Annotated in this window: 47 protein-coding genes and 1 pseudogene (2 of these 48 running past the window's edge); 20 read left to right on the top strand and 28 right to left on the bottom strand. The window is 39.1% G+C overall.

Annotation, left to right across the window (positions count from 1 at the left end; genetic code table 11):
• The 4 genes from I6F48_RS06795 to I6F48_RS06780 form a co-directional block, all read left to right on the top strand.
• Positions 1-1468: the 3' portion of a M3 family metallopeptidase gene (locus tag I6F48_RS06795; RefSeq protein WP_197119109.1), read on the top strand. Its footprint begins 668 nt before the window's first position; the window shows 1468 of its 2136 coding nt (coding positions 669-2136); the start codon falls outside the window, past its left edge; it ends in the stop codon at positions 1466-1468.
• A 383-nt stretch (positions 1469-1851) separates the two neighbouring features.
• Entirely contained in the window at positions 1852-2703 is an 852-nt protein-coding gene (locus I6F48_RS06790; RefSeq protein WP_197119108.1) for a carboxylate/amino acid/amine transporter, read from the top strand.
• 69 nt (positions 2704-2772) lie between these two features.
• A complete protein-coding gene (locus tag I6F48_RS06785; RefSeq protein ID WP_197119107.1) occupies positions 2773-4104 on the top strand; it encodes a glycerophosphodiester phosphodiesterase family protein in 1332 nt (443 codons plus the stop codon).
• A 243-nt stretch (positions 4105-4347) separates the two neighbouring features.
• Entirely contained in the window at positions 4348-5082 is a 735-nt protein-coding gene (locus I6F48_RS06780) for a dienelactone hydrolase family protein (RefSeq protein ID WP_165729030.1), read from the top strand.
• 43 nt (positions 5083-5125) lie between these two features.
• Here I6F48_RS06780 and I6F48_RS06775 read toward each other — a convergent pair whose 3' ends face one another.
• Positions 5126-6049 (bottom strand): LysR family transcriptional regulator, encoded by a 924-nt coding sequence (locus tag I6F48_RS06775; protein WP_165729029.1) that lies wholly within the window; start codon positions 6047-6049, stop codon positions 5126-5128.
• Positions 6050-6206: 157 nt separating this feature from the next.
• Between I6F48_RS06775 and I6F48_RS06770 the strand changes: the two genes are divergently transcribed.
• The 5 genes from I6F48_RS06770 to I6F48_RS06750 all read left to right on the top strand — a co-directional run bounded on the left by I6F48_RS06770 (position 6207) and on the right by I6F48_RS06750 (position 12613).
• On the top strand, positions 6207-6890 hold the full coding sequence (locus tag I6F48_RS06770; RefSeq protein WP_024593554.1) for a type 1 glutamine amidotransferase domain-containing protein: 684 nt from the start codon (positions 6207-6209) through the stop codon (positions 6888-6890).
• Between the two features lie 116 nt (positions 6891-7006).
• Positions 7007-7588 (top strand): rhomboid family intramembrane serine protease, encoded by a 582-nt coding sequence (locus I6F48_RS06765; RefSeq protein WP_010555361.1) that lies wholly within the window; start codon positions 7007-7009, stop codon positions 7586-7588.
• A 77-nt stretch (positions 7589-7665) separates the two neighbouring features.
• On the top strand, positions 7666-8511 hold the full coding sequence (yghU, locus tag I6F48_RS06760) for a glutathione-dependent disulfide-bond oxidoreductase (protein ID WP_007581288.1): 846 nt from the start codon (positions 7666-7668) through the stop codon (positions 8509-8511).
• Between the two features lie 261 nt (positions 8512-8772).
• Positions 8773-10713, top strand: a complete 1941-nt coding sequence (locus I6F48_RS06755; RefSeq protein ID WP_165729026.1) for a putative bifunctional diguanylate cyclase/phosphodiesterase — start codon at positions 8773-8775, stop codon at positions 10711-10713.
• A 520-nt stretch (positions 10714-11233) separates the two neighbouring features.
• A complete protein-coding gene (locus I6F48_RS06750) occupies positions 11234-12613 on the top strand; it encodes an FG-GAP repeat domain-containing protein (protein ID WP_010555359.1) in 1380 nt (459 codons plus the stop codon).
• An 88-nt stretch (positions 12614-12701) separates the two neighbouring features.
• Here I6F48_RS06750 and I6F48_RS06745 read toward each other — a convergent pair whose 3' ends face one another.
• Complete coding sequence (locus I6F48_RS06745) at positions 12702-13157, bottom strand: hypothetical protein (RefSeq protein ID WP_165729023.1); 456 nt, start codon at positions 13155-13157, stop codon at positions 12702-12704.
• A 12-nt stretch (positions 13158-13169) separates the two neighbouring features.
• Positions 13170-13445, bottom strand: a complete 276-nt coding sequence (locus I6F48_RS06740; RefSeq protein WP_007581281.1) for an EF-hand domain-containing protein — start codon at positions 13443-13445, stop codon at positions 13170-13172.
• A gap of 311 nt (positions 13446-13756) precedes the next feature.
• On the opposite strand from I6F48_RS06740, the gene I6F48_RS06735 reads away from it, so the two are divergent.
• Positions 13757-14614: a PA4780 family RIO1-like protein kinase gene (locus I6F48_RS06735; RefSeq protein WP_010555357.1), complete on the top strand. Its 858-nt coding sequence runs from the start codon at positions 13757-13759 to the stop codon at positions 14612-14614.
• Between the two features lie 27 nt (positions 14615-14641).
• Here I6F48_RS06735 and I6F48_RS06730 read toward each other — a convergent pair whose 3' ends face one another.
• From I6F48_RS06730 to I6F48_RS06710, 5 genes are all read right to left on the bottom strand, one after another.
• Positions 14642-15316, bottom strand: coding sequence for a response regulator (locus tag I6F48_RS06730; RefSeq protein ID WP_007581275.1), 675 nt, complete (start codon positions 15314-15316; stop codon positions 14642-14644).
• Positions 15317-15407: 91 nt separating this feature from the next.
• A complete protein-coding gene (locus I6F48_RS06725; RefSeq protein ID WP_165741100.1) occupies positions 15408-16853 on the bottom strand; it encodes an ATP-binding protein in 1446 nt (481 codons plus the stop codon).
• Positions 16853-17383 carry a hypothetical protein gene (locus I6F48_RS06720; RefSeq protein WP_165729021.1) on the bottom strand — a complete coding sequence of 177 codons (531 nt, stop codon included), beginning with the start codon at positions 17381-17383 and terminating at the stop codon, positions 16853-16855. Before I6F48_RS06720 ends, I6F48_RS06725 begins: the two co-directional genes overlap by 1 nt.
• A 9-nt stretch (positions 17384-17392) precedes the next feature.
• Positions 17393-19054, bottom strand: coding sequence for a YHYH protein (locus I6F48_RS06715; protein WP_165741099.1), 1662 nt, complete (start codon positions 19052-19054; stop codon positions 17393-17395).
• 32 nt (positions 19055-19086) lie between these two features.
• Complete coding sequence (locus tag I6F48_RS06710) at positions 19087-19695, bottom strand: flavin reductase family protein (RefSeq protein WP_165741098.1); 609 nt, start codon at positions 19693-19695, stop codon at positions 19087-19089.
• 120 nt (positions 19696-19815) lie between these two features.
• Between I6F48_RS06710 and I6F48_RS06705 the strand changes: the two genes are divergently transcribed.
• The 3 genes from I6F48_RS06705 to I6F48_RS06695 all read left to right on the top strand — a co-directional run bounded on the left by I6F48_RS06705 (position 19816) and on the right by I6F48_RS06695 (position 22044).
• Positions 19816-21339 carry a cryptochrome/deoxyribodipyrimidine photo-lyase family protein gene (locus tag I6F48_RS06705; RefSeq protein ID WP_165741097.1) on the top strand — a complete coding sequence of 508 codons (1524 nt, stop codon included), beginning with the start codon at positions 19816-19818 and terminating at the stop codon, positions 21337-21339.
• A 2-nt stretch (positions 21340-21341) separates the two neighbouring features.
• Positions 21342-21482: a DUF2256 domain-containing protein gene (locus I6F48_RS06700; protein WP_165741096.1), complete on the top strand. Its 141-nt coding sequence runs from the start codon at positions 21342-21344 to the stop codon at positions 21480-21482.
• A gap of 124 nt (positions 21483-21606) precedes the next feature.
• On the top strand, positions 21607-22044 hold the full coding sequence (locus tag I6F48_RS06695; RefSeq protein WP_165741095.1) for an OsmC family protein: 438 nt from the start codon (positions 21607-21609) through the stop codon (positions 22042-22044).
• A gap of 84 nt (positions 22045-22128) precedes the next feature.
• Here I6F48_RS06695 and I6F48_RS06690 read toward each other — a convergent pair whose 3' ends face one another.
• Entirely contained in the window at positions 22129-22314 is a 186-nt protein-coding gene (locus tag I6F48_RS06690) for a 2TM domain-containing protein (protein ID WP_197119106.1), read from the bottom strand.
• Positions 22315-22533: 219 nt separating this feature from the next.
• On the opposite strand from I6F48_RS06690, the gene I6F48_RS06685 reads away from it, so the two are divergent.
• A complete protein-coding gene (locus tag I6F48_RS06685; protein ID WP_165741640.1) occupies positions 22534-23310 on the top strand; it encodes an EAL domain-containing protein in 777 nt (258 codons plus the stop codon).
• Positions 23311-23357: 47 nt separating this feature from the next.
• Here the strand turns inward: I6F48_RS06685 and I6F48_RS06680 are convergent, their stop codons facing one another.
• On the bottom strand, positions 23358-24845 hold the full coding sequence (locus tag I6F48_RS06680) for a dipeptidase (protein WP_165741642.1): 1488 nt from the start codon (positions 24843-24845) through the stop codon (positions 23358-23360).
• Positions 24846-24982: 137 nt separating this feature from the next.
• Here I6F48_RS06680 and I6F48_RS06675 point away from each other — a divergent pair, with 137 nt between their 5' ends.
• Positions 24983-25174, top strand: coding sequence for a DUF2986 domain-containing protein (locus I6F48_RS06675; protein WP_008169531.1), 192 nt, complete (start codon positions 24983-24985; stop codon positions 25172-25174).
• A 2-nt stretch (positions 25175-25176) separates the two neighbouring features.
• On the opposite strand, the gene I6F48_RS06670 is transcribed toward I6F48_RS06675, so the two are convergent.
• From I6F48_RS06670 to I6F48_RS06660, 3 genes and pseudogenes are all read right to left on the bottom strand, one after another.
• Positions 25177-26139 carry a TDT family transporter gene (locus I6F48_RS06670; RefSeq protein WP_165741644.1) on the bottom strand — a complete coding sequence of 321 codons (963 nt, stop codon included), beginning with the start codon at positions 26137-26139 and terminating at the stop codon, positions 25177-25179.
• A gap of 188 nt (positions 26140-26327) precedes the next feature.
• Complete coding sequence (locus I6F48_RS06665; RefSeq protein ID WP_197119105.1) at positions 26328-28520, bottom strand: TonB-dependent receptor plug domain-containing protein; 2193 nt, start codon at positions 28518-28520, stop codon at positions 26328-26330.
• 154 nt (positions 28521-28674) lie between these two features.
• Positions 28675-29973 (bottom strand): annotated as a pseudogene (locus I6F48_RS06660) (methyl-accepting chemotaxis protein).
• A 360-nt stretch (positions 29974-30333) separates the two neighbouring features.
• Here I6F48_RS06660 and I6F48_RS06655 point away from each other — a divergent pair.
• The gene (locus tag I6F48_RS06655; protein ID WP_197119104.1) at positions 30334-31539 is read left to right on the top strand and encodes an MFS transporter; all 1206 of its coding nucleotides are present in this window, start codon (positions 30334-30336) and stop codon (positions 31537-31539) included.
• A gap of 341 nt (positions 31540-31880) precedes the next feature.
• Here the strand turns inward: I6F48_RS06655 and I6F48_RS06650 are convergent, their stop codons facing one another.
• From I6F48_RS06650 to I6F48_RS06635, 4 genes are all read right to left on the bottom strand, one after another.
• Positions 31881-32927: an NAD(P)-dependent alcohol dehydrogenase gene (locus I6F48_RS06650; RefSeq protein WP_165740550.1), complete on the bottom strand. Its 1047-nt coding sequence runs from the start codon at positions 32925-32927 to the stop codon at positions 31881-31883.
• A 139-nt stretch (positions 32928-33066) separates the two neighbouring features.
• Complete coding sequence (locus I6F48_RS06645; RefSeq protein WP_165728511.1) at positions 33067-33780, bottom strand: DUF1499 domain-containing protein; 714 nt, start codon at positions 33778-33780, stop codon at positions 33067-33069.
• Between the two features lie 108 nt (positions 33781-33888).
• Positions 33889-35229 carry a DUF1501 domain-containing protein gene (locus I6F48_RS06640; RefSeq protein ID WP_165740549.1) on the bottom strand — a complete coding sequence of 447 codons (1341 nt, stop codon included), beginning with the start codon at positions 35227-35229 and terminating at the stop codon, positions 33889-33891.
• Between the two features lie 9 nt (positions 35230-35238).
• Entirely contained in the window at positions 35239-37146 is a 1908-nt protein-coding gene (locus I6F48_RS06635) for a DUF1800 domain-containing protein (RefSeq protein WP_197119103.1), read from the bottom strand.
• 170 nt (positions 37147-37316) lie between these two features.
• On the opposite strand from I6F48_RS06635, the gene I6F48_RS06630 reads away from it, so the two are divergent.
• Positions 37317-37532: a hypothetical protein gene (locus I6F48_RS06630; protein ID WP_165728509.1), complete on the top strand. Its 216-nt coding sequence runs from the start codon at positions 37317-37319 to the stop codon at positions 37530-37532.
• 32 nt (positions 37533-37564) lie between these two features.
• Positions 37565-38389, top strand: coding sequence for an alpha/beta hydrolase (locus I6F48_RS06625; RefSeq protein ID WP_165740547.1), 825 nt, complete (start codon positions 37565-37567; stop codon positions 38387-38389).
• Positions 38390-38489: 100 nt separating this feature from the next.
• On the opposite strand, the gene I6F48_RS06620 is transcribed toward I6F48_RS06625, so the two are convergent.
• The 4 genes from I6F48_RS06620 to I6F48_RS06605 all read right to left on the bottom strand — a co-directional run bounded on the left by I6F48_RS06620 (position 38490) and on the right by I6F48_RS06605 (position 42497).
• A complete protein-coding gene (locus tag I6F48_RS06620; protein ID WP_165740546.1) occupies positions 38490-38834 on the bottom strand; it encodes a hypothetical protein in 345 nt (114 codons plus the stop codon).
• A gap of 17 nt (positions 38835-38851) precedes the next feature.
• Positions 38852-39316 (bottom strand): nuclear transport factor 2 family protein, encoded by a 465-nt coding sequence (locus I6F48_RS06615; protein WP_165740545.1) that lies wholly within the window; start codon positions 39314-39316, stop codon positions 38852-38854.
• Between the two features lie 257 nt (positions 39317-39573).
• Positions 39574-42000, bottom strand: coding sequence for an ATP-dependent helicase HrpB (hrpB, locus tag I6F48_RS06610; RefSeq protein WP_197119102.1), 2427 nt, complete (start codon positions 41998-42000; stop codon positions 39574-39576).
• An 83-nt stretch (positions 42001-42083) separates the two neighbouring features.
• Entirely contained in the window at positions 42084-42497 is a 414-nt protein-coding gene (locus I6F48_RS06605) for a group II truncated hemoglobin (protein WP_165734702.1), read from the bottom strand.
• A gap of 280 nt (positions 42498-42777) precedes the next feature.
• Here I6F48_RS06605 and I6F48_RS06600 point away from each other — a divergent pair, with 280 nt between their 5' ends.
• Positions 42778-42975, top strand: coding sequence for a CsbD family protein (locus tag I6F48_RS06600; protein WP_007581220.1), 198 nt, complete (start codon positions 42778-42780; stop codon positions 42973-42975).
• A 68-nt stretch (positions 42976-43043) separates the two neighbouring features.
• Here the strand turns inward: I6F48_RS06600 and I6F48_RS06595 are convergent, their stop codons facing one another.
• The 4 genes from I6F48_RS06595 to I6F48_RS06580 all read right to left on the bottom strand — a co-directional run bounded on the left by I6F48_RS06595 (position 43044) and on the right by I6F48_RS06580 (position 50405).
• Entirely contained in the window at positions 43044-45305 is a 2262-nt protein-coding gene (locus I6F48_RS06595) for a xanthine dehydrogenase family protein molybdopterin-binding subunit (RefSeq protein ID WP_197119101.1), read from the bottom strand.
• Positions 45302-45799, bottom strand: coding sequence for a (2Fe-2S)-binding protein (locus tag I6F48_RS06590; RefSeq protein ID WP_165721286.1), 498 nt, complete (start codon positions 45797-45799; stop codon positions 45302-45304). The genes I6F48_RS06595 and I6F48_RS06590 overlap by 4 nt, the downstream gene beginning before the upstream one ends.
• A gap of 542 nt (positions 45800-46341) precedes the next feature.
• Positions 46342-49440: an Ig-like domain-containing protein gene (locus tag I6F48_RS06585; protein ID WP_197119100.1), complete on the bottom strand. Its 3099-nt coding sequence runs from the start codon at positions 49438-49440 to the stop codon at positions 46342-46344.
• A gap of 209 nt (positions 49441-49649) precedes the next feature.
• Positions 49650-50405, bottom strand: coding sequence for a hypothetical protein (locus tag I6F48_RS06580; protein ID WP_197119099.1), 756 nt, complete (start codon positions 50403-50405; stop codon positions 49650-49652).
• Positions 50406-50705: 300 nt separating this feature from the next.
• On the opposite strand from I6F48_RS06580, the gene I6F48_RS06575 reads away from it, so the two are divergent.
• Entirely contained in the window at positions 50706-53504 is a 2799-nt protein-coding gene (locus tag I6F48_RS06575) for a COR domain-containing protein (RefSeq protein WP_197119098.1), read from the top strand.
• Between the two features lie 125 nt (positions 53505-53629).
• Here I6F48_RS06575 and metH read toward each other — a convergent pair whose 3' ends face one another.
• The 3 genes in view from metH to I6F48_RS06560 are tightly spaced (at most 9 nt apart) and all read right to left on the bottom strand, a layout consistent with a single transcriptional unit that may run on beyond the window.
• Positions 53630-56260 (bottom strand): methionine synthase, encoded by a 2631-nt coding sequence (metH, locus tag I6F48_RS06570; RefSeq protein WP_197119097.1) that lies wholly within the window; start codon positions 56258-56260, stop codon positions 53630-53632.
• A 9-nt stretch (positions 56261-56269) separates the two neighbouring features.
• On the bottom strand, positions 56270-57343 hold the full coding sequence (locus I6F48_RS06565; protein ID WP_197119096.1) for a homocysteine S-methyltransferase family protein: 1074 nt from the start codon (positions 57341-57343) through the stop codon (positions 56270-56272).
• A protein-coding gene (locus tag I6F48_RS06560; RefSeq protein ID WP_010555178.1) for a homoserine O-succinyltransferase crosses the window boundary here: on the bottom strand, positions 57333-57671 show its end. 609 nt of this gene lie beyond the right edge of the window; 339 of the gene's 948 nt are visible here — the last part of the coding sequence; the start codon falls outside the window, past its right edge; its stop codon occupies positions 57333-57335. Before I6F48_RS06560 ends, I6F48_RS06565 begins: the two co-directional genes overlap by 11 nt.

Raw genomic sequence — 57671 nt, 5'->3', positions numbered from 1 at the left:
AGATAAAAGTAAATTAGCGGGTCTTTCTGAAGGTGAAATTGCAGGCCTTGCAGCTTCGGCTAAAAAGGCGGGCAAAGACGGCTACATGATCACTTTGGTAAATACAACGCAACAACCAATTTTATCAAGCCTTGAAAACCGTGACCTACGTGAGCGTATTTTTAAAGCCTCTGCAAACCGTGCAGCAAAAACTAACGGCCCTATCATTATTAAAGAAACCAACCTACGCGCTCAAAAAGCAGAGCTTTTAGGCTACAAAGATTGGGCTTCTTATGTAATGACGTCGCGTATGGCACAAACAACTGAAAACGTTTACGGCATCCTTGATGACCTAGCACCAAAAGCAGTTGAAAAAGCTAAAATTGAAGCTGCAGCAATTCAAAAAGTGATTAACGATTCAGGCGAGAGCTTTGAGCTTAAACCGTGGGATTGGACTTTTTATGCTGAAAAAGTACGTGCAGAAAAGTACAACTTAGATCCAGCATTAGTTAAACCATACTTTGAAATGCAATCGGTTATTCACGACGGTCTATTCTTCGCGATGAACAAACTTTACGGTATTACGTTTAAAGAACGTAAAGACCTACCTGTTTATCATGAAGATGTAACAGCGTACGAAGTATTTAACGCTGATGGCAGTGCTATTGGTTTATTTTACTTAGACCCATACGCACGTGAAGGTAAACGTGGCGGTGCATGGATGAGTGCATACGTAAGTCAAAGCGGCTTAAAAGGTACTAAACCGGTTATTTACAACGCGTTAAATATTCCAAAGCCAGCTGCAGGCGAGCCTACATTATTAACATTTGACGAAGTGTCTACAATGTTCCATGAGTTTGGTCATGCTGCGCACGGCTTATTCTCAGATGTTAAATACCCAAGCCTAGCGGGTACTGCAACGGCGCGTGACTTTGTTGAATTTCCGTCACAAGCAAACGAAGACTGGATGATTGAACCAACAGTACTTGCTAACTACGCTAAGCACTACAAAACAGGTGAGCCAATTCCACAAGCTTTACTTGATAAAGTACTAGAATCGCAAAAATTCAACCAAGGTTACGGCACTACTGAATATTTAGCCGCTGCACTACTTGATATGGAATGGCATTCATTTGGCTCTGATAAAAAGATTACTGACGTTCAAAAATTTGAGCAAGACGCGTTAGAAAAACACGGCATTGCTTACTACCCTGTTCCACCGCGTTACAAATCAAACTTCTTTAGTCACACATTTGCAGGTGGTTATTCAGCGGGTTACTACGCATACCTTTGGACTGAAGTGTTTGCAGCAGACGCCTTTGCACATATGGAAAACAACGGCGGCTTAACACGTAAAAATGGTGATAAGTTCCGTAAAGAAATCCTATCAAAAGGTAACAGCCGCGACTTAATGCAAAGCTACATTGAGTTTAGAGGTCAAAAACCAACTACCGACGCACTACTTAAGCGCCGTGGTTTAGTTGAATAGTTAGGGCATGTTGACCTTTCGTGGTTGAATTTGCAGCAGTATGTTTGGTCTTTAGGCAAGGCAGAGCCTATGTAGTGTGGTTATTCCCCATAAATAGGCGATAACGCAGCATAAATGCCAAACATGCGCTGCCCTTTGGGTTCTTTCTAGGGACGATTAACTCTTTGTTACTCGGTTTTTACTTAGCCCGCTAGGTTACAAACCTCGCGCCGCGATTAAATCGCCCCTAGATTGAACAAATTTCAATCCACAAAGATCAACACGCCCTAGTAACTTAGTTTATTAATTATTGCTTTATAAAAGCCCGCTTGCGGGCTTTTATTGTTTATACATCAATTTATAACAGATAAACTGCTGCCATTAATTATTTAAAGACGACAGCTATGCGGTACTTATTTGCAGTAACTTTACTTTGGGCATTTTCATTTAGTTTAATTGGCGTGTATTTAGCCGGCCAAGTTGATGCATGGTTTAGTGTGTTAATTCGCATAGCACTAGCCACTCTGGTATTTTTACCATTTTTAAAACTTAAAACAACGCCTAAACCTTTAGCCTTAAAGCTTATGCTGATTGGCGCTGTACAGCTTGGTATTATGTACAGCTTTTATTACCACTCATTTTTATTTTTAACCGTACCCGAAGTACTGCTATTTACAGTAATGACCCCTATTTACATCACTTTATTAAACGATGCATTGAATAAACGGTTTAACCCACGCTTTTTTATAGTCGCGCTTATTGCCGTAATCGGTGCAATTACCATTCGTTTCGAAAACCTAAATAACAACTTCATAATCGGATTATTGCTTGTTCAAGGTGCTAATATCAGTTTTGCTGTAGGTCAAGTGACCTATAAACGCTTAATGATGAACAATCAGCTTGATGATAAAACCGTATTTGGATGGTTTTTTATAGGCGCACTTATTATTGCCACAATTTGTTATGCATTATTTGGTAATTCAAACAAATTACCAAGCACTTCTACTCAGTGGGGAATACTGATTTATTTAGGAGTTGTTGCATCGGGCCTTGGTTACTTTATGTGGAATAAAGGCGCAACACTCGTCAACGTTGGAGCTTTAGCCGTAATGAATAACTTACTAATCCCAGCTGGTATTATAGTTAATGTCCTTATATGGAATAGAGACGCTGACATAGTTAGGTTAAGTATTGGAGCAGCTATAATGTTAGGTGCATTAATAGTGAATCAAATTATTAATAAAAAAGTAAATTAATAAACTTGTAGCTAAATTGTCATTAATAATCATTAAGGTAGTACAAATTTTACTTTTTAAGGATAAACAATGAAACGTATTACCTTACTTACAGGCTGTATATTGTTAGCCACACTTGCTGGCTGCGACGACGATGTAGAAATAATAGAAAAAGAAGTGGTTGTTACCAACACCGAAGTTGAGATTGTTGAAGTACCTACGCCTGTTATTGTAGAAGTACCAAACGGTGATGCGCCAGATATTCAACTAGGCACTCGTCCATATTATTTAGTCAATGATATGAGCGACAGCGCTTTAAAAACACAATTAGAGTCATGCAGTGAAGGTCCTTTTTACCGCACCGACTTTTCTATTGGTCATCGCGGTGCATCAATGCAATATCCTGAGCACACCAAAGAAGCCTACATTGCTGCAGCTAGAATGGGCGCAGGCATTGTTGAATGCGATGTTACATTTACAAACGATAAAGAACTAGTATGTCGCCACTCCCAATGCGACTTACACACCACAACTAATATTTTAGCCATTCCTGAGCTTGCAGCTAAATGCAGTGTACCATTTACACCAGCAGACCCCGCTAACGGTATTGCTGCTTCTGCAAAATGTTGTACCAGCGATATAAGCTTAGCGGAATTTTTAACCCTTGAAGGTAAAATGGATGGGGCAAACACTAATGCAACTACCGTTGCCGATTACATGGATGGTACACCAAGTTGGCGCACTGATTTATATGCCACCAACGGCACATTGATGACCCATAAACAAAGTATTGCATTGTTTAATGAGATGGGCGTAAAAATGACCCCAGAACTTAAATCGCCGCAAGTAAGTATGCCATTTAATGGAATGACCCAAGAGCAATACGCGCAAAAAATGCTAGACGAATACACACAAATGGGTGTGCCAGCCTCAAAAGTTTATCCGCAGTCGTTTAATCTTAATGACGTAAAATACTGGATTAATACCAACCCTGATTTTGCAGATAAAAGCGTATACCTAGATGGTCGCGACAGCGAAGCAGGATTTGATCCAAACAACCCGCAAACATGGCAACCTAGCATGGATGAGCTTGTTGCCGATGGCGTTAAAATTTTAGCGCCTCCAATTTGGATGATGCTAACAATAAACAGCGAAAGTAATATAGTGCCATCACAATACGCCATTGACGCAAAAGCAGCAGGTTTAGAGCTTATTGCATGGAGCCTTGAGCGCTCAGGTCCGCTTAATGAAGGTGGTGGTTATTACTATCAATCAATTGCTGATGTTATAGATAACGATGGCGACATGATGACGGTCGTTGATGTACTCGCAAAGGACGTGGGTGTAATGGCTATATTTTCAGATTGGCCGGCTACCGTAAGTTATTACGCTAGTTGTAATAAAATGCCTGCAAGTATTTAATACCAATCTGCTTATATATGGGGTCTATTTAACGTTAAGAAAATTACGCTAGAACTAGGCAAAAATTTTTTATCTAGTTGTTCTAAATAAAAAATTTTTAACGACGTTATAGTGAAATTTAATTCGTTAAATTGATCAAAGATTTATGCAGGTTGGTATAAATATTCGACAACAAAAGTCGTTTATTTTATCGCGCTCAGTTACCATATCATTATATATAATTTTATTTAACTGAGCGCTTTTATGATAATTCAACAACATAACGCAGACTTGCCAACACCTACAGGTTTAATGCGAACAACCGTATATCGCCCTCAGGCGCAAGGGCAATTCCCTGCTATTATTTTTTATTCTGAAATTTTTCAGCAAACTGCACCTATTGCACGCAGCGCGGCTATTTTAGCAAGCCATGGCTTTGTAGTATTAGTGCCTGAAGTGTTTCACGAGTTAAATCCTATAGGCACTGTGCTTGCTTACGATGATACAGGTAAAGACAAAGGCAATGCCGATAAGTGGGCAAAGCCACTTGAGCATCATGATAGTGACACGCAAGCCATGATCGATTTTATAAAACAACAAAGCTATTGCACAGGTACAGTAGGCGCAATGGGCGTATGTATTGGTGGGCATTTAGCTTATAGAGCGGCGCTTAACCCTGAAATTAAAGCGGCTTTTTGCTTATACGCGACTGATATTCACAGCGACACATTACCGGCAAAATCAGGTAATAACTCATTTGAACGCATGGCTGATATACAAGGCGAAATTCACTTTATATGGGGTAAACAAGACCCGCATGTGCCACAAGAAGGTCGCACTAAAATATACCAGCAATGCGTAAGCACTGGCATTAATTACCAATGGCAAGAAGTTAACGCCCAGCATGCCTTTATGCGTGATGAAGGTGAGCGATACGATGCAGCCCTTGCAATTAATATGTATCAACAAGCGGTTGCATTATTTAGCCGTACTTTATAAGTATTTTATAAATGCTTTATAAATATTTTAAAAGCGAAAAGAATTAAACGCTTTTCAGCATACCCAAGGCGGTATGCTGTTTTACAAAATATGCTTTTAGGTAATCAATAAATAATCGTAGTTTTTTAGAACCCGCAGCCCCTGGCGGAAATACTCCGTACAGTTCAATATCTTTGCTTTTATAATCATCTAATATTATTTCAAGTAGCCCAGCTTGTACTTTAGGCCACGCATCGTAAAGCGGTATACGCCCAATGCCATGCCCCGCTTCTACAAAGGCAGTACGTGCAGCTGCGTTATTAGTACTTAAGGCGCCTTGCATTGCAATGTCGTGTTTTTTGCCATCTTTTGAAAGTGTTAACGTTTTACTTCCTAGCTGATAAACCACCCATTGATGATCTGCCAATTCTAAAGGCGTTTTAGGTTTACCAAAATGTGTAAAGTAATCCGGCGCGCCACAAATACAAGTGCTCATTGTAGTAAGCTTGGTTGCTTGCAAGTTGGAGTCACTCAGTGCCACACCCCTAATTGCAAAATCGAACCCATTTTTAATAATATCAACCACATCGTCAGTAAGCTGTAAGTCTATTTTAATTTTAGGGTATTGGCGCTTAAACGTATTTATTGCGGGCACAATTAGCTGCATTCCCACATTCACAGGGCAGCTAATTTTAAGTAAACCTTGTGGCTCACTCTTTATATTTTCTATTTGCTGATTAGCCGCATTAGCTTGTTCGGTAATTATTCTACAACGCTCATAATAAGCAATGCCCGCCTCAGTTAGCGCCATGGTACGAGTTGAGCGATTTAATAAAGTGACTTCAAGTTGGGTTTCTAACTTTTTTAAATGATAACTTGCTACTGCTCGCGTAAATCCTAGCTGTTTAGCGGCAGCAGTTAAACTGCCCTGCTCTACAATTTGCGCAAATACGACCATGCTCTTTAACTGCTCAAACGACACCTTCATATGTGCTCCGTAGCGTGTTTTAAATTCAACCCCTCTATTGTATCAATTATTAAATCAATAAAGTTAAATTTATCATCGTTGTTTAAAACTCTTTTAGTGCATATAGTAATTGGTAAGCAAGATAAACTAATTCAAATCATCAGAAGGAATATATTCAATGTCTAAAAAAATACTTATGGTTCTTACATCTCACGCAGAACTTGGTAACACTGGCGAAAAAACAGGTTTTTGGGTAGAAGAATTTGCAGCCCCTTATTATGCATTTGTTGATGCAGGCGTTGAAGTAACATTAGCGTCTCCAGCTGGCGGTCAACCACCCATTGATCCGACAAGTACGCTTGTCGATTTTCAAACAGATGCAACAAAACGTTATGACGCAGATAGCGCAGCGCAAACCCTTATGGCAAACACTAAAGTGTTGAGTGAAGTAAAATCTAACGATTTTGATGCTGTATTTTACCCAGGCGGTCACGGTCCATTATGGGACTTAGTTGACAACACTGATTCAATCTCACTTATCGAAAGCTTTGTAAAAGAGCAAAAGCCTGTTGCTGCGGTATGTCATGCAAGTGCTGCATTTTTAAATGTTAAAGATGCTGATGGCAATGCATTAGTAGCGGGTAAAAAAGTAACTGGTTTTACTAACTCTGAAGAAGCTGCAGTGCAACTTACCGATATCGTGCCATTTTTAGTTGAAGACGAGCTAATTAAAAAAGGTGGCGATTATCAAAAAACTGACGACTGGGGTGTATTAGCACTAGAAGACGGTTTAGTAATTACCGGCCAAAACCCAGCAAGCTCTGAACTAGCTGCAAAAAAACTATTAACTAAATTAGGTTAATAGTGAGTAATAATTAAAATTAAGCACAGCATTTTATGCTGTGCTTTTTTAATTGCTTTTCATTAGCAAATACAATTCCTATACTGGCAACTCTTAAAGTCAATTAGGGCGATTATATGGCAACCAAGCCAACCACACTGTCATTACTAACGAGTACCCGTTTCGCAATATTTAGTATTGTTGTTATTTGCTTCGTACTACAGGTGATCAATAGTCTACCTGGCATAAATCTTAATGGTTTAGGCATATATCCACGCAGTATCCAAGGCTTAATTGGCATACTATGCGCACCTTTTTTACATGGTAGCTGGTGGCACTTTGCCAGTAATATGATCCCATTTGTAGTATTAAGCTGGCTAATTTGCCAGTACAGCGTAAAACGTTTTTATAACGTATTTATTTTTACCGCTCTAGTCGGTGGACTCTTAGTTTGGGCATTTGGGCGCAGTAACATACATGTTGGTTTAAGCGGTGTTATATATGGTTTATGGGGCTTTATTCTATGCTACGGCTTAGTAAGACGCTCATTAAAATCAATTATAATTGCAGTTGTAGTGGCTATACTTTATAGCGGTTTTATATGGGGTGTTTTACCTCAGCGCTATCATGTATCGTTTGAAAGCCATTTATTTGGAGCGCTAAGCGGGTTGTTTTTAGGTTATAGATTAGCAAAAGCCGATAAATTAAAAGGTCGGTAAATTAAGTATTAGGGCCTTTAATTAATTTTTTATGGCCACATTTACCATATATGTATTTCATCTAACAGAGGTTATTTATGAGTGATAAAAACGAATACACGCCACCAAAAGTATGGACGTGGGAAAGTGAAAGTGGCGGTAAGTTTGCCAGCATTAACCGCCCAATCGCAGGCGCGACTCATGACAAAACTCTACCTATTGGTGAGCACGCATTTCAGCTTTATTCTCTTGCGACACCTAATGGCCAAAAAGCTACAATCATGTTTGAAGAGCTTTTACAGCTTGGTTGCACCGATGCAGACTATGACGCATATTTAATAAACATAGGTGATGGCGATCAGTTTGGATCTGACTTTGTTGATATTAATCCAAACTCAAAAATCCCAGCGCTAATGGATCATTCAACCACGCCGCCTACTCGCATCTTTGAATCTGGTTCTATTTTACAGTATTTGGCTGAGAAATTTGATGTACTCATACCTAAAGATTTAAAAGCTAAAACTGAGTGTCGTAACTGGCTATTTTGGCAAATGGGCTCAGCGCCTTACTTAGGTGGCGGATTTGGTCATTTTTATAGCTACGCACCAAGTAAAATGCAATACCCTATTGACCGTTTTACCATGGAAACTAAACGCCAGCTTGACGTGTTAAATCGCCATTTAAGCGAAAATGAATACATGGCAGGTGATGAATACTCAATTGCCGATATTGCAATTTGGCCGTGGTACGGATCGTTAGTGCTTGGAGCTTTATATGATGCAGCAGAGTTTTTAGATGTTGCCTCATACACCCATGTTGTACGCTGGGCTACGCAAATATCAGAGCGCCCCGCAGTAAAGCGTGGTCGTCGCGTAAATCGCACATGGGGCCCTGAAGAAGAGCAAATGGCAGAGCGCCATAACGATAGCGATTTCGAAGGTTAAATCTATAGAACAGCAAGTAAAGTCGTTAACACTTTAACCTGCTTGATAATTTTAAGGCTCAAAATAAATATTTATTTTGGGCCTTTTTACTTTTTAAACTTTTTTTATCCCTCCCATAAACTATATTTACTTTACATTAAAGTTTTATTTAGCTGTGTAAAGGCTTATTAAGCTCTTTGTATTACCAGTATTGCATTAGTGTAATTTGCTAAATGGTTTACTTAATTTCCTAGGGGTTGTTTTTGAAAAAGGTTTTAATTAGTGCCATATAACAATTTAAGTAATAATGAGCGAAAAGAAGCGCTCAAAATTTTATACTCGAATGCTATTTCCGGAATTGCAGTCTCTGTACTAGTCAGCGTTGCTTTAGTATTTGCTTTTGATATAACTAATGAGAAAACTAACCACGATAAAGTAGTCTGGTTAGGCATAATGATGTGCGTGCTTACTTTACGTATTATTGATGTAGGGCTTTTTTTGAAAGCTCAAAATTCTCGCCAACCTTACAACACACATTCTTATCTAAATCGCTTTGCTATTGGCTGTATATCAACAGCCGTGTCTTGGTGTGGTTATGCTCTTTGGTTTCATAGCACTTCATCTACGGTGGAAGTTACTACGACCATTGCTATTTTATCGGCGCTTGCCGGTGGCTCTGCAAATTTGCTGTCTGGAAGTCGTTTTACCGCTGTTCTATATAGTTTTACTTTATTGGCGCCCTACTCTTTTTTGCTAGCGCTTTCAAACGATCACTACCAACACGTATTGGGGTTATTAGGTTTAACTTTTGCCACAATCATGATTGCCTCTTCGTACAAATCAGCCACATTTACACACAGTGCAATCAAGCTCAAAAACCAAAACAGAGAGCTGCTTAATGAAATGGAAAATAAGGTCGAACAACGCACTGAAGAAATTTACCGCTTATCGAATACCGATCCACTCACAAATCTATTAAACCGCACCGCATTTTTAAAAAATGCAAACAAACAACTAGCAGATAACCCTAAAGAACCCTTTGCTTTATTATTTGTAGATTTAGATGGTTTTAAGCAAATCAACGATTCGTTGGGTCACAAAGTAGGCGATAAAGTATTAAAAGAAATAGCACTGAGAATTAGTAATGTATGCAACCAACAACTCTATAAATGCCGTTGGGGCGGAGATGAGTTTTTAATTTTAGCAACGTATCAAAGCCAAACTGAGCTTATCGAGTTTGCTAATAAAGTGCTTCAAAGCATTAGCGCCGAGCATGAAACATATAAATATCAAAAATGGGTATCAGCAACTATTGGAATGGCCATGTACCCTGAGCACGGGAGTGATTTAAATACCTTAATTCGCTCTGCTGATATTGCAATGTATCACCAAAAACGCATGGCTAAAGGTAATATCAATATTTATAACGATTCACTCAAATTAAAACAAGAAAGAGAGTACCTGTTGAGTCAACGCCTAGCCAGTGCCATAGAAGAAAACAGTTTAAGACTAGTATTTCAGCCAATTGTAGATAGCAAAACATCAAAAGTAACCTCTTTCGAATCATTATTACGCTGGCAACTAGACGGTGAAAATATTTTCCCTGATGAGTTTATAACTATTGCCGAGCAATACGGTTTAATAACCCAAATGGGCCTCTGGGTCATAGAACAAGCATGTATACAAGCAAATAAATTCAACCATTTACCGACAAAAATTGCAGTAAGCGTGAACGTATCGGTAATACAATTACAAGATCCAAATTTTGTAACTAAGGTATTAAAAATAGTAAACAATCACCAAGTAGAGCCTAAAGATCTGCATATAGAAATTACCGAATCAGTATTTGCCGAAGATAAACTCACATTTTTGACAGCCGTGAAAGCACTACAAAAACAAGGCTTTTGTATTTCAATTGATGATTTTGGAACTGGCTACTCATCACTATCAAGCATGCTTGATATTGGTGTAGATATAGTAAAAATAGACAGAAGTTTTATTCAAAATATGGATAAAAGAGGGTTAAGTATTATTCATGCAATTGTACAAATGGCCTCATCTTTAGATTTTACTGTTGTTGCCGAAGGCGTTGAAACTATTGAACAAGCAAACACGCTTACTAATATTGGTGTATCTCACCTGCAAGGTTATTACTTTTCAAAACCGATGGAAGTAGATTTTGTAGATGCTTATTTAAATGAGCAAAATAAGCTGTGCCGTTGATAACCAAAACCCGCTAAAAGCGCTTAACTGCCATATGAGTTTTGCACTACCTTTCTTATTAGGGCTTGTTTATCTTTCGAGGTTAAATTTGCAGCAGACTGTTTGGTATTTAGGCAATGCAGAGCCTATGTAGTGTGGTTATTCCCCATAAATAGGCGATAACGCAGCATAAATGCCAAACATTCGCTGCCCGAAGGGTTCTGCCTAGGGGAGATTGACTCTTTGTTACTAGGTTACAAACCTCGCGCCGCGATTAAATCTTCCTTGGGTTGAACAAAGTTCAATCCTGAAAGGTCAACAAGCCCTTCTTAAAACATAATCTTACAATTACTTACACCCAGTACATAGTTATTAGCGTAGGCTAAATATAAACCAACTTACATAAGTGTATTACGTTTAAATTTACGCTAATTAGCAAACCGCCAGCGCTGGACCCTACGTTAAGTTGTGCGCTGATGTTGCTTATATAAGTGAATAATAAAAATGTAACGATACAACTAAATATAAAAAAGGGATTTGCATGATAAAACCACTTTGCTATTCACTCATCACTTTACTTACCCCCATTAGCGCTATAGCTCAAACAATGGCAATAAAAACAACGGATGAATTAGTATCAACCGATTCAGAGATTTTATTTGCATATAATAAAGAATCAAAACAATTAGAAGCCATCAATTTACTCACATCACTAAGTAGTGAACTTGCTTTACCAAAAAATGCCATCGGGTTTGATGTGGCTACACTTGCTAACATTACCGATAAACAAGCACTCGTACTAACAAGTGATGGCGTATACAAAGCCCATGCTGGTAAACCAACACTATTGTTTAATTATGAGTCGGTTCTAAATCAATTAAAAATAGATAAATTTGAAAAAGTAGACTTTGTCTTCGATGCCAACAACGACGGTCTAAGCGATATTTTCATCCCTGGGTTAGCAAGCAGTACTTTATACATTCAAAATAAAGATGGCAGCTTTAAGCCTAACAAATTTAAACAAACACCTATGTATGAAGGCAGCTTTTCAGGAAAAGGGCTTTCTCTAGAAGTTAATATTAACAATAAACCCGTTGTTATTGATTTTAACCACGACGGGTTAAGCGACTTGGTTTTTTCAAATGACTTTGGAGCAGATGTACTACTTGCTAATTCAGAAGGCTTTGAGCAAAAGCTCACCTCAATTGATTTTAACATCGAATTAGGCGAGCTAAGCAATGGCGAAACTCGCAAAATAAAGCAAATTATTGATATTAATAACGACGGATTTCTAGATTTTACAACTAGACAGTTTAAGCCAACGCAAGGTATGGATTCGTTAGATATAAAAATAGCACATACTTTGTACCTAGGAAGTGCTAAAGGCTTTAGTAATACGCCCATTACCTTATTTGAAACACAAGGCCCTAGTGAGTTATTGCTCAAAACTGATTTTAATAATGATGGCTTAATTGATTTACAAAAAATGGATTTAGATATTGGCTTAGGTACTATTGCGTCTATGGCATTGGGCGGTGGCAGTACTGATGTAGATGTAGAAATGAACATTTATAAGCAGCAACCCGACGGCTCATTTGCCAATAAATCGAGTATCGAACTTGATTTAGAAATGGAAGTAGGAATGAACGGCGATGATTCCGAGCCAGCCCTATATTTAGGTGATATTAACGGCGACAGCTATATTGACGCAGTATACAAATACAGTAAAAAAACGCTGTATATTTATTACGGAGAGCAAGACTCACTGCTAAATGATAAACGTAAAAAATTAAAACTAACGCTGCCTAAAAATAATAAAGATATTCTTCTGGTAGACATAAACCAAGACGGTAAAAAAGATTTTGTATTTAAATTTACCGAAGAAGATGGCACCAGCAAAATAGAAACACGCTTAAATTAAGCCAATAAAAAAGCCCAACGGAGTTAACCGTTGGGCTTTGGACTTAAGACTTTCGAGTAACAGTCAGCTTTACTCTAAGTTATAACACCTAAGCAGTTACATTTAGCAGTGAATCGCCTTCACTTAAACCAAACTTCTCTTGCACTGATGCAAGGATTGATTCTTTATCTTCATCAGACAACTGGCTTGAATACTCAGTTAATAGCTCATCTAAGTAGCTGACTACTTCGTCTGTATCTACTGATTCTAATGAGTTCTGTGGCGGCGGTGGCGGTCTTTGGCCTTCCACTCGTCCTGCATCACCAATGCTTTTAGCATCAAACTCAAGTTCGCTCATTAAATCAGCAAGCTCTTTTGTTGGTTCAATACCTTGTTCTTTAAATGCCGCTTGAATACTTTGCGCGTTTTCTTCGGTTAAGTTTTCAGCGTCAAACTCTGCAAGCGTTTCTTTAACAAAATCGCTTTGCTCTGTTGTTAGTTTTGCAGCCTGACTACTTTGTTGCGACATAAAACTCGCAGAACTACTGTTAATACTATTAATCATTTTAGTATCCTTTCAGCGTTCACGACGAGGTGGTTTATGATCGCTAAGTTCTTGTTCACTAATTTCGCCATTACCATCGGCATCTATAGAATCAAAAATTGTTTGTGCATCGCCGTGTGGCGGTTTTTTAGCACTAAACTCTTCAAAGCTAATTACGCCATCACCATCAGTATCAATAGTTGAGAAGTCAGGTTTTTCAGGAGGATTGTCACCGCCTCGAGCAGCTACATTAGCTGAAAAAGCAATAGATAATATTGCCACAGTGGCAAGAGTTGAAAAATGCTTCATAGTAATAACCTCGTATTTAAGAATTAAACTAAGCTTACGCTTTAAAAACGCAAACAATGTGCAAATAATGAGGAAGTAATAAATTATTTTAATAAAAAATAGTAATCTAAATACTTATTTAAAAAGTTCTGGTTGATTGCTTTGCAATCAATATATAAGCTAATAAAATAATACGATTAATTACTCTCAGGCAGTAGTGTTACTGCCCTTAATTCTCAAAGCTGATATACTGCTTGAGCCAATTAAACAAACAAATACAGAGCACTTTCATAAATAATGATTAATAACCAACCCTACTTAGCAGGCAATCTGTGAAAATACCTAAACGCCTACAACCCCTTGTTGATGATGGCCTTATTGACGAAGTTATAAGCCGACTAATGAGCGGTAAAGAAGCCGATGTATTTATTGTCCGCTGTGGTGAGCACATTCGCTGTGCGAAAGTGTATAAAGACGCGGTTAAACGTAGCTTTAAAAAAGCGGCACAATACCAAGAAGGCCGAAAAGTACGTGGTGGACGCCAAGCGCGTGCTATGGGTAAACGTTCTAGCTATGGCCGTCAATTAGAAGAAGAGATTTGGCAAAATGCCGAAGTTGATGCGTTATCTCGTTTAGCTGGCGTGGGTGTACGTGTTCCTGATACTTACTTTTGTATTGATGGCGTGCTGCTTATGGAGCTTGTGTCGGACGAGAATGGTAACGTAGCCCCTCAACTTGGACATGTCGTTTTTAGTGAAGAGCAAGCTATTGAGCAACATAAACTCATGATGCATTACATTAAGCTTATGCTTTGCGCAGGTATAATACACGGCGATTTATCTGAATTTAATGTACTTGTAGATAATAACGGCCCTGTAATTATAGATTTACCGCAAGCAGTTAACGCTTCAGCAAATAACAGTGCACAAGCTATGTTTGCACGCGATGTAAATAACATACGCCGCTACTATGGTGAATTTGCGCCAAGCATACTAAAAACTCAATACGCTAAAGAAATGTGGGCATTATTTGAAGAGGCCAATTTAACGCCTAATTCAACGCTTACAGGTGAATTTGAAGACAGTGACGAACTTGCCGATGTAGATTCTATTCTTGATGAAATTCAAGCTGCCGAATACGAAGAGTTTGACCGCTTAGAGCGAATTAAAAATGCTGACGATGATGAATAGCTCATCGTCATAGCTTACTAATACCTCTTACTGCGGGTGCACAAATCGGTAGCCAACCCCATAAACAGACTGAATAACACTTTCAGTTTGTGTCACTTCATCTAGTTTTTTACGCAACTTTTTAATATGGCTATCAATAGTACGATGGCTCACAATACGCTGATCGGCGTACATAGTGTCCATTAAACTATCGCGCGAATAAATACGATTTGGGTTGTTAAACAAAGGTTTAAATAGCTGAAATTCAAAGTTCGTAAGCTCTATGCTGTTTGATTTGTATTTTACGCTGTAGGTACTCTCGTCAAGCTTCATTGTTGACTCTGTAACATCACTTGCGCTACTTAATCGCCTTAATATAGCTTTAACTCGCGCCACCAGCTCAGCATAACTAAACGGCTTACAAATATAATCATCTGCACCTAACTCAAGTCCAAGCAGCCTATCTATTTCTTCTACTTTTGCCGATACCATAATAATAGGCACATTTGAAAAGCGCCTGATTGCTTTACATAGTTCTATACCACTTTGACCAGGTAGCATTATGTCGAGCAAAATTACGCTCGGCCTGTTAATTTCAAGCCAAGGTAATACTTCATTTCCGTGATGTATTTGATGAGTAACAAAATGATGGCTACTTAAAAAGTCACTCATTAAGTTAGCTAGCTTTACTTCATCTTCTACAATCAGTATTTGTTCGCTCATAGAGTTCTCTGTTATTAGTAATCCAAAATTAGGATAAAAATACCATATCAAACAAAGTTCAAGTTACGTATTTTTTGTGAATCAACTAAAGCTAAATAGTTGGTAGCCTAATAATAATAGCAAGGCCGCCTAAACTGGCTTTTTCAGCGGCTATTTCACCTTTGTGTCCTTTAACTATATGCTGACAAATAGACAAACCTAAGCCTGAACCGCCCTCTTGACGATTACGCGAGCTATCTACTCGATATAAATACTCAAACAAATGCGATAAATGCGACTGATCTACACCTACGCCATTATCTTCAATTATAAGCTCTAAGTAGGTTTGCCCTTTAATGCTTATATTACTAGCCGTTAATGAAATAGTTGTGCATTGAGCATAATGTACCGCGTTCATTAAAATATTATCGAGTAGCTGTAAAAGGCGCGTTTTATCTGCTTGTACAGTTATATGTTTAGCGCTATTTAGTAGATAAATTTTTATATTATGTTGTTCAAGTATAGCCTGATACTTTTGCTCTACAGTGCTTAATAGTAACGCCATGTCAGTAGGTTGCATAGTGTAGTGCATTCCCCCTAACTCTGCGCTGTTGAGCATATGTAAGTCGTCTATTAAGCGTTTTAAATGCAAAGCTTCATCGTTAGCCGAACTTATATTTTTTGTATTCGGTTCGCGTATGCCAAGTAGCATAGCTTCAAGTTCACCGAGTAAAATGCTCATTGGCGTCCTAAGCTCATGAGAAATATTAGCAAGCCAGCGTTTACGTACTTGCTCGTCTTTAGCGAGTGTAAATGCAAGCGTATTAAAATCTTCGCTTAATTGGCCTAATTCGTCTTTTCGCTCAAGCGTAAGTTTGGTCTCGTAATTCCCTTGTGTTAAGCGATGCATACCATTTGCAATTTGCTTTACAGGGCTAACTAAGTGGCGAGATAATAAAAAGGTAACAAGTAACGTAAGCAGTACCGCAGCTAATGCAATAAACCATAAATAGTTAGTTTGCTGTTGTAAAAAATCAAGCTCATAACCATCAACCAAGCTATCTCTTTTAGATACAGCTAAGTAACCCACTGTTTTATCGCTCACTGTAATTGGGGTTGTTATATATTTTAAATCGCTGAGGTATCTACCCACTACTCGCTGCTTATTTTCATCAAGCAAAGCGTAGTGAGCAATATTTTCAGGTGGTAGGCGGCGCTCTCCCCCTAAACGAATATGATCGGGTGGCGGCCGTCGCATCATTCCCCCTCTGGGGCCTGGACCTTCTGGTGGCCTAGGTAAAAACTGGCTATTTTCTAGCTGAGATTCAACAAGTTTTCTAAAATTTTCGCCATTGCCAACAACACGTTCCCATGAGGGGGTTTTTTCGTATTGCTTTGCAAGTTGCACAACAAGTGGTTCAAGCGCTTTTACTTCTTTTGCATTAACAAAATCAATTACGCCTTGCCCTATACTCCATTGTATAAGTACTACTAGCCCTGCAATAACACTAAAGGTAAAACTAAATAGTATTAAAAAAAGTTTATTATGAATTTTCATTAATGCGTGTTTTCAACCTTGCTAGGAAAGCTTTCAAATCGGTATGTTATAAACTCTTTGGTTTGATCGTTAACATACAGCGTAGCAACTATTTTTTTGCCCTGAGCGGTCCAATACATATGACCATGATTATTTAAAGTAACCGATACGGTATTTATACCACTTTTAAATAAGTTAGCAGGTAAATGCAATGCATGTCCGTAAATTCGCTGTATTTTAACCCCATTTATATATAAATGAGCATGACCTTGTAAAAAGCCCGTGTCATCGTTTGTAGTAACGCTCATCATTTGCTGCATGTTCATTGCGCCCTCAGGGGGTACAGATAAATCATAGCGCTGAGTATCTAAAATTAAGTTATAACCCGACATACTATCTTTTAATAACTTAAGGCTTAATGCCGGGATTGGCGTATCACTTGGCACTGCTATAGGCATATGGCTATGATCCATCATTTCCTGCTGCGCAAAGAGCTTAAAGCTCAATAGCACAGCAGTAGTTAGGATCAATGCGTATTTAAAATAACGCATAGTTACTCCTTACATTCCCGGTGGTGGACCCATTGTTTCGCCCGTATCACAGCGACCAATTGAATTATCGGCTAATTGACCTTTAAAACGAGGCCCTATTTGATAAGGAAAAGAAGGCTGTAATTTACCATCACTGTCTAACGTTAGTGTTATATGGTAGTGATAACCCTTGCCATCGTTAGTATCGTGGCCGTTATGCTCATCTAATTGAGCACCGGTTACTGTTTTTTGTGCGTAGTAGAAATCTTCAAAGTAATAACCATCGTCGGCATTTAATGTATTACCAGAGAGCGTCGTTACTTCTGCGCCAATAGCAGGACCTGCATCACTTGTTTGTGTGCCTTGGCTAACATCGTATTGATCGACTAAAGTACAGCTTCGCTCACCTTCAGTACCACAACCACCTTCACTTTCTGACGCGCCATAATCACGCATTTCCCAGCCGCTTAATGCAAGTTGACCGTTACTTTCATAAGGACCATAAAGCGGATAGCCATCAGCTGCAAACCCATAAATAGGTGAATGCGCATCGCCATCATCTTCAAGTAAATCAGCTAAGCAACTAGTATAAAAATGGTGATGATATTCACCGTTAGCAGCATGTCCGCCACACACATCAACATCGTATTGCTCAGCAATGGGCGCTAATGTATACCAAATATTATTACCGTAGCTCATACCATCGCCCCAGTTAAATATACTGGTGCCATTAACCATTAAGCCAACTGTACCTAAACCTGTTTCACACGTTTCAGTGTCAGATAAATCGGTAGGTGTTATCGGAAAATACGCCTCAACTGTTTGTTCTGTCGGGCAACCTGGTCCTGGAGGCCAATAGCCTGCGCCGCCTGTGTCATCACAGTTTTCAGTGCTGCTGTTATAGCCAATATCTTCACCAAACGAAATGGTTTGCCCTACTGCTGCTGAGGTTACACCGTTATAAAAATCGGTAGCTGCACGCGGGCGGTTATTTAACGCGTCTACTTGGTCTTGTGTAAGCGTTACGTCATATTTAGGAATGTCAGTTGTTTGCACATACATGTATTCAACGTCAGCATCTTCCTCAGAAACAGTAACAACCTCAACTGATTGAACATCTTCAACCACTGCGCCATTGTTTTGTATATAAGTGGAGGTTGTATCGTTGTTAATTAACCAGCTGGTAAGTTTTGCACTATTATCAACTGCACCAGTATCTGAGTCTGATGAAGCAATAACATTAACTATAACGGTATCTACAACGACATCGTTTGTGCCGTCATCTGCACTGATTTCAAATACAAGTGCTTCATCGGTTAAAACTTCAGGTGCAACAAACTCAGTAGACGTTGCAGTACTTGAAGATAAGCTAACGGTAGTGCCTGATGTTTGTGACCAGCTAACGGATACTTCGCCATCATCTTCAACTGTTGAAATTAAATAAACGGTATCGCCCGCATTAACAGTTTGGTCAATACCGGCGTCAACCGTTGAAGCACTATTACTGACTGTCTCGCCGTCTGTTGTAGTACTTGTAGAATCGCTGTTACATGCGCTTAAAGCGATACAAAGCGCACTTAACGCAAATAACTTAGTTACATTAGAGGCTTTTGTTTTAAAAAGTGTTTTCAATGCTTGAACCTTTACTTTAACGTTTAATAAAACAAAGTTAACAAGTAAAAGTGCAAACATTGTGCACAAACTAAGGAAGAATAAACATAAAACTAGATTTGTGGTCGTTTAAGTATAAATTTGTCTTTAGTGGTTGCATAGTAATCTCCACCCATTCTACCTACCGCATCTAAAAGTGTTGGGTCAATATAACCGTCAACAAACACTTCATCGTCAACACAAATACCCACTATGTCTAACAACATCATTTGTCCGCCGCCAGGCTCGCTTGAAATAGTAATAACTTCACGTAGCTTACACTCATAGCGTACTTTTGAATCAGCAACACTCGGCACTGCGACCATTTGGCTATCAATTTTAGTTATATTTGCAGCATCAAACTCACTAACATCACTAGGATAATTAGCACAGCTTTGATTCATTTTTTCAACCTGCTCATGACTCACAATGTTAATCACACATTCTTTAGTCGCTAATAAGTTAATTAATGTATCTTTGCTTAGTTTATCGCGTGGATTTACTTGCGTCACACTCAATACTGGTGGGTTACAACTCGCTACTGTAAAAAATGAGTAAGGAGCAATATTAGCCACACCGTCGCTACTTAATGTACTTATCCATGCGATAGGCCGAGGGCTGATCCCGCCAACTAAATACGAATAAACATTAAGCTCTTTATTTACAGTTAAATCTAAAAACATACTTTTCCTTTTAATACATTAAAACTAAATCTTAATTCAAGTTAGTTACGTATAGGTTTGGCTGACTCAGTTAAATAACAAGCTAATTTTTATCTCTATTTAAAGCAATAAACAAATTATATGAAAATAAACATCGTGTGGTTTAAACGTGATTTGCGTCTTAGCGATCATCAACCATTAAAAAATGCATTCAGTAATGGCTTACCTACCCTATTACTTTATAACTTTGAGCCATTATTGCTCGAAGATGCACACTACAATGAGCGGCACTGGCGCTTTGTGTATCAATCAATAGTTGAGTTAAATAATCAGCTAGCGCGTTTTAACGCCTGTGTTTATATCTTTAATTTAAATATGAACGATTTACTTGAATCGTTAAAGGCACAGTTTGAAATAGTTAGTATTTTTAGCCATCAAGAAATAGGCTTAAACAACACCTTTGAGCGCGATAAAGCAATAAAAGCATGGTGCCAGCATAACCATATTAATTGGCAAGAGTCGCAAACAGGCGCGGTTATTCGCGGCAAAAAAAATCGTAATAATTGGAACGAACGCTGGCAGCAAACAATGCAAGCACCTATTGCAGTTCCTAATTGGAAGAGTATAAAAACAATTACCCTCAATAACTACCAAACACCTGAGCTACCAAGCGCTTACACGCAAGGTCACGACAGCTTTCAACAAGGCGGTCCGCTGCATGCGCGAACTGTAATGCAGAGCTTTTTTGCCGAGCGCGGTAAAGGTTATCAAAAAGGAATATCGAGCCCAAGTTTAAGCCAAACACATTGCTCCCGACTTTCGCCGTACCTAGCATGGGGGAACATTAGCCTTAGGCAAGTGTATCAAATGGCCATTGATGAATATCATTCAAAACACCCTGACAAAAGAGGCTGGAAGCGCCCGCTTGCAGCGTTTGTATCGCGCTTGCATTGGCACTGCCACTTTATGCAAAAGTTTGAGAGCGAATGTTCTATGGAGTTTTTAGCCCTTAATCCGGGTTATCATGTATTTCCGTATCGCGATGATGAACATGTTAAAAACGATATTGAACGCTGGGCGCAAGGTCAAACAGGTATTCCCATTATTGACGCTTGCATGCGCTGCTTAAAAGCCACCGGCTATATAAACTTTAGAATGCGCGCCATGCTTGTAAGCTTTGTAACGCATCATTTAAATATAAGTTGGCAGCAAGCAAGCTTTCCGCTCGCTAATTACTTTTTAGATTTTGAGCCTGGCATTCACTACCCGCAAATTCAAATGCAAGCCTCGGTAACAGGCATAAACACCATTAGGCACTACAACCCAATTAAACAATCAGAAGATCAAGATCCAACAGGTTCATTTATTAAAAAGTGGTGCCCCGAGCTTGAAAAACTCCCTATTGAATATTTACATCAGCCTTGGGAGCAAACTCCAATGGAAGCACTCTTTAACGACTTTAAGTTAGGGGAGGATTATCCCGAACCGATGCTTGATTTAACAGCAGCCTCAAAAGAAGCACGCGAACGCTTATGGCAATACCGTGAGCGAGCCGATGTTAAACGCGCCATAGGGAGGATTCTTAAAAAACACGTTGGAGGTACTCAAAAAGTTACTCGAACAAAAAGTAAAACGGATACTAAAAGTAACAGCAAGGCTAAGTAAGTATGGCGCACAAAAAACTAAACTTACCTCAAAAAATATGCCCTATTTGTAATAAACCTTTTACGTGGCGTAAAAAATGGCAGCGCGACTTGGATAACGTTATTTTCTGTTCAGAGCGCTGTAAGCGAAATAAACAGGGATAACAATTAACTGGCGTCTATTTTGCAACATCATCAGTAATTAATGCTTTTAAGGCTTTATATAAGTTTATTTTGTAAATAACGCTTAGCTAACCTGAAAAGCTTACACTCAAGCAAGGAGAAGATGATGACGATTAAAAAAACGGCAAGTTCAACATGGTCTGGCGATATTAAAACAGGTAAAGGTAGCATATCAACTCAAAGTGGCGCGCTTGATAAACAACCTTATGGTTTTAATACCCGCTTTGAAGATAAGGCAGGCTCAAACCCTGAAGAATTAGTAGGTGCAGCTCACAGTGCATGTTTTAGTATGGCACTTTCGCTTGCATTAGGTGATGCAGGCTTTACCGCAGATAAAATTGATACTAAAGCCACTGTAAGCCTTGATGAAGTAGATGACGGTTTTTCGGTGACGCATATTGCCCTTGAGGTAAAAGCGCGTATTGATGATATTCAAAACGAGCAGTTTCAGGCTCTATGTGAGCAAACCAAAAAGAACTGCCCTATATCAAAACTCTTAAATACCGAAATATCTCTGGATGCAGAACTTCAATCAGCATTTTAACTATTTAGATTTAACTATGTAGATTTAACTATGTAGATAGCCCCTTACTAAAAAAGCCAAGTAAGTTATTACTTGGCTTGTTTATTATAAAGAAATATCTCTAGGTTTATTCTTACTCAAAGCACTGACTACTAGCCCAATTCCCATCCCAAGCGCTGGCCATACTACCCACATATAACTAGGTGAAGTCAGTAAATTTATAACGGTGAGCAAAGTTAAAATAAGTAGATATGTTTTAATTTTTTTGCCTAATGTAATTGTGCTGCTCATTTTTATTCTCCAAATAATGTATGCCACTATTATTGTTTTAATAAGCACCATGCACAGCTGCTAAATGTCATTAAATAGCATGACATTAGTCATTCCTCCCCACCTAAAAATATAGTTGTTTATCATGTTTCAATACATAAAACCCAATACTTTAATCTGTTTGTGTTAGGCTCTAATTTCAACTAACCTTAAACAAATAAACATTAAAGGATGAGCTAAATGAGCGAAAAATCAAAAGATTTCGAAAAAGTGACATGTAACAACTGCGCTGATACTAACGATCTCGAATTTGATTTTTCAATGGCTTTTCAACCCATTATAAACTGTAAAACTAACCTTATTTATGGCTATGAAGCACTGGTTAGGGGTTTAAATGGCGAGTCTGCTTATTCTATTATTTCAAAGGTGAATGAAGACAACCGCTATGCGTTTGATCAGCTTTGTCGCATTAAAGCCATTCAATTAGCCGCAAAGCTGGGCATAACATCAATGCTAAGCATTAACTTTTTACCTAATGCTATTTATAAACCTGAGCGATGTATACGCACCACACTAGAAGCTGCAAAAAAGTATAACTTCCCAATTCAAAATATTATGTTTGAATTTACTGAAGTAGAAAAAATAGAAGACACCGCACACATAAAGCGCGTTGTTGATTACTATCAGTCTCTCGGGTTTAAAACCGCGACTGACGACTTTGGCGCAGGTTATTCTGGTTTAAATCTACTGGCTGACTTTCAAACGGATATTATCAAGCTTGATATGGCGCTAATACGCGATATAAGCAACGATAAAAAACGCCAATTAATAGTAACTCATTGCTTAAATATGTTTCGCGACTTAAACATAACGGCACTGGCTGAAGGGATTGAAACCGTAGAAGAGTATATATGGCTTAAAAACGCAGGTGTTGAGCTTATGCAGGGGTATTTATTTGCCAAACCAAGCTTTGAAAACTTGCCTGAGGTAAATTTTAAGGACATAGGTGCTGATTAGTACTCAACACCTATTATTAAACCTTATTGAATCTAAGTACGCTTAAACTACATATTACCCAGCTCTATCATCATCGCTGTGTACATGCGTAAATTAAGCTCTAGTTGCTCAATGGTCATAAACTCATGCTCTGAGTGACCCGTGTAACGTTTACCTGGCATTGAAGGGCCAAACGACACTGCGTTATCAAACAGCTTTGCATTAGTGCCACCACCTATTGATACAAAGTCAGCTTTTTCGTCGCCCGTAAAATGCTTGAAAATATCAAGCAGCTTTTGCGCATGTGGCGCGCCATCAAGTAGCATCGGTGTGCCAATAATCGTCTCTATATTAGCAAGGGTTACGTTATTAGCTGCCTGCCAATTAGCGAGTGCATCGTCAATTTGCTTTTGTAGTACAGCTTCGTCTTTACCCATAGGGCGGCGCGCATTTACAGCAAGTGTTAGTGCATTACCATCGCGCTCAATAACGGTTGGTGCCACTGTCATCGGGCCCATAAAGTCGTGCTTATAGGCTATTTCGCCAAACTGTTTACCGTGAATATCTAAACCAATTAACTGATTCACAAAGTCGATTAGCTCGCCGTCACTGTTATTTTCAAGCTCCACACCTTTAAATAACTCAGCTAAATAAGCAATCGCATTTATACCCGACTCTGGCTCTGATGAATGCGCCGACATGCCTTTAACATTTATGGCTAATCCATCATTTTGCTCACTAAAGTTAAACTCAACTTTATTTAATGTTTTGGCTTTTGCTTTTAATGTATTAATAAGTGCAGCATCTGCATTGTGAAGTACTAAGCTTGCATCTTCTGGAATTTGGCTTCTAAACGCACCGCCAGCTACATCTTTTACATACACACCCGTTTGTGGTGATGTCGCTTTAAAGGTAGGAGCTATTAAGCTCCAGCCTTTCTCGGCAACCACTACGGGGTATGATGCATCAATTGTTACTGCATATTTTGGTTGCTCATATGTTTTCATAAACTCCGTAAGCGGGCCCCAATCAGACTCCTCAGCAAGATAAATCATCAGCTCAATGCGGTTATTAAGCGTTATGCCTTTATCTTTAATTGCTTTCATGGCGTAAAGCGCGGTTGCTATTGCACCTTTGTCATCCTCTGTACCACGACCAACTAATTTACCAGGCTCAGAGGTATCTATAATAAAAGGACTTTGTTTCCATTTACTAGCATTTGCAGGTTGCACATCGCCATGCGTTACTACCGTTACTTTTTCGCTTTGCTCGCCCATACCAATTAATACGGTGTACCCTAAATCTTGGTAGTCAAAACCAAGCTCTGCGGCTTTCATTTTTAACAGGGCTTTAAAGCCAATAAAATCTTGGTTTTGTGGCGTTTTTATATTCGCTTTATTAACCGTAGGAAAGGCAACTAAATTGGTAAGAGTGTGTATTTGAGCATTTTGGTAGGTATCTACTGCGTAATCGGCAACGCTATCAATATTTTTATTTAACTGCGCATGAGCACCAAACGCAAATAAAGCAATACTGGCTAAAGCTAACTTTTTCAAAACAATTCCCATTTAATTAATAACTAAGAGCGGTAATTATAACGCTATGAAGCGCTTACTTATAGCTCTTTACGCTAAACACACAGGTAACTTAAGCTGAATATTTATATAGCAGCTTTTATGAGGATGAATGTATAATGCGCGACTTAAAATTAACAGGGTATTTAATTGTGAACCGTCGTAAAAAAATCGTCACTAAATTTCAAAAGAAAGATAAACGCACTAACGCTAAACTACATAAAAGCAACAAACCTGGTTATGTGTCAAAAGCTGAGCGCGAAAAACTAGCTGAACAAGAAAGTAATGAGCCAGAGGTAATCCAAGAGTAACTCTACGCTACCCGTTGCTTTGATAATTTAAAGTGGCAAAAGTACCGACCACTTACATAACCAACTACTGCCGTGGCAACTATAAGTTCAAACGTAGCTAAGTAATTAACTGTATCTACATATGGCATTGCGAGGTTTATACTTTGCATCCAGTCTTTCATTTTAAATAATGCAGTTGCCCCAATAACCATTGGAAATGTAAAAGCAGCGTAGCTCGGCGTAAAAGGTCTGCGTAATAACTTTATAAATAACACATAAACAATCAGTGTTTTTATTATCGCTAATGTAAATAATACTCCCACTATAGTTAGTGATGGATTGGCCGCTATATGAAAATACCCCGCTAATGTTAAACTGGCAGGTGCGGCTAAAATGGCAAGTGTTGGCTGTATTTCGTAATCACTTTTTAATGCTATTAAAAAACGATAAAACATAATTGGCAGTATAGTACTGTACGCTGATATGCCAATAACCAGCGCACTATAGGCTAACCACGCTAATGTCGGATTTCCCGAAAAAGTAACATCTGCAATAATAATACCCACCGGTGGCACAAACCAGCTGGGCGCCATATCTTCAAAGTTAAACTTTTTTGCTCGCTGATATAAAAAGCTCAACAAAAATGTAAAGTGCAGCACAAAAGCTAAAACCCACATAATGTCGCCAGCTAATGGGTCAAATTGCCCCACTGATTTTGAAATAACCAGGTTAGCCATTGCAAATGTCGGGATCACACTTCCTGCAACGGGATGTGCTAAATCAGCTTTTAATAAATCTGGGTGCAGTAAAAATTTAGCAGCCAAAAGTAAAACTAATACGCCAGCTAATAGCGCTCCCAGATATTGTCCATAATTATTTAAATTTAAAACGTTTTCCCATGTCCACCCCATACTGGCAATACCCAAAGCTAAACCGGCCATAGCTGTTGGCGCCACCATCACTTTATTTTTAAATTGCTTAAACACTGTATTTCCTAACCATTGGGTGATGAACAAGTTACTGCTTTTTCTGCATTCTACTAAAACTAATGTTATAAAATTAATAAAACAGTGCCTAATAGAACGTGTTAAGCATACTAATATTTCATAAAAAAAAGCAAAAGCCATAACACAGTTATGGCTTTTGCTTTTTTTAAATTTGAATAGGAGGTTATTTAAAACGCATAGCTAGCACTTATATTAAGCGAGCGCCCCAGCCCTGCTAATTGCTTAAACCCGTTGCTGCTATCTTGTTTAAGCGCTGCAATACTTACACCGCCAAGTGGGAGTTGGTAATATTCATCAAACACATTACTTACTTCAGCGCTTAGCGTTAATGCGTTCCATGTTGCTTTAGAGCTTAAATTAACCAAGCTGTAGCTGTCTGTTTGGTTTTCAAAACGATTATTGTCTACACGGCTTTTTGTATCTACCCACTGCCAAGACAATACATTTTCAAATCGACCTATTTGCTGGCTAATATCTAGCTGAGTTTGCAATGGCTTAATTTGGTAAAGCGGTTGGTTAGTATCGTCTCGCTTGCCTCTGGTATTAGTAACATTAGAGTGTAACTGCCAGTTGCCTAAATTTTTAGATTCATAAATGTTGGCTGTTAAGTCTATTTTTGCACCATACAAAATAGCATCTACATTAGTAAACTGAAAAATGTTACGCGCAGTGTTGTCCAAGTCATAACTATTGAAGCTTCTTACAATATCAGCATCAATATAGTCACTCACATCTGTATACCAAACATTGGTGCTTAACCGCCAACCATCATCTTTAGCCTGCTTAATATAAGTAGCACTTATTGTATGCGCTGTTTCAACGTCTAAATCAGGGTTACCAATATAACCATTACCATCGCCATACCAACCAATCATGGTGGTTGCCATGGTGCTTACACCCCAACTGTATCGCTCGTATAAATTAGGCGCTCGGTTTTTACGGGCAAGACCAAATTGCAGCTCATCATAATTTGTTATTTGGTAGTTAATTAATAAGTTAGCATCAACTATGGTGTCGGTGTTATCTCTGTCGCCAGCATTAAAGTTCTGTGCAGCGATGGTATTATCTGTAGACGTATCGCTCATGGTCATACTTTTCATACTACTCATGTCGCTCATATCGTCCATATCGTCCATATCGTCCATATCGTCCATATCCATCATACTCATGTCATCGTTGTAAGATTGAACCTCTCCAACGTGGGTATTAATACTTTCAATACGTACGCCTGCGTTTAACCATAATTTTGTATTTATTTGGCTCTCAAATTCTGCAAATGCCGCTATGCGCTCTCGTTTACCGTTATTTACATTTACGTAATCGTCTGGTCCCATCATGGTTGAGCCTTCAATACCTGGCCACCAATCATCAATACTGTAATTGTAATATTCTTGACCGAGTAAAATACTGCTGTTTTTATCAAGCGCGATACGCCATTTAAGCTGCGTACTTATATCTTGTGCATCGGTTTTCATTCGCATCATGCCTGTTTTTTCTTCACTGAAAAAACCCATTTCGTGCTTTACGCTATGCCAGTTAACTTGCCCTTCAAGCTCGCTGTTTTCAAAGGAGCGTTTGTATTGAGCTATTGCACCGTAGCTGGTGTTATCGGTCATATCCATATACTGATTTGCAAATCCCTGATACGGGATTTTTTGATGCGTTAGCTTTATAACTAATTGCTGTTTATCATCGCGCATAGCTGCGGTTAAACTATGATTTTGTGCTCGATACAATGTATCTAATACTACATCGCCGTTACCGTCTTCATAACTATCTGCGTCACTAAACGAACCCTGATAATTAAGGCTAAACGTGTCACTTGCTAAACGTGCACCAACGCCAAGTTTACGTCCGTTATCAACACTACTGTATTTTGCCGACACATAACCCGAGTGCCATCTTAATTCACTGCTATCGCTGTACTGTGGTGAAATAGAATTAACGCTTATTACACCGGCAATATTATCGCCGCCCGCGCTTACTGGCGACACGCCTGCAACCACATTGTAAGACGTAATTTGATTAGCCGAGATATACGAAAGTGGCGGGTTCATATGATTAGCGCATGCAACGGTTACATCTGCACCATCAACTAACACTTTAACTCTGTCGCCCATTAAACCATTTAAAATAGGTAAGTTAGATACGCCGCCCGCTGCTGAAAAATCGACACCTAAATCACTTAATAACGATTCTGACGAACCAAGTGCTAAATGCTTATTTTGAGCATGTCCGTGTACTTCAATCACTTCTAAAGGCGTATCGTCGGCAAATGCAAAAGGAGATAGCACACCGCTAATAAAAAGTGCGACAGGCGTTAGTAAATATGTTTTTTGAGTTTTGCTTTTATAAACCATTGTTAATTTATGCCACTGTAATAATTGGCGTAATTATAGTGTGAGTTGCAAAAGCAAAAGCGCGACATATTGTCGCACTTTATCAATTTAAAATGTTGTTAGGTGTGTTTGAGCACATAAGAAGGCAGCTTTAAACATAGGAACATGCAATTAACTAAGTATTTAACTTAGCTACCGTTTGAGAAACAATATCGGCTCCACGTTCAATCTCTTTAATGACCTCAGACACATTAGCAATAAGCTCTCTTCCTTGTTTTGATGAGTCTGAAACTGACGTTATTTGCTTTGATATATCATTAGTGAGCTCTTGGTTATTTTTAACAACACTTGCTATTTCATTAGTAGAGCGACTAGTGCTGGCTGCAAGCTGCCTTACTTCATCAGCTACTACAGCAAAACCTCGACCATAATCACCAGCACGCGCTGCTTCTATTGCGGCATTAAGTGCCAGTAAATTAGTTTGATCCGCAATGCTGCTAATTGTCGAAACAATGGAACCTATGACCGCAGACTGTTCATTAAGGTTTTTTATTAAATCTACCGATTTAAGTACTTGGCTTACAATGGCGTCGGAGTTCGCTATAGAACTTTGTAGTATTTCAGAGCCTTTTTTAGCGGTTGTAGCAGTAGCTACCGCCGATTCATGTGCTATTGCAGCGGCTTCTGTCACTGCACTGTTATTATTAATTCGATCGGTAATATTTGATGCAAACTTAATTATTTTAATTACATTACCTTTGCTATCTAAAATTGGGTTGTAAGTTGCTTCTAACCAAATTTCTGAACCGTCGGCGGCAATACGTTTAAATTTTCCTGACTTAAACTGCCCCTGCGCTAATTCACTCCAAAAGCGTGGGTTTTTCTCATAAAACAATTTAGTACAAAACATTTTATGATGCTTGCCTACAATGTCTTTTAAGCTATAACCTATTGTTGCTAAAAAGTTTTGGTTCGCCTTTAAAATATTACCCTCTGGGGTAAACTCTATTGTAGCCAAGGCTTTGTCGAGTGCATTTGCAATAGCTTCTTGCGCTTTTCTTTGTATGTAACTGTTTGTAATATCAGAGGCTATTTAAATAACTTTGGTGACTACGCCGCGCTCTTCTACAGGAAAGTAAGTTGCCTCAAGCCAAAGCTTATCGCCATTAGCTTTGTACCTTAAAAACGAGCCTGCTTTAGAATTCCCTGCTTTCAATGCTTGCCAAAATTGACTATATTCGTTTGACTTTGCATATTCAGGTTCGCAAAACATACGATGATGCTTACCAATTATTTTCTCTTTGCTATACCCAATCGTTTTTAAAAACAACTGGTTTGCGTCTAATATTATTCCATCAGGTGTAAACTCTATATAAGCAACGTGCTTATTAATTGCCGATAAAATAGATTGTTTTTGAATTAATTGAAGCTCCATTTCTTCAATTTTTGCGTTTCTTTTAGAAATACCAAACATATAAAAACCTTAAGGAGTAAATTAGTACAAAAATTAGCAAATTAATGTGATATCAATATGTAGCTGTACTGTAAATATAAGCTTTAAATAACCTTTCGGCTAATATTTAATATCTTATATATATATGCTTTATAAATAGTTTTTTTATTTTATAAATGTTAAGTAGTATTTTCTTCTAATTAACATTTTAAAAACCTAATAAAACCACTAATTTATGCATGACTCTGTACTTTTTTTAACTTAAAATAGCGCCCTCACAGACTACCCTCTCACACCAAAATTTAAGCATACACATAATATGTCCTATTCAAGATCTATTGTGCAGTTTCATTTTTAAAATTAAACCTTAAGGGATCATCTATGACATCAGATGTAACGTCGGCATCTAGTCAACTTAACAGAACCGCTATTTTACTCGTATTAGCGCTAGGCACATTTATTTTAGGATTATCTGAGTTTTCGATGATGCCTATGCTGCCACTAATTAGCGAAACATTTGGCTCAACGCCATCACAAAGTGGCTATGCAATTAGTGCTTACGCCATTGGTGTTGTAGTGGGTGCCCCTATTTTAATGCTTACCACTGCTAATATGAGAAAGCGCAAAGCATTGCTCATATTTATAAGCTTAATGTTTGTCTCAAACGGATTAAGCGCGATGGCAACGTCGCTTGAGCAACTTGTAATATTTAGATTTTTAAGTGGTTTACCTCATGGTGCATATTTTGGCGCGGCTATTTTATTAGCATCGGATATTGCCCCAAAAGGTAAGCGTGCTAGCTTTATGTCTAAGGTGTTTATGGGTTTAACTGTGGCCACTATTGTTGGTGTGCCTGTTGTAACACTTGTGGGTCAAAACCTTAGTTGGCGGTACTGTTTAGCCGGCGCTGCAGTGCTTGCATTTATTGCTTTTATTTTTGTTTACAAAGTAGTTCCAAATATAGATAACGCTAAGTCTTCTAACTTACTAAACGAGTTTGGCGTACTTAAAAACAAACTGGTTTGGTCTATTTTGGGTATTGTAATTATTGGCTTTGGCGGGGTGTTTTGTATTTATACTTACATTGCCGACACCATCTTAGTGGTAACAAAAACAGCCCCATATACTATTTCTATCGCAATGGTAATGTTTGGTATTGGTTGTACGCTCGGTAACTATGTACTGGGTAAAGCTGCCGATAAATCAGCAATTAAAACGACTGGCCTGACGCTTGTATGTACCATTGTATTTGCCTTTGCTTATGTAACGGCAAGCCATAATATTTGGGCTCTTTATGCAGTGATTTTCTTTATTGGTTGCAGTGTGGGCTTGGCTACGCTGATTCAAACGCTTTTAATGGACGTTGCACCCGAAGGCCACGCTATGATTGGTGCTCTTGTACAGTGCGCATTTAATACTGCCAATGCTATAGGCCCTTGGGTCGGTGGAATTGCAATAGCACAGGGTGCTGCACCTAATCAAACAGGTTACGTAGCAGCTGCATTATTTTTAGGTGGTTTGGGTATGTGGCTACTAAGTTACTTACAACTAAATAAACAGCAACCAACAGCGCAAGCAGCTAATTAACTTGAGTTCTGGTTAATTTAAAATACAAAAGAGCCGCTAATTAGCGGCTCTTTTATTTTTAATTTACCTAGGGCCTGTTGACCTTTCAGGATTAAAATTTGTTCAATCTAGGGGCGATTTAATCGCGGCGTGAGGTTTGTAACCTAGTGGGCTAAGTAAAAACCGAGCAACAAAGAGTAAATTGCCCCTAGAAAGAACCCAAAGGGCAGCGCATGTTTGGCATTTATGCTGCGTTATCGCCTACTTACGGGGAATAACCACACTACATAGGCTCTGCCTTGCCTAAATACCAAACAGCCTGCTGCAAATTTAACCTCGAAAGATAAACAGGCCCCAGTAAATTAAGCGTTTAACGATGCCATATCAATAACAAAGCGGTATCGTACGTCAGAGCGTTCCATACGCTCATATGCTGTGTTAATTTCGTCAATATTGATCATTTCGCACTCAGGTAGCACGTTATTTTCACCACAAAAGTCGAGCATTTGTTGCGTCTCTGCAATACCACCAATAAGTGAGCCTGCAATACGACGGCGACCCATTAATAATGGTACCGTGCTTAGCTCATCTACAGGGCCAACTTGGCCTACAATAACTAAAGTACCATCCACATCAAGTAGTGGTGTGTAAATAGATAAATCATGTTTTACAGGTACCGTATCTATAATGACGTCAAAGGCAGATTGCGAGTCTTTCATTTCGTCATCATTAGATGACACTAAGTAGTGCTGAGCACCCAATTTAACCGCATCATCTTTTTTAGACTCACTACGGCCAACAACAGTAACAATTGCACCCATCGCTACGGCATTTTTAACCGCCATGTGTCCTAAGCCACCGAGGCCAACAACTGCAACACGGCTGCCTTTTTTAACACCCCATTTATGAAGTGGAGAATACGTAGTAATACCTGCACATAATAGTGGTGCAACGCGCGAAAGCTCTAAATTCTCTGGAATTAAAAGTACGAACTCTTCTCGTACAACCACACTTTTAGAATAACCGCCTTGGGTCATTTCGCCGGTTTCTCTATCTTTACCTGCATAAGTGCCAACCATACCCTCTCGGCAAAATTGCTCTTCGTTGTTGTCGCACTGATCGCAACTTTTGCATGAATCAACCATGCAGCCCACGCCAACAGTATCACCTTGCTTATATTTTTTAACGTCGCTACCTACCGACATAACTTTACCAACAATTTCATGCCCGGGTACTAATGGGTAGTCACTGCCACCCCAATCATTTCGTACGGCGTGTAAATCTGAATGGCACACACCACAGTATAAAATTTCAATTTCTACATCGTTATTTCGTAAATCGCGGCGCTCAAAAGAAAATTCTGTCAGCTCAGAACCTTGGCTTTTTGCTGCATATCCTACTGTTTTCATAATAACTCCATAGTGGTTAAAAATTTAAATTTTAATAACCCTAACGCAGTTGTCGTGAATACAAACTGACGCTAAAAACAAAAAAGCCCAACAATGTTGGGCTTTAATACGCTAATAACCTAATACAGGTTAAGTCGTTTTATTTTTCAAGTAAGGTGTTTAGTTCATTAATAATTGAATGAATGCGCTCTGCATTTTTTCCTAAATCACTACGCCCTACTCGCGACTTACTACGAATATCAACAAAACGTTGGCTGCCTTCATCTTTAATACGAATTACCACATCGTCTTTAAAACCAAACCACGTTGTTGTATCGGTAGCTTCCACAATACCTGTAGCCGTATTTGCACTTACCACTGCAAAGCCAAGATTTTTAACTGCTTGTTCGCTTGCTGTCATTAAATCGGCTTTAGATTGTGCAAAGCTTAACGTTACCAGCTCAGGGTATGCTTTGCGTTGCTGTACTGCCGTTTCTTCACCCGCGTATTCTACTGGGTTAGATGCATTTGCACGTAGTGGTGCAATTGCTACAAATTTTGGTGGATTAACTAAATCAGTTGAAATGTCATGAATTGCCGGTACACCTTCAGCCTTGTTCATCATATTAAGTGGCATAGCAATAGCCACAACCGAAAATATAAGTGCAATAACACCACTGCTTAGCGTTAACGTTTTACGCATAAATAACGCTTGTACTATAAGTAGCACCAATGCAGCGCCACCAGCATAAACGCCAAATTTAAACCCCGTAAACGCAACACCTAATTCTACAATACCAAATTTATACAAAGGCCCTGGCAGTATGACGAGTAAAAAAGCGATTAAACTAACTAAGCTCACTAAAACTTTCATTTTATGATTCCTATATTGTGTGTGATTTTTATTATTAAAACAGATAAGCACTATTAACCAGTAGCTTATACTACTAACAAGTGCTTTTAGATTACTATTAGCGACTAATTACACAAAAAAGTCCAATGTTGTGTGATCAAAGTTACTCAAGTTTGGAAAAATATCAACAAGCTCAGAGCTTGGCACACCAAACCACTGAGCCAATGTGGCAAAGTACTGCTCATTAGCAACACTTGGAATTAAACGCCCGCCACCGGTATCTTGTGGGCCATCCAAATGTTGAGTTAGTAGCTCGCCATATATATTGCCGCCTTTTACTGCGCCGCCCATTACTATTTGGTTTCCTGCCCAACCATGGTCAGTGCCATCGCCATTTGAGGTCAACGTGCGACCAAAATCAGACATAGTAAACGCAGTCACTTTATCTGCCATATCAAGCTCTTTCATCGCGCTATCAAATTCACTTAACCCTTGAGCTAACGTATTTAATAAAGCAGGGTGCGTTGTTAATTGGTTATCGTGCGTATCATACCCCCCCATAGAAACAAAAAACACTTGGCGCTGAGTGCTCAATTTTGCCTGTACGCTAATTGTTTTAGCTACTGCTGCAAATTGCTCACTAAGGCTATTATCGCTAAATGGGGTAATAAGTGCAGGCGCGCTTTCTAACGCGCTGTTCATTGCTTGAGTGTTATTTATCGCACTTGTTAAGCCATTGGCATAAGCTGTACTTAACGGATGGCTCGTATTGCCTAGTAAGCGGTTCATAATAGAAGTTACGTGCTCGCTACGAGGTTGATACCCTCCAAACGCGTTAATACTACTAATGCCACTTTTGTTAAGCGCAAATGCATTGCTAGCACTTCCCGTTTGCCATAAATTAGTACCGTCGAGTGATACATTAGCTGCAAACTCATCTTGTAGCTCTAAACGTTCTAAAAGTCGTGCGCCCCACCCGCTATTAAGTGATTGTTTTTCTCGACCATACATCCATGCAGCTTGCTGATCGTTATGCGAGAACAAATGCTTAGGCAAACCTATTGTTTTATTTTTATAGTCACTCAATGTTGTGGGAGCGAGTAAAGTACCTACCCCACCTATAAATGCTAAATTTTGAGATTCAAACACATTTTGTATAGGTTCAAGTGAAGGATGAATACCGACTCCACCGGCAAACTGGCTTTTAATATTTAACTCAAGTGGGCTCTCTACCGCTAGGTTCTGCCTACTTTGCTCGTAAACACTACGTTGCTCGCCTTCAAGCGGAACTAGCATATTTAACGAATCATTCCCTCCGTATAAATACACACACACTAATGCTTTGTAATCACCTAGCTCAACTGCATTAGTCGCTCCAGTTAATGCTTGTAATTGCAGGCTCGTTAACGCGGCAGCCGATACACTGCCTTTTACACATAACGACAAAAACTCTCTTCTATTAATGCTCATTATGCGCTCCTAATACTGCACGTTAAATTCAGGTGAAATAGCAATCATATATAATAAATACGAAACCCGTTCACGGTATTGCTCTTCATTAAAATAGGCATCTAAATCAAGTAACGCTTGGCGCGTGTCACTGCTCATTGCGCCTGCAAAATATAACGTGTTGTACTGAGCTAATAGCGCGCTAACACCGTTTTTCTCTAAAAAATTCATGTCGTCTTGAACATAAATATAAATACTATTTGAATTTAAATCACTGCGCGCTTCTGCGGTACTCCATACTAAGCTTGCGTAAAGCACGTTCATGGTGCCAATCAGTGTTGCGTCGTTTGCTATTTGTAATTCTGGTGCAACAATACCTTCACTTCGCAAAGCTGCGGTTTGATAATCAGGCCTAAAAAAGTTAAATACTGAAGCCGATTGCATGGGTCCTTGTCCGTAGCTATTTATTAAATTCCATGTTTTATAATAACCCGCTGGCGATTTAGCATCGAGATTTCGCCAAAACTGTACAGTTTTTAAAATAGGCTCTTTAATTTTACCTTGGTAATTAAGCACTGAGCCAAAATGCCGCGCTTCATCATCTAAATAAATAGCCTTTACTACCGCCGCTAAATCGCCGCGTACACCAGCGCCGTTATCAATAAATACATTAGCTACTCGCTCAACATATTGGGGGGTTGGGTTTGAGGTAATTAATCGCTGAATAAGCTGTTTGCTAATAAACGGCGCAACATTTTGATGATTAAATAAATTATCGAGCGCTATTTGCAATGACTCTTCTGCTGCATAACCTTGTGGTATAACCTCACCGTTTAGTAAGGTTTTTTGTTTACTAGAATGGTACTCGTCAAATGCTTCCATTGGCTTAATATAATCACGACTTTTACGCTTAAATGTTTCACTATCGGCAAACGTCCAACCAGTAAATACGCGTGCAAAACCCTCTATTTCTACCTGTCCGTAAGTGGCAATGGTATTACCTTGTGCATCAAGCTTGGCGCTGCCATCTAGATTTAGTTCTTCAAGGCCAATAGTAAATAACTGCATTACTTCACGTGCGTAATTTTCGTCTGGGCGAATATTAAGTGTATCGTCTGCTTTTTCGTTACCCAAATGGCTTAAATAAGTTCCCATAATAGGCGAAAGCGTGACATCTTCGAGTAAGTCACGATAATTACCAAAGGCATGCTTTAGTAATAAATCGTAATAAGTGATCATGCCCTCAGGTTGCCCTCTTAAGGCACTGTTCTCATCCGACACCACTAATATTTCACTTAACGCAAATGCAACACGTTGACGGAGTTGATCGTCACTTTGCATTACTGCTTTCCACCATGCATCTATGCGGCTTATGTATTTAAAGTCGTCATCGTCATTTAGCTTTACTAAATAATCACGGTGATAATTAATAGGTAGCGCTATTTGTTTATCAAGCCATTGCTGCTCGCTTAAACCTTGTGCGTTTTGTATTTCACTAAGCTTAGGCCCCATTGTTGCTTGGTGTAGTAACCGTGCGGCGCTAATCTCATCCATATTATTGCGCGCTATAAAGCTCAGCGTTTTTACACTGCTTGCTCCTTCATTGTCGGTTGCTGTGACCGAAAAAGCGTAATTAACAGGCTTATAACTTTGCGCATTTAGCAGTGTTACTGAGGTGGTTACTGCCTCTAAAGGCCCGCTAATTAGTTCAGGCCCTTGCGTTTGTTGCCATACAACCGATGTAATAGTGCCGTCTTTATCACTGGCTGTTGCTGTTAGCTCAATTGTTTGGCCCTTACTTAATTCACTAGGAATATCAGCGACTGACAAAATGGGGATTTTATTTCCGTTAACGGTTGGCGTATCATCTGAGCCTGAACCACCGCAAGCGCTTAGTATAAAAACAGAGCTTGCGATCAGAGCAAATTTATAATGCATGTAAAGTCGTCATCATTTGTTAATTAAAGTACGTTAGTGTGTACCGAGTTTGATGCATTTATTGAAACACAAAATTTACAATTTAACTCTTTATTTTTTGTAACCGAATCATGAACGCCCCATTAATAATGCACTAGCTGCAGGGGTAAACAGCCAGAGCTTTATTATTTATGAAAACAGAAATTCGCTATTGTTTTGAATCTTCACAAGTTGCTAACCGGTTTTTACACGAGCTGAAAGACTGGCCGGTTAACGATGTAAAAACACGACTTTTTAATGGCGGCGATAGTGTAAAAGTGACATACGAATACGACGAAAGTGGTTTTGATTACACCTTAGCCGAGCTCGACGACCTAGCAGAAAAGCATGGCGGAAAAGAAGTTTAAATTAAGTAATAACAATAACTAAAGGCAATCTAATGAAAAATAAAGTGTTAAGTTTATTTACAGTAATATATTTAGCTTTTAGCTTATTAAGCCATGCTGAACCGATTAAAACAAAACCTTTTAGTATTGGTGAAACCTTTACCTTTAAATCAACCACGCTTGAGCAGCAACGCACTATAAATGTTTACTTGCCTAATAGTTATGAGCAATCAAGCGATAAGCGTTACCCTGTTATTTACTTACTCGATGGCTCAAAAGATGAAGACTTTATTCATATTGCAGGACTCGTACAGTTTGCCTCTTTTTCGTGGATAAATCATATACCCGAAGCCATTGTTGTGGGTATAGAAAATATCGACCGCAAACACGATTTTACATCACCGAGTAATAACGCTCTCGATTTAAAAGGTTTACCAACGCATGGTGGCTCAAAAAAGTTCATTAGTTTTATAAACGACGAACTACGCCCACTGATCAATAAAACTTACCATACCAACTCAACAAACACTTTAATTGGTCAGTCGTTAGGCGGCCTATTAGCTACCGATATTTTGTTTAATCACCCTGCAATGTTTAATCATTACGTAATAATTAGCCCAAGCCTATGGTGGGCCGATAATGAATTACTAAATGGCCCTTTTGAGCCAACTACCTTTCCTCAATCGGTTTATATTGGAGTGGGTAAAGAAGGTGAGCTAATGGAAGGTTTAGCAAAGCAATTACATAAAAAAGTAGCGCCTATTCTTAGTAGTAAAAGCCAAGTACAATTTGGCTATTTTGAAAACCTAGATCACACTGAAACACTACATTTAGCGGTATACGATGCTTTTAAAAAAATGAACTATCATCCCGAATAGTTAAGTATGAATAGTTAAATATAAATAACTTCATATATAAAAACGCCAATAATGCACTGCATCATTGGCGTAAAACTATATTGTAACTAACAAAATAAAATTACTCTTCTACAGAAAACTCTACTTTTGATGAAGATGAACTCGCAAGATCCAATACTTCATAATAATTTAAACCATCTATTTTTTTGCCAATAATAAAGTAATTCATTTCGCCCATCATGGTCGGGTCGCCCATAATATCTTCTACGCCTTGCACATCAGAAAATTGAATTGAGATTAAGGCACCTAAAAAGTGCATTGAATCTTGAGGTTTTAATGTCTTTAAAACTTTATTAACTCCCATTTGAGTTGATTCAGGCGTGGAGCCATCAAACCTAAAATCACTTTTTGTACTAGTGCATGCACTAAGCATCAATATTGATAATGCGATAAGTAAATGTTTCATAAATATATCCTTATTAGTTATTCGTGGTACTTGCGGATCATCGCCACTTTGCCGTTTTCAATTTCGATTACTTCCATCATTACTGATGTATATTCTATTGGCTGCTTATTTTGCGGATGAATACCTTTTACAAAGTTTTTATAACGAATAGCAAAGCCTGTATCGTTAAACACAAATGTATTAAGCAGTGTGCTTTCAAACAACGTGTGCGCACCTAAGTAAAAGCTCATGCCTTTGCGCATTTGCTTTTTACCATCAGGAGTACGTGAGTCATCGGGTTGATACGGAATATGCTGATTACCAATATCATCAGTTAACAATGCAAGGTAAGCCTCGAGCTCTTTAGTACCTGCGTTAGGTGCTTGTGTCGCGGTCATTGTTTTATAGTACTGCTGCGCAAACGCATTTAAGTCGAGTGGCTTTTCTGCATACGCCGAAAAAGCAGTTACCAAAGCCAAACCTAACGTTAAAAGTAGCCTCATTACTTATTCCCTGTAGTTAAAAATATTGATTTATTTACAGGTACACTATATTAATGCGCTCAATAATAAAACAAGTAACTTTAAGTAATTAATACCAATTGCATTAAATTAATGTTCATTATAGCGCTAAGAAAATAGCGTAATAACAAGGCAAAAATTACGACATATAGTTGTTCTATATGAATAATTTTTAACGCAGTGAGTGCGCTATTTAATACGATAAAATGATCATGTTTTTAATAAAATTGGTATAAAATCTACATTTTGCTCTTTACTCTATTCGTTGCAACGCTGTTGGCTGGGTCGTCTGGCCAAAAATGCTTAGGGTAACGACCTTTCATTTCCTTTTGCACATCGCGGTAACTGCTAGCCCAAAAGTGGGCTAAATCTTGAGTAAGTTGCAATGAGCGTTTACCTGGCGATAGCAGCTCCATAAGCAGTGGCAGTTTACCGTTGGCAAGCATAGGCGTACTGGTCAAGCCGTAAACTTCTTGCATACGCACGCTTAGCTTTGCGGGGCCATCAAGCTGGTATTCAATTTTTATATTTGAGCCACTTGGCACCGTTAAGCGCAGTGGTAACAGTGCTTTTAAAGCTGTTTGTTGTTGCCAATCAAAACAGTTTTGTAATGCTTCAAAGTAGTTAAACTTTTTAAGCTGCGTGAGCGTTTTAATATCTTCTAAAAACACGCTTAGCCACTGCGCTGCATTTTGAATGAGTTGTTGCTCATTTGTTTTTGGGAATTTATCGGGTAATAAATTACTTGCTAAGCTCATACGTATCAGCAATTGCTGCGCATCAGGTTGCTCGTTAAATAATGCAAAACCGTGTTTAGCAAATAAGTTTAGCCACGCTTTAGCACGCTCGCTCTTATCTAGTTTTTGTTTACTAGGCTGGCTGCTGAGCGTTATAGCCCCGAGCTTTACTTCATCTTGATGAATAAAGCGCGCTGATTTTTCATCAAACTCACAACGAGTAAGTTCACTAAATAAATGCGGTAAAAATTCTTGTAACTCAAATGGGTTAAGCGCGGTGGCTGCAAATATACGCCCTCCTTTGTGCCCGCCCATGGTTGCTATAGCTAAGTAATCGTCGTTGTGCCAGTAATCGGCATTTAACTCAGCACCTGCACCATTGGCAAGTAGGTAACCATTACCGCGTTTTTTAGCGATGCGATCGGGGTACGCCAATGCCACCAGCAAACTTATATAATGCGTATTTAATTCGCTGTTTTCGTCTTTTACTTTTAAGCGGCTTTGCCAATATTTTAACTGCTGCTTAAATACCGGATGTGGTCGTTGCTGTTGGCTATGCAACGCTAAACTCAACTCGTTTGCACTGTTTACTCTACTCTCAAGTAATGCCACTAAATAAATAGCGAGCCTAAAAATACCAGGGAGTTGGTCATCAAGTATTTGTGCTTTTAATAGCATATGCGCCAAACGAATATCAGCACCAAAACCTAACATTTTACTGCCAAGTGGTGTGAGCTTACCTTTGCTATCAATAGCTTCAAGCATGTTGAGCAGGTTACTTGCTTGCTCGCATTGTTGCTCAGTAGGCTTATCAAGTAGGGTTAGCTCATCAATACTGGCTCCCCATTGCTTTGCCTCAAGCATAAGTTGGCTTATGTCTGATATGAGTATTTCGGGATTGTCGTGGCTATTACGTCGCTCAAAGGTTTGCTTAGAGCCCAGCCTATATACAATGCCCGGCTCTATTCGCCCTGCACGCCCTGCACGCTGCACAGCTGAGGAGCGCGATATACTTTGTGTTGTGAGCTCTGTAACCCCTGTTTTTAAATTAAAGGTCGCTGCACGGCGCTTGCCGCTGTCAATTACAATGCGTATGCCTTCAATAGTTAAACTGGTTTCGGCTACATTGGTGGTAAGCACGACTTTGCGCATACCGTTTGGTGCAGGAGCAATAGCGGCTTGCTGATTGGCTTTATCTTGCTCGCCAAATAGCGTTGCTACAGTGCAGTTACTGGGTAAATCGCTAAGTGCTTGCTGCACCCGTAGTATTTCAAATTGCCCGGGTAAAAATACCAATGCACTGCCTGTTTGCTCATTAAGCGCTTGTTTTATTATGCTAGGAATTGCATCAAGCCAGCGGCTTTCATCTTTTATGGGTATGTAGACTTCGTCTATTGGGTAACTGCGACCGCTCGATTGAATTACAGGGCAATCAAAAAACGCAGTGTAACGCTCAGTATCTAGCGTTGCCGACATAAGCATGATGGTTAAGTCTTCACGCAGTGCACTTTGGGTCTCGAGCGCAAAGGCAAGTGAGGTATCGGCTGCAATTGAACGTTCATGAAATTCATCAAATATAAGTAAATCTATATCGCTTAATTCGGGGTCGTTTTGCAGCATGCGTGTAAGCATGCCTTCGGTTACTATTTCAAGGCGCGTATTAGCGCTGACTTTACTCTCGCCTCTAATCCGCAAACCCACACTTTGCCCAACACTCTCGTTTTGGCACTTTGCTAAGTAACTGGCAATATTGCGCGCGGCTAAACGGCGTGGCTCTAGCATTACAATGCGTTTAAAATGCCCGTCGCGCATAAGTTGTAGTGGTAACCACGTAGACTTACCAGCACCAGGCGGCGCTTGTAATAACGTAATAGGATTACTTTGTAATGTAGTAACGAGTTGTTGATATATGTCTTGAACCGGCAGCACAGCTATTTACCCTAAATTGCTTTGCAGGCATTGTAACAAAAAACCAAAGCCTAGCTGCGGCTGATATTTATTAATAATTGCTATTAGCTACCCGACACCATTCTAATTCGATCTGCAGGCACTCGTAATTGATCCATTAAGTAAATTTTAAATGAGGCTTCGTAAGGTTGCTCATCAACCGCTTTTTGCATGCATAAAAGCCATGCATCACTTTGCTCAATTCCTACATGTAAATGTTTATGCGCTTGAGGAATGTTAATACTGCCAAAATGTTCAGCGTATAATTTAGGACCACCTAACCAGCCCGACAAAAAGTAAGCGAGCTTTTTACGTGATGCTGATAAATCTTTTGAATGCATACTCCTTATATTTTCAGCCTCTTTTAAAGCGTCCATATTATCGTAAAACGCATTCACCAATTGTGTAATACCTGCTAACTCACCTGCCATTTTGTATGAGCAGTCATCCACTCCGTATTCACACGTTTTTGTATTCATAACTCACTCAGGTTAACTACTTTGTTTAATACCTGCATATTAGCTTAAAACAAAAATTTAAGAATGAGTTACATCAAAGCGGCGTAACTTATGTCAGCAATAATTACAGGCTGCTATGTATATTTTTTAATAAATAGCGCAATATTAAAAACAAAATCGCTCAACATAAAAATATAACCAACTGATAATAAAAACAATAAAACCATTATTATTCCTTGGTACAAGGCTTGCTACTTTATAACTGACAGTTAATTCACTAACCTAAAGTAAGGATAAACTTATGAACAGCGATCGTATCGAAGGTAATTGGAAAGAACTTAAAGGTAAGGCTCAACAAAAATGGGGCGATCTTACCAACGACGATTTAGATAAAATTGAAGGTAGCCGTACAGAGCTAGTTGGTAAAATTCAGCAGCAATACGGTAAATCTAAAGAAGAAGCAGAGCGTGAAGTTGATGAGTTTGAAAAAGGTCGTTAAACCGCGTTAACCGCTTTTAAAAAAACCGCCATTTGGCGGTTTTTTTGTTTAAGCTGTAGGTTATTTAGCTACGCTTTTAATTGGTTACCAATCGGTAACTGCCTAATGCGCTTTCCGCATGCTGCAAAAATAGCATTACATAATGCTGGCGCATAAACTGGTGTAGATGGCTCACCTACCCCTGCTGGTGGTGCATCGCTTTGTACAATTTCAACGTCAATCTCAAGAGGTGCGTCGCTCATACGCGGTACGCGATAATCATGAAAGTTACTTTGCTGTACACGCCCTTTATCAAAGGTAATACCGTCACTAATTGCAGTGGTAATACCGTAAATAGAGCCACCTTGGGTTTGATTTTTAACGGTGTCGGTATTTACAACCGTGCCCGCATCAATGGCAACCCACGATTTAATTACTTTTAAATCGCCAGTATCCGACACTTCTACTTCAACTACTGTCGCTACGTAAGTTAAAAAGCTTCTATGCGCTGCTATACCTAAACCTCGCCCTTTAGGAAGCTCTCGCCCCCACTTACTCATGTCAGCAACCTTTTCAATAACATGGCGCAGTCTGCCAATATCTAAAGGATAAACCGCTTTATCGCCGCCATAATTATCGTATGTGGCATTTTGCTCAGTTACATCAAGGATTCGGCTTGGACCTATCGTTTCTAATAAATAGTCTTTTTGGTCGCGACCGGCTTTGTGCGCTGCTTCGCCAATAAATGACTGAATAGCAAAGGCATGAAAAATATTTGATACAGAACGCATCCAACCAATTCGTGCTTTGGCTTGCGCATCACCGTTTTCTAACTTCATGTTAGGTGTGTTAATTGGGTTGTCGGTAAACCCTAAGCGCAGTTCAAAGCTCCCTGGCGTAGTCGCCCCTTCTGAAAAGGTAGAGGTGATCGGTGAAAACGCGGTACGGTGTAAATACGATTCTATAGCGCCATTTTTATCTAGCGATGCTTCAATGTGCTGAGCCGAAACTGCATGGTAAAAACCATGTTGTATGTCGTCTTCACGCGTCCATTGCACACGAATAGGCTTGCCTACTTTCATTGAAAGATAAGCTGCTTCTGCTGAAAAATCAGGTTTTGACTTACGCCCAAAGCCGCCTCCTAACATGGTAACGTGAACATTAATTTTGCTCTCATCCATGCCAAGCATTGCCGCCACTGTTTTCATATCGGCTTGTGGATTTTGCGTAGCAGCCCATATATCAACACTGTCTTTGTTGTACATAGCTGTTGCACAAGGCGGCTCCATTGGGGCTTGAGCAAGGTGCGGCGCGTAATAATCAGCTACCAATTTATTGCTCGATTTAGCCAACACGCCCATGGCATCGCCTTTATCACGTATGTTTGCCTGTGGAGTTTGTACTGTTTTTAGTAATGACTTTTTAAATTCTTCTGAATTGTAATCGCCATTTTTGCCATCATCCCACACCACTTTTAATGCTTTACGCCCTTGCCATGCAGCCCATGTGTTTTTAGCTATAATCGCAATGCCACCTTTTGGCTGAAACTGCGGTGCGCCTTTTGGTGCAGGTATTTCAATAACATCTATAACGCCGTTTATCGCTTTTGTAGCACTGGCATCAAACGACTTAACAACACCGCCGACTACCGGCGGGCGTTCAATTATAGCCACCAGCGCTTGTGGTTCGCGTACATCGGCTGCAAATATAGCTTTACCTGTTACTAAATCGGCTAAATCTATGTGCGCCATGCCGGTATTAATGTAACGCCATTCTTTGCGTGTTTTAAGCGTTAGTTTGTCAGCTTCTGGTGGCGTTATTGTAAGCGCTAAGTCGATTAAATCTTTATAAGTAAGCGATTTACCTGAGCTGTGTGTAACAACGTGTTGATTAGCAGTACAGGTTTGTGGATCAACTTTCCAAAACTTAGCGGCAGCGTGCTGCATCATGTAACGTACACTTGCGCCCATTTCACGCAGGCGCTGCATGTTGTAGCGAATACTGCGCGAGCCATCGGTATTTTGATCGCCGTATTTAGGGTCGCCCTTACCCTGAATAACAATAACCTTATCCCACGCGGCTTCCATTTCATCGGCAACTATTTGTGCAATCGCGGTGCGAATTTGCTGACCCATTTCAGAGCGATGGCACGTTATTTCAACCATGCCGTCTGGGCGCAGTGCAATAAATAAGTTTGCGCGTTTTGCCAGCTCAGATGGCTGCTCTAACACACCCGCAATCGCTCTTGGCGCACTGCCTACAAAATAAGTACCAAGTACCAATGCACCTATTGCGCTAGTTTTTAAAAACTTACGGCGGTTTAAATCAAAATATTTATTATCTTGGTTCATACTTCTTCCCCTTGTTCATTTGGGTCAAAATACTGAACACTCGCCATTGTTTTAGCGGCTGATTTAATTGCTTTATGAATGCGCGGGTATGTACCACAACGGCAAATATTTCCCGACATATTACTTACTATTTCATCATCGGTAGGGTTTGGATTGGCAGCTAATAAGCTTGCAGCTTGCATCATTTGACCGCACTGGCAAAAACCACACTGCGGTACTTTATGCTCAACCCATGCTTGTTGTACTGGATGGTCGCCCTGCTCGCTTAACCCTTCAATTGTTGTAATTGAAAGACCCGCTACTGCCGCTACAGGTAATACACACGAGCGCTGAGCTACCCCATCAATATGCACAGTACACGCACCGCACTGAGCCATACCACAGCCAAATTTAGGGCCGGTTAAATTCAATTCGTCTCGGAGATACCATAATACTGGCGTTGACGGATCGCCAGAAAACTCATGTTTATTACCATTAATGGTAAGCGTGATCATACTAAACTCCTTGGCAAAGCGCTTTACAGGAGGGTTCCTTGTTGCGCGAGAACTATTTTTAATTACTTACTATTTTATACTTACTACTTTTAGCCTACCACTTAGATCTGTTTTATAAAAATACTAATTATTAGAACGTTTAAACCACATTGAAATTATTAACGTCTGATTATTAGTATTAGACTAGGGACTGCAGACCTTTTTAGATTGAAGTTCACTCAATCTAGGGGAGATTTAATCGCGGCGGTAGGTTTGTAAACAACAAAGCGTAAATTGCCCCTATGCAGAATCCTCGGGGCAGTGCATGTTAAACCTCGAAAGATAAACAGCCCTAAATAAAAGCCTAAAAACACCCAAGTTAAAACTTACAATATATTTAAGCAAAAATCGTATTAAGTAACCACATCGTTTATTTGCAAAGTTTAGGGTTGTACAATACACACAACAAAAGCAAGCAATAAATCGTTGATTTTAAAAAGATTATTAATAAATAAAAAACCGCCATTTGGCGGTTTTAGATAGTGTAAATAAGCTTTTAACTACTAATTAAAACGGCGTCTACCAAATAAAACCACTGATAGCAGCGTAAGTAAGTAATAAATACTGCCACCTGAGCTAGAGCCTGAATCAGATGATGGAGTCGCTAGCGCAGCAGCTTGCTTACCTTCAACGTTTATAGTCACAGTTTGAACTGCTGAACTATCAAATTTATCTTTAGCTACATAGCTAAACGTTACTACATGATCGGATTCGCTCGTAGGAGTTAGTTTAAACAATCCAGTATCAGGCTCAAATGTTAGAGTTCCTGAGTTTGGCTCTGTTACCACTTCAAATTCAAGTGTATCGTTGTCGCTATCTAATGCTGAAAAGCGACCATTCACTTCACTCTTATAAGAGGTGTTATATGTTACATTTTGAGCTTGTGGGGCTGTATTTGTAAGTTCAATAACAACATTATGAAGCTCAGATTCAACTAAAGAATCTTTCACTGTAAAGCTAACTGATACTGGCTCAACCGAGTCACCACTTGGTGAAAAGGTCACGCTACCTAAAGCAGAATCCATTAACTGAATTTGCCCATGAGCAGGCGAATTTTTAATTTGAAATACTAATTGCTCAGCGTCTTCATCCATACCTTCTAGATTAAAGTTAAGCGGTGTACTCCAATGAGTTTGCAGTGTCATATTATTTGCTGTTGGTGCTGTATTTGTGAGCTCTAACGTTAAGCTTGATAACGCTGAACGTGAACGATCTTTTACTGTGTAGTAACTAAGCTCGTCAATGCCTACAGTCCCCGAAGGTATATAAGTTAGTAGACCCGCCTGTCTGTCGGTAAACTCGACCCTACCCAGAGTTGGTCTCTTATTTAAAACTACATAATCAATATCATCTGATACAGGTAAATCTATTTGTATGCTTTTTAAAACATGATCAGAGTAGCTTACAGCTTCAGGTTTAGCTAAAGGCTCAGCAACTTGATTAGAAAACACCTCCAATGACTGACCTGCCAACAAGGTATAATCAACATTATTATACGTAGAAGTTGCTAACCAACTGTCATTATTATTACGCTCAACAGTGTATGAAACCACATTGCTATCTAGGTTATATTCACCAAACTGATCTGAACACGAATACTGCACAAACCCAGCTCTTACAGACACAATGTTATTTAAAGAGTTTTGGCACACTTCACTAATTAATGTTGTCTGCCCATTTAATGCCACTTTATAAAGTGAGCCGTTATAGGTAGATGCAACTAAAGTTTCTTCTCCATTAATAACAGTGTTAACCAAACCGTTAAAGCTCTGCTCCAAAGCAACTTTAGATATAGTGTTTTCAGAGTAGTCATAACTAATGAGGTAATCACTAACGAGACTAACCACATCTATATTTTCGTTATTAAGAAAGCTTCCAGTTACTATTGAACTCATACCGCCCCAATAAAATCCTAAGCGAGGCGATGTCTTTAATAACTCTCCAGTTTGCCCATTTAATACTTTAAAAAAGGTACCTTCACTTCCTGTATGCTCAGCACCATTACCTACTATTATTTCTAGCTTGCCATCATTATTAATATCTAACGTTGTTAAGGTACTAATGTAGTCTCCGTCGCCAAGATATGTTTGAAATAGCTCTTCACCCGTTTCAGGTGAAAACACCTGTACATTCGCATCGTATATAGCAGAGCTGCCAGCAATAATATAATTCTTACCATCATCAAACAGCTGAGCAGTAGTAACTAAATTATTATTATCCCAATCGTTATTAACGCTTATATTTGTAAGTATTTTTTCATTAGTTTGTGTATCTACTATATGCAAAGCGTTACTGTCACGCTCGGAATAAAGTATATCTAAGCTTCCGTTGTTATTAATATCAGCAAGTGCTAACGCTTTATTTGAGTAGTACTTAATGCCTTTAGCCCACTGTTGAGTTTTGTCATCCGTGTTGTGAATATAAAAACCATCTTCACCTGACGAAGAATAACCTGAGCCCCAAGCAATATTTTGCTTACCATCACCGTTAAGGTCATCTACAACAATGCCCGACACACCATGCTCTGGATTATTAATACTCCAGAACTCAACGCCTGTTGTGAGTGAAAGCGCATATAAACTCCCCCACTGACCATCGCCGTAAACTAAATCGTCGGTACCATCATTATCGATGTCTGCAACTATTACTTTATCAATATCTAAGTCGCTTTGGGCTGTCCATAAAATGCTTTCAGTGCTTGGGCTTAGCATTTCTATGCTGTACCAACTTTGCCCATTAATCACTTCATCTAAGCCGTCGTTATTAATATCAACAGCAATTAAATGCTCGCCATTAATACTTACACTAAGTTGTTTGTGCAGTACAAATTCTGAATTTTCGAATCTATATACCGCACCATCACTAAATAAAACTTCTTTTGCATTAGCCTCAGTAAATGAGCCTGTCACAAAGTTTTGTGGTACGTTTTCAAGTACCGCAATTTCAGATAAATCGAGCGAGTTAAGAACAAAAAGCTTACTGCTTTGATAAACAAAAAGCCCATCTTGCCCATCGTTATTTATATCAAACTTATCTGCTGCTCTTGGGTAATAAAACTCTTTACTTAGTTCTATCTCTTGAGTGACTAAATTAACTTTATGTACTGCGTTATTTTCTAAAACATATAAGTAGTATGTATCTGCCACTGTATCTTTAATTAGCGTGGTATCTTCAATATAGTCATCAAAGTCGTAGCGAGCAGTTACTTCATACGCACCTTTCACATATTCTATAATATTAAAATTGCTCTCTTGGGCGGATATAATGTGCTTACTACCCACACCCGACAAAGGTGCCACGTACAAGCCTTTTCGACCTGTTGAGTTGCCTAACGAAAATTCACGAAATACGCTGCTAAGCTCTATGCTTTCCTCGTCTGAGGCAGCTTGAGTAAGGCTATTATTTTTTATAATTGGCGCGAGTAGAGGTTTTTTAGATAAACTTTCAAAATGAGCTTTATCAAAATTTATTTTTTGATCGTTAATTAAAACAGCATCACCGTAAGTATTTTCTTGAGTGTTTTTTATAGGCTGAGCGTGAGTATTGGCATTCACTGAATACGCGCTCATCATGAGCAACGTAAGGCAAGATAGTTTAATCAATTCCATAATCCTTTGTATTTCTTTATTTAATCACGTCACTACAACTGCAACGTTCCATTAACACGGCATTATATAGAGTACCAACCGGAAATAAAGAGGCGATTAACAAAGTTTTACAAAGGAATAGAAGAATAAAGTAATAACATTTAACTTGCAGCTAAAGCTACTTTTATAGAGATTTTAGCCGCATGCTTACTAATAAAAAGCGATTAATGAGTGCTTATAACATCTTCAGACAACAATCGCTCATCGTCTTTATAAACTTCAAGCCAACCTGGTGGTGATGTATCGCAGCCAATAATGGTTACTTGTAGCACATAACTATAACGACCATTTTTAAACGTATAGTGATGATTCCCGCCGCTGCCCTCAAATGTAATATCGCCATTTAGTAAAACCATATCAGGCTTGTCACTTGGCTTTTTATTAATACCCCACACTGCATACCGAAAATTATGCTCGCCTAAATCATCAACACGAACATGATAGTTAGCCGTTTTCCAATTGAGTACTGGTTTTTCAAAAGTATTAATACTTGCGTGCAAGGATTGTTTATCGTCTTCGATTAAGCTTTTTGCAAGTGCCTGCTCTTTAGTATTTTGTGTATTTACAGCAATAATTTTACCTTCGGTATCTACCCACATAACGCCGTTGTTTAGCATAATGCCGCGCCAACCAACTTTATCCCAATCGGTATCAATGTTTGAACTAGCAATAACTGCTACTAACTCATCATTAAATACTTCATCAAAGCGGTTAATAAACTCTGCTTCATTTTTAATGTCAGGTATGGGATATCGTCGTTTTAGCGGGTAGCGAATATGCGCAGCAATCGCAGTTTTATCCTGCGCTTTAAAAGCAGTAATAACAGGTAAAACGAACTCGTGATATTTTTGCTCAAGAGCAAATGTGCTAGATGTGAAAAGTAGGGATAAGCAAAGCAATATATAATGTAAATACTTCATTTGTAGTCCTTTAATTTAAAGTTATTGAAAATGAATAAATTACAAGTGGACGTATAGTCCAAGCTTGAAACTCTTAGCCTCCGCTTTGTTCTGTGTCACCACATACTTAGAACACAGGAGTTAATTGTTAAACACTACTGAGGTCTAAGTTTGACAATATTTATCCATTTTGAATTGTATTATCCATTTTGAATTGTATTATCCATTTTGAATTGTATTATCCGGATAAAAAAGGTTAATCTATATCTAATTGAAAAACCACAACTAAACTTGCTCATCATATAAATTTAAAGGACTAAAATGGAAAATTATACTGATAGTATTAACTCTACTGAAAAACTACATACACCCAACAAAGATAGCGCAAATGAAATAGGTGTAATTAATAATGCACTAGAACTTCAAAAAGCAGCTGTAGCGAAGCAAGTTGCTGATTGGGATATTTTCCGAGAAGGAACTAATTTTTTTGTTAATAATCGTGGGGAAATCACTTTCATAAGTATATTTTTACTGGATGATCCGCTCAATTTAAATTTTCTTAAAACTGTTGAGCTGGGCTCATTAAAAAAACTGATCATAGTAAGTAAAGATGTAGTTAGTGTAGATTTTCTATCTCATTTTGATTCTTTAGAAGACGTATTTATCGCTACAAATTGTGAAGTATCTTTGGATGGTTTTGATAAACTAATTAGCATAACAGAGTTAAATATTAGTTCACCTAAACAGTCAAACTTAACACCACTCGCACGTCTTACCAATTTAAAGAATATAGATATTTGTGTAGACAATGAGTCAGCTCTACTTCCTCTAGCAAGACTTGATAAACTAGAATCATTAGACTTGTCCGGGAGTACAATAAATAGCTTGGAATTGTTTGGCGAAAACTTTAAAAGTTTAGTCAAACTAAACTTGTCGGATTGTAAAATCAATGAGATACCAGAAAGCTTCATAGATCTAAACTTCGACGTTTACTTAGAAGAAGGTATAGATTTTCATTTCCTAGAGTCTAATAAAAATAAATTAGTTAATTTTTATGATAATAATGTGACTATCCCACCCAAAGAGATAGTGAAACAGGGAAACCTCGTAATGAAAAAATACTATCAATCATTACAAGGTGAAACATCAAAATTAAACGAAGCCAAATTAGTTTTAGTTGGGGAGGGTGCTGCTGGTAAGACATCATTAATAAATCGTTTTAATGAAAATAAATTTAACCCTAGAGAAGATAAAACTGATGGTATTTCAATTACTCCTTGGAAAGTAAATGTTGATAAGGAAGATGTAACTCTCCACTGCTGGGATTTTGGTGGGCAAGAGATAATGAGAGCAACTCACCAATTATTTCTGTCTGAAAGAAGTATTTACGTTATTGTATTAGATGGTAGAAAAGATGAGAATCCTGAACATTGGCTGAAACAAGTTTTAGCGGTAAGTAAAAGCTCACCAATACTGATTGTTTTGAACAAAAGTGACGAACATTATGATGACAATATAAGAAGGCAACATCTTAAAGAGAAATATTCCAATATTATTGGCTTTTATAAAACCTCATGTAAGTCTGGTGTTGGTATAACTAAATTAAAACATATCATAAAAGCAGAAGTAGCTAAGCTTGAAATGAGAAACTTCGTCTTAGCTAAAAACTGGCTTGCAATAAAAGACGATTTGGAAGAGTTAAAAAAAGAGTCTGATCATATTTCTCATCAAGATTTTACCAAAATATGTACAAATCACTCAATTGAAGATCATCAAGTTCAAAATATTTTACTAACCCTTTTAAACGATTTAGGCCACATAATTCATTTTAAAGAATTACATGAATTACAAACTCAAGTACTGAACCCAACTTGGATAACTGAAGGTATATATACCCTTTTAAATTCTGATAAGCTTGCTAAAAATGACGGTGTTATAACAGTCACAGAAGCTGAAAAAATACTTGAAGAAAAGTTAGATTTTTCTCGATACAGGGGTAAATCTACCTTTCTAATGCAAGTAATGGAACAATTTGAGCTTTGCTACAGTATTGATGCTAAGCGAAATAACAAGAAATTCTTGGTCCCAGATTTATTACCTACAGAGCTGACTAGAAATCCGACTATAGATAACGGTATTGAGTTTATTTACAAATATAATGATTATATGCCCCCAGAATTAATGGCGCGCTTCATAGTTAAAAGTCATATTCATCAAGTACCTAAAAAATGCTGGAGATTTGGTGTATTGTTGAAGCATAAAGCATTTAAATCTTCTGCTCTAATAACTCAAGATAAAGAAGACCGAATAATAAAAATCAAAGTCGATGGAGCCGAGAGACGTAGCTTTTTAGCTGTATTGCGTAGCTACTTCTCTGAAATACATTCAAGTTACAAAGCTGAAAATATTGGCCTAGAAGAGCTTCTACCACTTAAATGTATAGAAACTAATAAAGAAAGTTACCTTCCTTACGAACGATTAATAAAAATTGAGCAGCGTTTACTAAAAGGTATTGGAAGTGATAGTCAGTACGACCATGTATTAAATATTGATTATTCGGTTGCAAAAATACTGGATGGTATTGAGAAACCTGAAAGTAGACATCAAAGTTATAAAGAATCAGATGAGAGGCTTACTGTGAACATTACGCAAAATCAGACTGCAAACCCTGTAATAACAAATACCGCATCTCAACATAATGAACAAAGTTCTACCCTAACATCAAATATTAGTATAAACATCCAGCTAAAGGATTTTAGTAGTGATATGAAAAGCTGGAGCCAAGACTTATTCGAAGATTTATTAGAGGATGAGGATTTAATTTCAGATAATGACACAGCTAAACTCTTAAAACGCTCTCAAAAAGAAATTGAAAGACTTTCTGTACCTCTAGATGAAATTGAGGATGTTGAAAATAAAGAGGAAGCAACAAGTAAATCTGATAATTTTTCTAGGGTTAAAAACTTCCTAGAAGATGCATTAGATAAAACAAATAAAACTGGTGAGCTATTAGATAAGACGGGGGAAGGTATAAAGAAACTACAATCTTTAGCAAGCAAATACAATAAAGTTGCAGAGCTATGTGCGATGCCTACAGTACCCAGTTTTTTACTTGGTTAATAATAATTTTCATTACGAATAGTGATAATGAAAAATACAAAAAACGAGCCTAAATCGGCTCGTTTTTGTTTTTTTGATAGCTGACAGCTAAAAACTGACCGCTTCGCTATTTAACCTTTTCGCTTTTATTCCGGCTCATACCCCAAGTTAGGCGACAGCCATCTTTCTGCCTCTGCGAGCGTCATATTAGTTCGTTTAGCGTAATCTTCTACTTGATCCTTTTGCACAGCGGCTACGGCGTAGTATTTTGCCTCTGGGTGTGAGAAATACCAGCCCGAAACAGCAGCTCCTGGCCACATGGCGAATGAGCTGGTGAGCTGCATGCCAATGCGTTTTTCGGTATCGAGCAACTGCCAAATTTTCTTTTTCTCGGTGTGCTCAGGGCACGCTGGGTAACCTGGCGCTGGGCGAATACCTTGGTAGTTTTCGCGTATTAGCTCATCGTTTGCTAGGTTTTCGTCTGGTGCAAAACCCCAATACTCTTTACGTACTTTTTCGTGTAAGTATTCTGCAAACGCTTCTGCGAGCCTGTCGGCAACCGCTTTAATCATTATTTTGTTGTAATCGTCTTGCTGTACGTCAAACGCATTTGCTAAGTCGTCTTCTTCTAAACCACCCGTTACTGCAAATGCGCCAAAATAGTCTGGTGTACCTTTGGGTGCTATGTAGTCGGCTAGGCAGTAGTTAGCAAAGTCGGTTTTTTCGGTTTGCTGACGTAAATGGCACGAGGTAGTTAACAGCCCTTTGCGTGTTTCGTCGGTGTATATTTCTATGTCGTCCCCAACGCGGTTAGCAGGGAATAAACCTATTACGCCAAGTGGTTGCAAACTGCCTGCTTTTTCAAGGTCGTCTAACATGTCGTTAGCGTCTTTAAATAAGCTTTGCGCTTGCTCGCCTACTACTTCATCGGTCATTATGCGCGGGTATTTACCGGCGATTGACCACGTCATAAAGTATGGCGTCCAATCTATGTATTTACGTAAAGTGGCAATTGATACGTTTTTAAACTCGATCACGCCGAGCTTTTTAGGCACCGGTGGCGTGTAGTTATCCCAATCAAGCTTTGCTGCATTATCGCGTGCGCGCTGGATTGTAACAGGCTTAGATCGTGGTTTTTTACGCGCTTGTTGCTCGCGTACTTTTACATATTCAGCTTGGGTTTTTTCTAAAAAACCAGGCTTATGCTCTTTTGATAATAAATTAGATACTACACCTACCGCACGGCTGGCATTACTTACATACACTACGCCTTTGTCATATTGTGGCTCAATTTTTACTGCGGTGTGCGCTTTAGAAGTAGTTGCGCCACCAATTAACAGCGGCAGTTCAAAGCCACGGCGTTTCATTTCTTTTGCTACGTGTACCATTTCGTCAAGCGATGGGGTAATTAAGCCCGATAATCCAATAATATCGGCTTTTTCGTCGATTGCGGTTTGTAATATTTTATCAGCCGGTACCATTACACCTAAGTCGATTACTTCATAGTTATTACATTGCAGTACAACACCCACAATATTTTTACCTATGTCGTGTACGTCACCTTTTACGGTCGCCATCACTATTTTACCGTTAGTTGAGCCTTCTTCTTTTTCAAGCTCAATGTATGGGTCTAGGTAGGCTACGGCTCGCTTCATTACGCGCGCTGATTTAACAACTTGTGGTAAAAACATTTTACCTGCGCCAAATAAGTCGCCTACTACGTTCATGCCGTCCATTAACGGCCCTTCAATTACGTGAATAGGTTTAGCTGCTGCGGCGCGGCATTCTTCGGTATCTTCATCTATAAAGGTAGTAATACCTTTTACAAGCGCGTGCTCAAGGCGTTTTGCAACAGGCCATGTGCGCCACTCTAAATCTTCTACTCGCTCGGCTTGTGCCATACCCGAATACTTAGGTGCAAGCTCTACTAAACGCTCACCTGCGCCTGAGTCGGTATTAAGTATTACGTCGGTAACGGCTTTACGTAGTTCTTCTGGTATATCATCGTAAACGGCTAGTTGCCCCGCATTTACAATACCCATGTCCATACCAGCTTGAATAGCGTGATATAAAAACACTGAGTGAATGGCTTCACGTACGGGGTTATTACCCCTAAACGAAAACGATACATTTGATACACCGCCCGACACTTTACAGTGCGGCAAATTTTGTTTAATGCGGCGTGTGCCTTCAATAAATTCTACGGCGTAGTTGTCGTGCTCTTCAATACCAGTGGCTACGGCAAATATATTAGGGTCGAATATAATATCTTCTGGCGCAAAGCCAATGTCTTCTACCAATATTTTATAACTGCGCGCACATATTGCGAACTTACGGTCTGCCGTGTCGGCTTGCCCGTCGGTATCAAACGCCATTACAACAGCGGCTGCACCAAAGCGTTTTATTATTTTAGCTTGGCGAATAAACGGCTCTTCGCCCTCTTTTAACGATATTGAGTTAACAATTGCCTTGCCTTGAATACACTTTAAGCCTGCTTCTATTACTTCCCATTTTGAGGAGTCGACCATAATTGGTACGCGAGAAATATCAGGCTCTGAGGCTATTAAGTTTAAAAACTTAACCATGGCGGCTTTTGAGTCCAACATAGCTTCGTCCATGTTTATATCAATAACTTGTGCGCCGTTTTCTACTTGTTCGCGTGCCACTGTTAGCGCGGCTTCAAAGTCTTCTTCCATGATTAAACGTTTAAACATGGCAGAACCCGTTACATTGGTACGTTCGCCGACATTAGTAAATACTGCTATTTGTTGGGTCATGCTGGCTCCTTAATTTAAGTTACAGGCTTCAAGGCCTGATAAACGCATGCGTACTTCAAGCTCCGGTAGTTGGCGTGGTTTAACGCCCGCTAAACCTTTTGCAAAAGCGCGAATATGCGCAGGCGTGGTGCCACAGCATCCGCCTACTATATTAATAAAGCCCGATTTACCCCAATCGATAATTTCGGTTGCCATATCGCCCGCTTCTAAGTCGTATTCACCAAACTCATTGGGTAAGCCCGCATTAGGGTGTACCGATGTAAAGGTTTCGCACACGCGCGATAACTCTTCTACATACTGGCGCAGTAAATCAGGACCAAGCGCACAGTTTAAACCAATCGAAATAGGCTTAATATGGCGAATAGAATTATAAAATGCTTCGGTTGTTTGCCCCGAAAGCGTACGGCCAGAGGCGTCGGTAATAGTCCCCGAGATCATAACTGGTAATGTGCGCCCTGCTTGCTCAAAGGCTTCTTCTACGCCAAACGAGGCCGCTTTTGCGTTAAGGGTGTCGAATATAGTTTCGATTAATATTAAATCGGCGCCGCCTTCCATTAATGCAAGTGTTGATTCAATATACGCAGTAACCAGCTTATCAAAGGTGACATTTCGGTAACCCGGATCGTTTACGTCTGGCGAAATTGAACACGTTTTAGATGTCGGTCCTAAAACACCGGCTACATAGCGCGGTTTTTCTGGCGTTTTAGCTGTAAATTCATCGCAAATTGCGCGAGCTAATTTAGCCGACTCTAGATTTATTTCACGACTTAGGTTTGCCATGTCGTAATCTTCCATCGAAATAGTGGTCGAGTTAAACGTATTGGTTTCGATAATATCGGCGCCCGCTGATAAAAAACCACGATGAATATCAGTGATTAAATCGGGCTTGGTTAGGCTTAATAAATCGTTATTGCCTTTAATTAATACATGCCAGTCTTTAAAACGCTCTCCGCGATAGTCTTCTTCTTCTAGCTTATGATCTTGGATCATGGTGCCCATAGCGCCATCTAAAATTAAAATGCGTTCTTTTAATGCGGCGCTTATTTCGGCTTGCTTATTATTTGTAGGAGCGTTATTCGGCATAGTTGTTAGTCCTCACGTCTTGGCTAACTAAATTAATATCATACGGTGTGGTTTGGTACACGTAGTAATTTAACCAGTTCGAAAAAAGTAAAAAAGCATGGCTTTGCCACGTTTTTGAAGGTTGTTTGGTTGCATCGTCATCCGGAAAGTAATTTTCGGGTTTTGGTGCATTAGGGCTTTTTTTACAATCGCGGTCGTATTCTGCTTTTAGCGAGTCGGCGTCGTACTCAGGATGACCAGTTATAAACACTTGGCTACCCGATTTATTTTTAAGTAAGTAAGCCCCTACTCGCTCAGAACCAGCCAGTACAACTAGCTCATCACAGGC

This window comes from Pseudoalteromonas sp. SWYJ118, from assembly GCF_015864505.1.
GTDB lineage: Bacteria > Pseudomonadota > Gammaproteobacteria > Enterobacterales > Alteromonadaceae > Pseudoalteromonas > Pseudoalteromonas arctica.
The sequence above is the reverse complement of the archived record's forward strand: the minus strand, read 5'-3'. Positions and strand labels throughout refer to the sequence as shown.

Bases quoted from the DNA above. Each gene is read 5' to 3' on its own strand.
- I6F48_RS06790 (WP_197119108.1), top strand. From the start codon at position 1,852: ATGCGGTACTTATTTGCAGTAACTTTACTTTGGGCATTTTCATTTAGT.
- I6F48_RS06785 (WP_197119107.1), top strand. From the start codon at position 2,773: ATGAAACGTATTACCTTACTTACAGGCTGTATATTGTTAGCCACACTT.
- I6F48_RS06780 (WP_165729030.1), top strand. From the start codon at position 4,348: ATGATAATTCAACAACATAACGCAGACTTGCCAACACCTACAGGTTTA.
- I6F48_RS06775 (WP_165729029.1), bottom strand. From the start codon at position 6,049: ATGAAGGTGTCGTTTGAGCAGTTAAAGAGCATGGTCGTATTTGCGCAA.
- I6F48_RS06770 (WP_024593554.1), top strand. From the start codon at position 6,207: ATGTCTAAAAAAATACTTATGGTTCTTACATCTCACGCAGAACTTGGT.
- I6F48_RS06765 (WP_010555361.1), top strand. From the start codon at position 7,007: ATGGCAACCAAGCCAACCACACTGTCATTACTAACGAGTACCCGTTTC.
- yghU (WP_007581288.1), top strand. From the start codon at position 7,666: ATGAGTGATAAAAACGAATACACGCCACCAAAAGTATGGACGTGGGAA.
- I6F48_RS06750 (WP_010555359.1), top strand. From the start codon at position 11,234: ATGATAAAACCACTTTGCTATTCACTCATCACTTTACTTACCCCCATT.
- I6F48_RS06745 (WP_165729023.1), bottom strand. From the start codon at position 13,157: ATGATTAATAGTATTAACAGTAGTTCTGCGAGTTTTATGTCGCAACAA.
- I6F48_RS06740 (WP_007581281.1), bottom strand. From the start codon at position 13,445: ATGAAGCATTTTTCAACTCTTGCCACTGTGGCAATATTATCTATTGCT.
- I6F48_RS06730 (WP_007581275.1), bottom strand. From the start codon at position 15,316: ATGAGCGAACAAATACTGATTGTAGAAGATGAAGTAAAGCTAGCTAAC.
- I6F48_RS06725 (WP_165741100.1), bottom strand. From the start codon at position 16,853: ATGAAAATTCATAATAAACTTTTTTTAATACTATTTAGTTTTACCTTT.
- I6F48_RS06720 (WP_165729021.1), bottom strand. From the start codon at position 17,383: ATGCGTTATTTTAAATACGCATTGATCCTAACTACTGCTGTGCTATTG.
- I6F48_RS06715 (WP_165741099.1), bottom strand. From the start codon at position 19,054: ATGTTTGCACTTTTACTTGTTAACTTTGTTTTATTAAACGTTAAAGTA.
- I6F48_RS06710 (WP_165741098.1), bottom strand. From the start codon at position 19,695: ATGTTTTTAGATTTAACTGTAAATAAAGAGCTTAATGTTTATTCGTAT.
- I6F48_RS06705 (WP_165741097.1), top strand. From the start codon at position 19,816: ATGAAAATAAACATCGTGTGGTTTAAACGTGATTTGCGTCTTAGCGAT.
- I6F48_RS06700 (WP_165741096.1), top strand. From the start codon at position 21,342: ATGGCGCACAAAAAACTAAACTTACCTCAAAAAATATGCCCTATTTGT.
- I6F48_RS06695 (WP_165741095.1), top strand. From the start codon at position 21,607: ATGACGATTAAAAAAACGGCAAGTTCAACATGGTCTGGCGATATTAAA.
- I6F48_RS06690 (WP_197119106.1), bottom strand. From the start codon at position 22,314: ATGAGCAGCACAATTACATTAGGCAAAAAAATTAAAACATATCTACTT.
- I6F48_RS06685 (WP_165741640.1), top strand. From the start codon at position 22,534: ATGAGCGAAAAATCAAAAGATTTCGAAAAAGTGACATGTAACAACTGC.
- I6F48_RS06675 (WP_008169531.1), top strand. From the start codon at position 24,983: ATGCGCGACTTAAAATTAACAGGGTATTTAATTGTGAACCGTCGTAAA.
- I6F48_RS06665 (WP_197119105.1), bottom strand. From the start codon at position 28,520: ATGGTTTATAAAAGCAAAACTCAAAAAACATATTTACTAACGCCTGTC.
- I6F48_RS06655 (WP_197119104.1), top strand. From the start codon at position 30,334: ATGACATCAGATGTAACGTCGGCATCTAGTCAACTTAACAGAACCGCT.
- I6F48_RS06650 (WP_165740550.1), bottom strand. From the start codon at position 32,927: ATGAAAACAGTAGGATATGCAGCAAAAAGCCAAGGTTCTGAGCTGACA.
- I6F48_RS06645 (WP_165728511.1), bottom strand. From the start codon at position 33,780: ATGAAAGTTTTAGTGAGCTTAGTTAGTTTAATCGCTTTTTTACTCGTC.
- I6F48_RS06640 (WP_165740549.1), bottom strand. From the start codon at position 35,229: ATGAGCATTAATAGAAGAGAGTTTTTGTCGTTATGTGTAAAAGGCAGT.
- I6F48_RS06635 (WP_197119103.1), bottom strand. From the start codon at position 37,146: ATGCATTATAAATTTGCTCTGATCGCAAGCTCTGTTTTTATACTAAGC.
- I6F48_RS06630 (WP_165728509.1), top strand. From the start codon at position 37,317: ATGAAAACAGAAATTCGCTATTGTTTTGAATCTTCACAAGTTGCTAAC.
- I6F48_RS06625 (WP_165740547.1), top strand. From the start codon at position 37,565: ATGAAAAATAAAGTGTTAAGTTTATTTACAGTAATATATTTAGCTTTT.
- I6F48_RS06620 (WP_165740546.1), bottom strand. From the start codon at position 38,834: ATGAAACATTTACTTATCGCATTATCAATATTGATGCTTAGTGCATGC.
- I6F48_RS06615 (WP_165740545.1), bottom strand. From the start codon at position 39,316: ATGAGGCTACTTTTAACGTTAGGTTTGGCTTTGGTAACTGCTTTTTCG.
- I6F48_RS06605 (WP_165734702.1), bottom strand. From the start codon at position 42,497: ATGAATACAAAAACGTGTGAATACGGAGTGGATGACTGCTCATACAAA.
- I6F48_RS06600 (WP_007581220.1), top strand. From the start codon at position 42,778: ATGAACAGCGATCGTATCGAAGGTAATTGGAAAGAACTTAAAGGTAAG.
- I6F48_RS06595 (WP_197119101.1), bottom strand. From the start codon at position 45,305: ATGAACCAAGATAATAAATATTTTGATTTAAACCGCCGTAAGTTTTTA.
- I6F48_RS06590 (WP_165721286.1), bottom strand. From the start codon at position 45,799: ATGATCACGCTTACCATTAATGGTAATAAACATGAGTTTTCTGGCGAT.
- I6F48_RS06580 (WP_197119099.1), bottom strand. From the start codon at position 50,405: ATGAAGTATTTACATTATATATTGCTTTGCTTATCCCTACTTTTCACA.
- I6F48_RS06575 (WP_197119098.1), top strand. From the start codon at position 50,706: ATGGAAAATTATACTGATAGTATTAACTCTACTGAAAAACTACATACA.
- metH (WP_197119097.1), bottom strand. From the start codon at position 56,260: ATGACCCAACAAATAGCAGTATTTACTAATGTCGGCGAACGTACCAAT.
- I6F48_RS06565 (WP_197119096.1), bottom strand. From the start codon at position 57,343: ATGCCGAATAACGCTCCTACAAATAATAAGCAAGCCGAAATAAGCGCC.